Below are 49,614 nucleotides of genomic sequence, written 5' to 3'. Positions count from 1 at the left end.
ACTTGCGATGAGGGAGCTCCTGAAATAGGCATGAGCCCCATTTGGAAGATCCTTCGCTTCGCTCTGGATGACATGTCTTAAGTGAATGGCAGTGAGGATGAAGTGCCACTCGATCCCAGGCTCACCGACTATTAAATTATTTAATTTACGCTTACCTCACTTATTTAATCAAATCCATGATACAATTGCATCAAAAATAGTCATATTGAATTGAGTGGAACAAACAACTCCAACTCAGCAACGGCATACTAAGGAAACAACATGAGTTTTACATCTTTGGGTCTAATAGAACCCCTGCTTCGCGCTGTTAGCGAATTAGGATATACAGAGCCCTCCCCCATTCAAGTACAGGCAATTCCGGCAGTTTTACGCGGAAGCGATGTACTAGCCTCCGCACAGACTGGAACAGGTAAAACTGCCAGTTTTGTATTACCGATTTTACAAAAAATTCATGATAAACCTCGTGCTAAAGGTAACCGTGCTCGAGTTTTAATCGTTACGCCAACTCGAGAGTTAGCTGCGCAGGTACACGAAAGTATTGTTCAATATGGACGCCATTTATCCTTACGTTCTACCGTTGTTTTTGGCGGAGTGAAAATTAATCCACAAATGATGAAATTGCGTGGCGGTGTAGAGTTATTAGTTGCCACCCCAGGGCGATTGTTAGATTTGCATCAGCAACGTGCAATTCAGCTTGATGAAATAGATACTTTAGTTTTAGATGAAGCAGATCGCATGTTAGATATGGGTTTCATTCATGATATTAAACGTATTATTAAATTATTACCCAGAAACAGACAAAATTTAATGTTCTCCGCTACATTTTCTGAGGAGATTCGTGCCTTAGTCAAAGGGATATTAAATCAGCCAGTAGAAATAGACGTTGCGCCACGCAATACGACTGCGGTTGCGGTAAAACAAACCGTTCATCCCGTTGATAAAGCGCGCAAGTCTGCTTTATTGAGTCATTTAATCCATAAGAATAAATGGGGGCAAACTCTGGTATTTTCGCGAACCAAACATGGAGCCAATAAATTAGTGAAACAGCTGGCAGAAGAGCATATTTATGCCGCGGCCATCCATGGTAATAAATCACAATCACAACGGACCAAAGCATTAGCTGATTTCAAATCAGGTGAATTACATATTTTAGTGGCTACCGATATTGCCGCCAGGGGGATTGATATTGATCAACTTCCTTGTGTAGTCAATTTTGATTTACCCCAAGTCGCTGAAGACTACGTTCATCGCATTGGTCGAACCGGTCGCGCAGGAGCTTCAGGCCAAGCAATTTCTTTAGTCAGTGCTGATGAAGTCGGGCAACTACAAGCCATAGAAAAATTGATTAAGCGAAAATTGGAACGAGTAGAAATTGAAGATTTTGAACCCAATCACAACTTGCCCAGTTCCGCATTACCGGCTAAACCCAAAAAGAATTTTCCCTTTAAAAAGAAAGCAACTCCTACAGCAAGAAAAACAGAGAGGAAACCTTTTACGAAACGCTCTTCAAGCAAATAATAACCATTTCCTGAGTAAATCGCATGGGAGAATAGGGCTTAAACGCCCCCCTACTCACCACGTCCCGCGGCTTGTGTATAGCAGCGGGACGCAGATAAATACCTTAAGGTCGTACCGACCAAAGCCTCCTCCAATGCGATACTCTTCTTCGCTTGAATTTAGCCTCATCCCTACCCTCAAATATGCAACAGAATCTTACTGATTTGTTAACACATTTTATTCACGATCAAAATAAAACCAAATTAATTTCAACTATAATTAGTAAAAGACAGGTTCAAATTTAAAGATAGAGCACTATAGGGATATAATTTTGAATACAACGTTAGATAATATACAAAAAATCAGAATATCAGACGCAGATAATACTTTATCAAATCGTTCTTATACACCCTTATCTCCTTCACAAAATAATATAGCACAAAATATTGATGGCCTTTTTTTTAGGGTTAAAAAACAAACGATTCCTAAAATGATTTTTGGAGCAGGATTTACCCTTATTGAGCTAATGATTACTCTAAGCGTACTTTGTTTGCTTTTAGTAGTCGCAGTACCTTCTTTTAGAACCATGATATTAAACAATCGTTTAAACGCAAATTCTGAATCGCTGGTTAACGCATTAAGCTATGCACGCAGTACAGCTCTCTATCAAGCAATGAATGTAGTCGTGTGCCCTTTTGGGGCTGCAAATTCTACTGCTTGCGGAGCTAATTGGAACTCAGGATGGATAGTAGTCACGCAACCTGCTGCAGGTGTTGGAACTCTTCTTAAAAGCCAACAGGCATCCCCCACCGACCCCCTATTAACATCCAATGTAGCAAGTGTCGTGTTTGATTCTCATGGAATTGCGACCACCCAAAGCAATTTCAAGCTATGCGATGATAGAGGAGGCGCATTTGCTCGTTCTGTAGAGGTTTTAGCCACTGGCTTTGTTCAATCGGGCAACACTCCTGGCCAAGCAGTTTGGGATAATAGCGCGCTTACATGTCCTTAGTGGAGAATAAAGTTATGGCTGTTAACATGATAAGACACAAAGGAATGACCTTACTGGAGGTTTTAGTTACCCTGGTAATCCTGGCTTTTGGATTGCTAGGTATAGCCAGCATGTTAATGTTTTCTAATCAAGCAAATAACTCCAGTTATGCAAAACAACAAGCAGTACAAAGCGTTTACGACATCTTCGACAGAATTAGAACCAATTATCAAGCAGCGATTAATGGCAATTATAATGTAAGTAACATAGGGTCTAACGGTTACCCTACTTCAATCTCTGCCCCATCAGTATTATGTAATGTTTCAACGTGCAACCCAACACAAATGGCAGCCTATGACACATGGTATTGGTTAAGTAAGGATGTAGCTAAATTACCCAGCGGGAGTGGATCTATTACTTCAGCATCTTCTGGAGCATCAGGAAATACAATAATCACGGTAACCGTCCAGTGGGATGATAGTCCGGCTCAAGCGACTTTAGGATCGAGCAGTACGGTTTCAGCAACTAATGCTAACTTTGTTCAACTCAGCATACAGAGCGAACTATGAACCAGAATGAATTACAACAACAAGGCTTTTCTTTAGTAGAACTCATGGTGGCTACCGTGATTAGTCTCTTTATTAGCTATGCGGTATTGGAAATTTATCTGGCTCAGTCTCAACTTCATAAAGTATCTAACTCTCAAGCCGTGATTCAGAGCACTCAAAATGCAATCATCAACCTAGTCACACCCATAGTCAGATCCACCGGATTTATGGGGTGCGGTACCCTGGTTACTGCTATTTCTAATTTGAATGCTGGCGGACCAAATCCAATAGCAACACTTAACACCAATCCGATAATGATTATAGGTTATAGCGGAGGAGGAGCCTCTTTCACTATTACCCAAGATAATCCAGCCAATGACGGTAATGTCGGTAATTGGACACCTTCGCTGGAACCAACTCTTGCAGGCAAGGTACAAAAGGGTAATGACGTTCTGATTGTATTGGGACCAGCTCCTGGCAGCTTTCCTTTAGCAATAACCACTATTGATCCTGGCAGCAGTTTTTTGGTGGTACAAAGTTCCCCTGCCACGTTGACGGCAGGACAATTTGGTGCCGTTTCTGATTGTGCAAAAACAGTAGTGTTTCAAATTACCGGAGTAGCAGGAGCTAATATTAATCATAATGGGGGAACGGGAACTCTCGAAAACTCCAGTAGTACGTTCCCGGTAAGTTTCGCCATAGGCTCACAGTTTATTCCATTGCAACAAACCGCTTTTTTTGTTGGTCAAGGGGCTGGGGGACAGAGCGCATTGATGCGAGCGACCCTGGTTGGCAATAATTGGAATATTCAACCTATAGTTCCGGGAATTGAGTTCATGAAAGTACAATATGGAATTGGTAGCGGCGGAAATATCACTCAATATGTATCAGCCAACGCCGTACCAAACTGGGCTCAGGTATATGCTGTTCGGATAGGATTTTTAATTCAAGGAGAGGTGGGTTCAGGAACCCGGGCTTCCAATCAATTCACAGTGCTGGATACTCAAGTGACAGTACCAGCCGACAATCGAATTCGCCACGTATTTGAAATAACCATTAATTTGAGGAATGCCTTATCATGAACCAATTATCCTCAATTTCTCAATCAAGACAACAAGGCTATGTGTTGTTAACCACCATAGTATTAATGATTATGCTGACAGTCCTGGCCGTGACGCAAGTATCACTTAATACCAGCCAAACACGAGTTGCTGCTAATGTAACTGATTCTGAAATAACTTTTGAAAAAACAGAAGGAGCTGTAAATGAAGCAATTAATAACTTAAATAATGGTACCTATAATGCGGCCAACTTTCTGAGTAACAGCAATGGCTTTTATTTATTCGATCAAACTGCTGCCGCCCCATTATGGAAAACAATTAATTGGGCAAGCAGTTCAGCGGTTATTCAGAGTTTTCAAGGCAAGTCTGGTGCGCAAGCAAGTTATTTCATTGAAAAACTTCCCTCTGTCTGTCTACCAGGACAAAATTGCAAATTACCATCTAATTTATATCGAATTACTGCACGTGCTGTGGGAGCAAATGGAAACTCATCGGTAATAATACAAACCACGCTACAAATTCAATAGGTCATAATAGTATGGACATATTAAAGACTCAAAGCAGATCCAGATTCGGTAATTTCTTTAAGACATCATTAAAAGCTGTCCTGTTTCTAATATTATATTTTTCAGGCATACAAATCGTATCTGCAGTGCCCACACTGAATATTCCTCAAGTTTCCTTAATTATGTCCAGTCCTATTCATCCCCAGGTACTTATTTTAATTGGTAACTCCCAATCCATGGATGGTACCTTAAGCGGGGCGATTATGACCGGTTCAGGTTCACTCGCCTCCAATTTAAGTTCATTGAACAATTCAAGTTCTCCAGTGAATTATGTGGTACCTAATGGCTTTACTCCTCCTATACAGGCTGCAAATGCCAGTGGCCTGGCACCCTATACCGTATCACAAAGTGGAACCCTGATTGACAACGGCCCCAGTCGATTAAATATGGCAAAAGCAGGGGTTCAAGCGATTATCCAGGCCTACATGCAATCAACTGATTTTGGCTTGGCAACTTATACAACCAGTGGGGCTCAAACATACAATACCTGGGTCTACTATATGTCACCACAAACAGGAAATTTCGCCTTCACCAATTCTCCTGTTGCTGGAAACAGATACATTACCAATCCATGTTATAATTACAGTTCCTCTTCATCAACCATTTCCAGCAATTGCTCTTCTATTGCCGGTTTTTTTGGGTCTGCATTAGTATCTTCCAGTTTATACATGCAGATTGGATCATCCAGTGACGATCCTTCTATTAATGACGTCCTTTATGCCGGTAGCGGATTCCCTGGAATATTTTTAACTTATCAGGGGCCTTCGCCAAATACCCCCTACCCACCTAATTTTTCTTTATCCAATTATAACAATGGCAATGTTAGCATCGCCTATTCAAAATCATTACCTAATATTGGTAATTTTAGTTCCTCTCCCACCAACGCAGGTTTCGTACCTTTTTCACCTCAGGTCATGTATGCTCAACGAGGCTTTGGCTATTACGGCACTCAGACTGCAAATACTGGGACTATCCGCGTTCCGATGACCTCTGCCGGAACAAATCCTACGACTACGAGTGTAAATAATGCCATCAATCTTTTTTTACCTTTTTTAAAACCTGAGACAAACTCCTCATCAACTACTGAAATTAAAGACGTTGCCACTCAATCACCTACGGCGGGTTTATTGTCAAAGGCCAATAGTTATTTCTCCACTCTCGGCACCACCAGTGGTAATGGCTGCCCGCAAAAAAAATACGTTATCTTGATTTCGGATGGTCTACCCACTCAAGATCTTAATGGGAAATTATGGCCCCCGTTAGGAAGTGCTGCAGCTGTTGGTTATGGCGTTACTGCAACATTTAATGCGGATGGTTCATTAAACAGTACTAATGATCAAGCCTTAACCGATGCCATTAATACTATAAAAACATTAAAGACTAATGGAATTTCGACCTATGTTATTGGAATGGGAGCAGGTGTTGATCCCACAGTAAATCCCCAGGCAGCCGCAACACTTACAGCAATGGCAGTTGCAGGTGGCACTATTAACTATTATCCAGCAACTGATCCAGTATCTTTAGTAAATGATCTGAATACCATTATGGTTTCTATTCAAAATGGATCATTCTCAACTTCTGCTGCATCGGTTAGTTCTACTCAACTTAATAATGGAGCAGTAGAATATCTGGCAAGCTTTATATCCAATGATTCGCCTTATCAGGATTGGACAGGAAATTTAAAAGCACTGGCACTAAATCCGGCCACAGGTATTCCCACAGGTACTGTTCTTTGGGCAGCTAAACCGCTACTTGATACTCTGGTAGCAGGCACAGGTTGGTCAAGTACTCGAATGATAGCTACCTGGAATCCTGTGGCCAATGCTGGCGCTCCTTTTGAGTGGACCAATATTTCTACCGCACAACAAAATCAACTACAGCCCTCTGACTTACTGGGGCAATCAAGATTACAATACCTACGCGGTAATACCGCATTGGAAAAACAAAATGGAGGAACTTTCCGTAATCGCTCCCATATTCTAGGCGACATTATGGACAGTCAGGTTGCTTATGTCGGTCCGCCGCAAGGCCCTTATCAAACATCAAGTTACATCACCTTTGCCAATGCAAAGAAAACACGTCAAGAGATGCTTTATGTAGGAGCTAACGACGGGATGCTGCACGCATTTAATGCAACTAACGGTATCGAGGTTTTTGCCTTCATCCCTAATGCGGTATTTGGAAATCTCGCAGCTCTCACTGCTCCCCTTTATAATCAAAGCCACCTCTTTTTTGTAGACGGTTCACCACAAAGTGGAGACGTGCAATTTGCAAACAGCAGTTGGCATACCATCCTTGTGGGTGGGGAAAATGCTGGAGGAAACAGTATTTATGCTTTGGATATTACTAATCCTAACGTATCCTCAGAAACAACTTTAGCTCAATCCATACTTTGGGAGTTCACTGACAGTGATCTGGGGCTTACCTTCGGCACCCCTCAAATTGCTCAAATAGGTGCTAGCAGTTCTAATCCCCTAACTTTTGCTGTATTTTTTGGCAATGGCTATAACAACCCGAACAATAATGCGGTACTTTATGCAGTCGATCCCCAAACAGGTACGACTTTAAGTAAAATTAATCTGTGTACTGCCGTGCCCGGCGCATGTAACGTTAATGCCCCCCAGGGACTTTCTTCAGTAACGGTCGCAAACAGCAGTGGCATACAAGGACAACCCATTACCGTAGTTTATGCTGGAGACCTCCAGGGAAATCTCTGGGCTATTGATGTTACTGATCCCTCTCCCGCTAATTGGAGTGCTCGCTTATTATTTCAAGCAAGAGACTCTGGAGGAAACCCGCAGGCAATAACAACGGCCCCAGTTGTTACCCTGAACCCCAATTTTCCTCGTCGTTCAGGCTTATTTGTTATGTTCGGCACTGGACAATTACTCGTTTCTGCTGATCTGCTCAATACTCAAACTCATACCATCTATGGGGTATGGGACAAACCGTTATCAGGAACAACCTTTACCCGTACTAATCTCCAACAACAGACATTAAGTATTATTTCCCCGGCTCAATCGGGTTTATCACAACCCATACTCACCGTTACGAACAATGCCATCAATTGGAATAACCAGGTAGGCTGGTTTGCTGATCTTCCGACAGGAGGACAAAGGACGATAACAAATCCCATTATTCTTAACGGCGCGTTTATTACCACCCTAAATACTCCGCCCTTGTCTGCTTGCGGCACTGGATTTTCGTCCACCCTATTAGAACTTAATTTCAGGTCAGGTGGCTCATTTCTTCAAGCGCAGCTGGATGTTGCTGGTAACAACGATTTAAAAAATCAACCCAAATTCAATGGTAGTTATGCAGTCGGAATGGGATTATCGAATAGCTATGCCAATGCCGCTACCTACGTTGGAGTAAATCAAAGTGGCAATGCCGTGCTGCAGATTATTCAATCGAACGGCACGCAATCTACAGTCGTTAACCCGAATAGCGGCCAAAGAAAAATAGGCTGGTGGCAAGTTCAATAAGGAACGATAATAATGAATACTGAGCAACATATAAAAAGAAATAACCCAGGAATGCAAGGATTCACACTAATAGAACTGCTTATTGCCCTATTAGTCTTTGCAATCCTTATAGGCATAGCCTATCCATCCTACAAGACATACGTGCTGCGATCGCATCGCGTCGATGCCTTACAAACCCTTGCTCAGGATCAACTGATTTTAGAGCGCTGCTATTCCCAAAATTTTTCTTACAACGGGGCCTGCGGCGCACTCCCTGCTTTTCCTCAAGTCTCAACTCAAGGATTTTACCGCATTGCCATTTCAAATACCGGAGCGACCACTTACACATTAACCGCGACCCCTCTTGGGACTCAGGTAGAGGACACAACCTGTGCCAGCATATCCGTTAATCAAGCCAATGTGAGGACAGCTACTGATTCATCAGGAACAGCACAATCGAAATGTTGGGATTTACGCTAAAGCACAATCAGTAAGGGGGACTGTTGACAAACCCGGCGTGCTGCGACTGGTTCGCGGCATCTGGAAATCTCACTAACAGTCCCTAGAGAAACTAATAAATTTAATTTAATCCACGTAAAAATTAAGTATACTCAAATACAGAACGATACTGCTAAAGATTTCTCTCAAAGAAATGCTACTATAAACAGGTGAAGAAGAATAAACGAGTCAAAGGATTGTTTTAATGCGAGGCAAATACTGTTTCATTGCTCTACTTATTATCATTAATGCTTTATCGCACCAGACCTACGCTAATCGTGTATTAACCTTTCAACAAGCCTTAAATATTGCCTATCAAAATAACCCTTCCATTCAGGCACAACAAACCATTATTGAGCAAGCTAAAGGTCAGTTGATACAATCGAAGTTGTATCCAAACCCTTCTATGGCCATCCAGGCTGAAAATATTGGACTTCCTTCCACACTGGAATCGGGCTATACAGGCACAGAGACAACTATTTCAGTCACTCAACCAATCCCTTTGGGCAAGCGTTTATTCTATCAAGGCATGGCTGCTAAAATGGAGCATTTAGCTGCTCGTTTAAAATTGGAAGCGACCCGTTCCTCTTTATATATCGATGTGGGGCAAGCTTATATCGAAGCGTTGTATGTTCAATATTGGACAAAAGCTACCAAACGTCTTGTCAGGGTCAACGAAGATATTGTCGCAAGTATTAAAAAGCGACTTGATATTGGTGCAAACTCAGAAGTGGATTTAAATTTAGCAGAGCTTGCTCTTGATGAAGCAATTATTGTGTTTGATAGAGCGCGAAGGAATGAATTTAAAAAAAAAATAACGCTCGCTAATTTAATTGGCATGCCTCATCTTAAGAACAGTCTCTTGAATGAGGAGGGATTGACCCATAACCTTAATAAATGGTCCACCATAAAAACGAAAGTGGCCAACAGTAATCTTATTAAAGCACAAATGGCTCTCATTAAAGCAATGAACTCACAAATCACATCGGCGCAAAAACAAGTTTGGCCCGATTTAAATCTTCAACTTGGATTTCGTCATTTTCAGCTATTCAATGAGAAAGCGCTTGTTCTTTCTGCTAACGCCCCTATTCCACTCTATAATCAAAACCAAGGAAATATCTATACTGCTCAGGCAAAGCGCAATGAAACTATTAAGAACTTACACCAATTAAAATTAAATTTAGATACAACATTGTATGAAGCCTATTTGGATGGCTTGCAAAATAAGGAAGAAGCACAAAAGGTTGCTCAAAGAATGTTACCTAATGCCAAGAAAACTGTAGAGTTAGCTAAAGAAGGTTTTCAACAAGGTCGCTATACTTATCTAATTCTTTCTAATGCTATGCTCAACCTCAGTCGGGAAGAAGAGCATTATACCAGAGCGCATGCCGATTATCATAAGGCACTTATCAAAATACAAGGGCTGCTCATGAGCGGCAAATGAAAAATAACTCACGGTGATTAATTCGAGGGAGAATTAACGCTTAATAAGGGAATAGAACGTGAAGAAATATCATTATTTTCTCATTTTCACTGCCATTCTAATTGTTGGGGCCTTATGGGGATTGTTGCGTTTGTCATCTGCAAATCTAGCCGTACCGGATGGGCAAGTGAAACTAGGTCCACACAATGGAAGAATCCTTCATCAAGATGGATTTTCTATTGAGCTCCTCATTTTTGAAAAGAATTCGCCACCCAAATTTCACGCTTATACGACTTTTAAAACTAAAACCATTCCACCAGAACAAGTCAAATTAACTCTGGAATTAACACGGCTAGATGGTGAACACAACCAGGTTACCTTTAAACCAGAGCAAGATTATTTAGTGAGCAATGAGATTGTGGCCGAGCCGCATTCCTTTGATGTAAGAACCAAAGCCATTTATCAAGATAAACTCTATGAATGGACCTTTCCTTCTTATGAAGGAAGAACCCAGTTAAGCACGCAAGCTGCAGAGGAAGGTGGGGTTAAAATTGAAACCGCCAGACCAGGAATCATTAAGAAATTTGTCCACCTGACCGGACGCATTACCTTAAACCGTAATACGACAACGGACGTTAGAGCCCGCTTTCCCGGAGTGGTCAAAGCAGTATTCGTTAAATGGGGAGATACTGTTAAAAAAGGAGATTTGTTAGCCACCATAGAAAGTAACGAGAGTTTGAAAGATTATGAAGTGAGAGCACCGAGCGATGGACGCATTCTTACCAGAAATATTAGTGTGGGAAATGTTGCGGGAAGCGAGCCATTATTTACGCTAGCCAATTTGGCAGATGTGTGGGCAGAACTCCATGTCTTCCCCCGTGACTTAGGTAAGGTTAATGAAGGACAAATGGTCACCATCCGTTCTCAAGAGGAAGATAGAGAGGTGCAAGCCCCCATTACCATGCTCCTACCTACTACCGATCCATTGAGTCAAACGGTTATTGCCATTGTGACTATCGCTAACCCTAAAGAAATATGGCGACCAGGAACCATTGTCACAGGTGATGTGTTGATTGAAGAAAAATCAGTACCTATCCTGATTAAAGCCACTGCCCTTCAAAACAGTAAAAACTCGCCAGTCGTTTTTATTAAGGTGGGGAATCAATATGAAAAGCACCCTGTTAAGCTGGGCGAGAACGATGGGGTTTGGGTAGAGGTCAAAAGCGGCTTGAAAGCCGGGACCCTCTACGTCACCGCCAATAGTTTTCTCATTAAAGCGGATATTGAAAAATCAGGTGCTGAACATGATCATTAATCAGGAAGGCTTTTTATGTTAGAAAACATAGTTTTTTTTTCTATTCGCCATCGTTGGTTCGTATTGTTAAGCGTGCTCGTGATAATGGGATTTAGTATTTATAATTTTAAGAGACTGCCTATTGATGCAGTTCCTGATATTACCAATGTCCAAGTCCAAATTAATACTGAAGCAAAAGGTTATTCACCATTGGAAGTAGAGCAACGCGTAACCTATCCGATAGAAACAGCGCTTGCCGGCCTTCCTAAGCTCGATTATACCCGATCTTTGTCCCGCTACGGTCTTTCACAAGTAACGGTAGTATTTGAAGAGGGAACTAATATTTATTTTGCCCGTCAATTAATTACTGAACGATTACAACAGATAAAAAACCAGTTACCCACCGAATTGGAGCCTAAAATGGGGCCAATTGCTACGGGGCTTGGTGAGATATTTATGTATATCGTGGAAGCCAAACCCGGTGCTGTAAAGGAAGACGGTGATGCATACACACCGATGGATCTCTTCATGTTACAAAAATGGGTTATCTTACCCCAACTTCGTAATACAAAAGGAGTTATCGAAGTCAATTCAATTGGCGGCTATGAAAAACAGTTTCATGTCATGCCTTACCCGCAAAAATTATTGGCCTATCAATTAACGATAGGTGATGTTATCGAAGCCTTGGAAAAAAACAATGCCAATATTGGGGCGGGTTATATTGAAAGAAATGGCGAACAGTATTTAATTCGATTGCCAGGCCAGGTAAAAACCATTAACGATATCAAAAAAATTCTTGTTGCTAAAAGAGATGAAGTTATTCTACGCATAGATGATATTGCTGATGTAACTTTAGGCACTCCTTTGCGAACAGGGGCGGCCACGCAAAATGGAGAAGAGGTGGTCTTAGGAACCGCCATGATGTTGATTGGGGAAAACAGTCGTGACGTATCCATGCGCGTTGCGAATAAATTAGAAGAAATTAACCATAGTCTGCCCAAAGGCATCATTGCCAAGCCTGTGTATGATAGAACCACTCTTGTTGATAGAACGATCGCGACTGTTGAGAAAAACTTGCTCGAAGGCGCTCTCCTGGTTGTTGTTATTCTCTTTCTTCTGTTAGGCAATATTCGCGCAGCATTGATTACTGCAGCAGTCATTCCCATTACCATGCTCATGACAATTACCGGCATGGTAGCACAAGGGGTTTCGGGTAATTTAATGAGCCTGGGTGCGCTTGATTTTGGATTAATTGTTGATGGAGCAGTCATCATTATGGAAAACTGCATCCGTCGATTTGGTATAGCACAACACGAACGAGGCCGTTTATTGACGAAGGAGGAGCGGTTTCATGTTACATCAGAGGCTACTGCGGAAGTGATTCGCCCCAGTATCTTCGGGGTGTTGATTATTACGGTTGTGTATCTGCCCATTTTCTCGCTAACTGGCGTTGAAGGAAAAATGTTTCATCCCATGGCGTTAACCGTCGTTATGGCTCTTTTAGCCTCGCTTGTCCTTTCTTTAACCTTTGTTCCTGCAGCTGTTGCGATGTGTATTACCGGTAAAGTCGAAGAAAAAGAAAATACCATTGTTCGTTTTGTTAAAAAGGGCTATCAACCCTTATTAAATTGGAGTATGCATAACCCATGGAAAATGATAAGTGGCGCCGCAGCAGTCACCCTGCTTAGTCTATTGTTGTTATTCCGCATTGGAGCTGAGTTTATTCCAAATCTTGACGAAGGAGACATTGCGTTACATGCCATACGAATCCCGGGCACTAGCTTATCTCAATCCATTGACATGCAAATAACATTAGAAAATCGCCTTAAACAATTTCCAGAAGTGAAGGAAATTTTTAGCAAAATTGGTACAGCGGAAGTCGCCACAGACCCCATGCCCCCTAACGTGGCAGATACGTTTGTAATGCTAAAACCACGCGACCAATGGCCCAACCCCAAGAAAGCCAAGGATGTTCTGGTAAGTGAAATGGAAAAGGCGTCTCAGGAAATCCCCGGAAATAACTATGAATTTACTCAACCCATTCAGATGCGGTTTAACGAACTTATTTCCGGGGTAAGAAGCGATTTAGCAGTTAAAATCTTTGGTGATAATATCGAAGAACTATTGGCGATTGCTAATCAAGTTAAAACGGTACTTGCCAAAACTCCTGGTGCTGCCGATATCAAAATCGAACAAGCCACTGGCTTACCGGTGTTATCTATTATTCCCGATAAGGCTGCTCTGGAACGTTATGGGCTTAATATTACTGATGTACAAAATGTGATACTGGTCGCTATGGGTGGGAAGGAAGCAGGACAGATATTTGAAGGAGATAGGCGATTTGATATTGTGGTACGCTTACCTGAATCTCTCCGCACGGATATAAAAACATTAGAAGAACTCCCCATCCCGCTTTCGCTTGCTGCTACGGACTGGACATCAAAGAAACCCAATTATGTCCCTCTCAAAGAGGTTGCTAAATTAATTATTGCCTATGGTCCAAATCAAATAAGTCGTGAAAATGGAAAACGACGTGTGGTTGTTACGGCTAATGTACGAGGGCGAGATTTAGCAAGCTTTGTTGATGAAGTTAAAAAAGCGGTTCGTGAACAAGTTGAATTACCCTCTGGAATTTGGATCAATTATGGAGGAACGTTTGAACAGCTAATTTCAGCACAGGCACGATTAATGATTGTGGTTCCGATTACGCTATTGCTTATATTAGGCTTCTTATTTGGTGCCTTTGGCTCAGTTAGTGTGGCATTGTTAATTTTTTCAGGTGTTCCCTTGGCACTAACCGGTGGAATTGTAGCCCTGTGGCTCAGAGGTATTTCTTTTTCTATTTCAGCAGGCGTTGGTTTTATCGCATTATCAGGGGTTGCCGTATTGAATGGAGTAGTAATGGTCTCTTTTATTCGTAATCTTATTAATAAAGGAAAACCGTTATATGAAGCCATTGTTGAAGGAGCTCTGACTCGTCTACGCCCCATTTTGATGACAGCTCTTGTTGCAAGCTTAGGTTTTGTGCCAATGGCGATTAATGTGGGGGCTGGCTCTGAAGTACAAAGACCCCTTGCAACGGTTGTTATTGGGGGGATTTTATCCTCGACTTTTTTGACTTTACTTGTTTTACCAGGATTGTATCTGATTATCCATAGAAGAAAAAAATCCCCTGTGGTTTGAAATAGTTCAGTTCCTTGAGTAAATTAAAATATTAATTTTGCGGGCAGTTAAGTTAGTTTAAACAGGAGATGTAAACCTGTACCTGTGCTTTTAATCCATAATATGATATTTTAATGCCCTTTTTTATTAAGGCTTGTATATGTTTGATAGTATAATTAAAGACCTACATAATGGTTTTGTTGGCATTAAAATTTTATTAAATACCAATAAGACAAAGGATGCAGAAAAAGCATTAGCCAATGCGGCAAAAAACCTAAAGGAGTTGATGGGGTACGCCGATTATTCTCTTTTCATCGTAAATTACGAAAAACAATTAAGCGAATTTATTGACGTATTTATAGAAACATCCATGGCTGTATCTTTTGCATCAACCTACAATTTGATCGATGCTTATAACAATGCCGTAGCAGCCGATAAGACAACTCAAGCAGAGGATCTGTTGCAGCAAGTGGAACATAAAATAGCCTTCATGAAACAAGCTTATGCTAATGCTGTAGAAAGAGGCCAAAGCCGAACTTCCGCATTTATTGATTTTGAAAAAGATCTTTCCTATCTTCTTAAGTATTTAGAGGATTCTAAAAGGAAAGATCTAATCCAACAAATGTGTAATAATTTTGATAAGGCAATGAATTTTACCGAAACGCAACAACAATTTTTCTATCACAGAAGAACTCCGAATACTCAATTAAATACAAATACGTTAGATGAACAGATGCATCTATAGATTTGAATAGATTACATAGTGCTCTTTTAAGAATTAGTGTTGGGTCAAAATGACCCAACCTACACCTTGCTGTCAGTAAAGTTAAATATATTGCAGAATTACACACAACCAATTGAAAATTATACATTATTCAAGTAACTTCTTTCATTGGACAAATCCATGGAGCATAGGATGCCGCAAGTCAAACACTTCACTGCCGTAAGTTTAGTATGTATGAGCTTCCAAGCCTTATCTTTTTCACCTTTTAATGGCCAATTCGTTGTTCAGGGGGGTGGTTTTTATAGTAACGCAGGCAAATCACAACACATTAATATTCGTACACTTACTGGGGATCAATATACTGTTACACAAAGCCATGATCAAAACGGCTTGTTTGGTTTGGGTTATCTCATCCCTGGGCCAAGAGTTCAGCGTGTTTTAATGAATTATGGTGTGAATGTTTTTTATCTTCCGAAAATAAACGTTCAAGGAACTATTATTCAGGAAAATGAGTTTGTAAACCTCGGTTATAGTTATGGTATAAAGCAAGTCCCTGTATATGCAACTGCAAAAGCGCTTATTATGAATCATTCAGATCAATTAGGATTGACGGTTGATGCAGGTATTGGCCCCAATTTTATTAAAACAACATTCGTAAATGAATGGCCCATCAATAATAGTAATGCCATACCGGATCGTGCGTTTTTAGGAAGAAACAATACCGTCCTTACTGTAATGGCCGGGGCGGGTCTCCGAATAAACCATGTTTTTGGAAAGGCTCCTTTGGAATGTGGCTATCGATATTTTTATTTAGGAAAAGGCAGCTTCAATAAACGCAGTGCTGAATGGCTAAATACATTAACCACTGGGTCTAATTATGCCCACGCGGTCATTTGTAGTGTTACGGTCTAACCCCTTTTTTCCCTTTTCTTAGAATATTTAAGGACAAAAATGCAAACCATGCTTAAAACAACAGCTCTTCTCATTACGCTCTATTCATCAGCATCTTTTGCCTATGGAGAGTTTTTTAACCTTCAAACAAAGGGAATGGTATTTAATATTAAAACTGCCTCAGTAAATGGCAACTACTCGAATGCGGGTATTAAAATAACCAGCGGACAAAAAATATTTTGTCCTGGAGCAACCGGAAATGGTGGGCATTGTATCTTCCCTGCAAGTTATAATGCATCGCATAACACCATTGGAATCCAAGGTAGTGCTGGCCCTATGACACTTGAAATGTGCCTCAATGGGATTGGCCAGGCCACCTGTGCAACTTATAAAACGACCTTGGCACCTATTCGCGGTATTAATTATGATCCTGCGCATAGCCCAGCCTATCTTCAAGCGCAACAAAGCAATAATCAACCAGGTATGGCTCAATCGATGACCAATGACTTCCAACAAATAAAAAGGAATGGCTTAACTGTTGTTAAAACGTTCATCTCGGTTGCAAGTACATTTAGCGGACAACAAACTAATCTTGCGGCTATCGCATGTCCCATGGGGTTAAAATTAATGCTAGGTATTTATGAATTTCAACCATCTGACGGATGTTCTGATAATTCACAATGTGCGCAGTGGACTCAAGGACAAGTTCAAAGTGCAATTAGTAGTGTAAAGAATAACCCCGGTTGCATAGTAGGTATCGCGGTTGGGAATGAGGATATTTACGATTATACATTTACAGTTCCTAATACCCAAATTCAGCAGCGAATAGCAACTGATATTCAAACCATACAAGCAGCTCTGGGTTCAACTGTTCCGGTGGGTACTGCTCAGCAAGATGGAGCATTGCTGGCATTAGCAAGCAATTATCCTGGCAACGATCCTTATGGGATTATCAAAAGGCTAAACTTCGTCGGTGCTAATATTTATCCCTTCTGGAGTGCACAACAACCTGCCGCTCCATCAGCAACAGAATTTTCTAACCGCCTTCAAGCAGTGAGGAATGCCTACAGTACTAGTAACGGCCTACCCAATGACGTGCGTGTGGTTGTTACTGAGGAAGGATGGGCAAGCCAAGGTAATATCCCTCCGCAAAACCCCAATGCCACCCTGCCGCAAGAAATCACCTATTATTCCTACTGGTTAGGGCGAGCTTCTCAAGATAATTTTGATAGTTACTATTTCGGCTTTTATGATAAAGTACAACCCAATAACGGAAATGCAGATAACTTCTTTGGTTTATGTACTTATACAGGTGCCTCTAAATCTGCAAGTTTATTTGCTTGTAGTTAAATTAGGTCATTCTTCAATCGCTTCGAATATGGGCTACATACTTCAGGTGGCCCAGTTTACTTAATAGATAGTAGATACTTAAGAGAGATAAGTCTTTGGGTTCAACTCGCGTTTTAATTATTATTCCCATTAATTTAAATTAATTATCAGTTGTAAATAATCAGAGTATTTGTTTTAAATGTAGGTGGATGTTTTATAATAAGCATTTTAACAGGATTCTAAATACGATGTTTCCAGAAATTAGAAACAAGTCATTTTCTACCTATGTAGGTATTTTTTTAGTTTGGAGTATATTAATTGACCTTCTTTTTTTCTATTTTAAAAAAAATGATAACGTAAACAAGCAACCGGCTAGACCAACAAATGTCATACTAGTACCTGTGGATAATCAACCCGCTCCATGTCAAGAAGCTTTTACTAAAGCTGGCCAAACGAAAGACAGCAATAATGTTTATCATAGTCTTGAAAAAGTCTGCACAGCTGCGGGTGGTGGAGCGGTTAAATTTCGGATAATAACATCTGAAAACATAGGGGAGCCTATTGGTGTTTCATTTACCTGCCCAATAAAAAATTCTGACTCTCCAATTTTTTCTTGTGTATTTTCAAATAAAGTGGAGCATTAAATTTAGCAAGTGTAGCCTTGATGGAGCATAGCGTAATCAAGGTTTTTATTCCGTAGATTAAATTAACTGTGCCATACTTCGCAACGCGCCAGTTGGGCTATCATCTCCTTTATTCGCTTCTTGCGAGTTTCCAAGCGTTTGGCAGTCTGAATACGATGATAAATCACGTATAGATTTTGCGATCAAGCGTGTCAAAAAACTGTTTCGCCACCATTTTTCGAGTTGGTCAGTTGTCTCAAATGAGTGGGTTTCGGTTGAATGCATGGCAAACCTTTCAATTTAAAATGCAGTTATCTCATTAGAATCAATCTATAGGAAAGCGGGTGATGGGAATCGAACCCACGCTGGAAGCTTGGGAAGCTTCAGTTCTACCATTGAACTACACCCGCGCCGTTCGATCATCACATAGGATAATTTTATTTTCAATCGTTGCTTAAAGTAAAAATTTTCATTTAATTAGATTCCCCATTTGTAGCCAGGCATGGCAATATTAAAAATTAATACCAATAAAAAGGAATTTATCTATGTGGAACCGGAGTTTTGAAATAGTAAAAGCAAAGCAACCTATCGCTACTACAGGAATTTTTTCTCATACTTATTATTGGATAACCTCACCTTCCGGTGATCAATCCTATCAGAATCCTTCCTACATAAACGAACAAAATCAAGACCAGGAGACTGCTGTTTATTTCATTCATGGGACATTTGATCACTCCGGAGCATTTACACGGGTTGCCGAACGTTTAATTGAATCAAATCTTCCTGAGGAAATTTATTCTCTGAATTTACTTGCCTTTGATCAACGTTATCAAGGAAAAAGTATCAAGTATTTTGCTGAGCAACTGAGAGATAAAATAATAGCCAATAACCACAAACGGGTCATTTTAATTGCTCACTCCAGAGGAGGATTGGTTGCTTCCTATTTTGCAGAATTCCTAGCAAAATTAGCTGGCATCGAAGTTCTTCTCATCGTGACAGTAGGTACACCATTTAATGGTTCTTACCTTGCGCTCAAACCATTATCATGGTTTTCAGATTCAGTGAAAGAAATGGAAATTGATAGTGAGTTTCTGACCCTCCTTAAGGAAAGAATAATGGAGAATGCAACCGGTAACTATCATTTTTTCATTGCCACAGAAGATGCCATTGTTCTGAGAGATTCAGGGTTTATTAAGGAATATGTTGATAAATATCCAAAATCGCTAACCATTTTTGATCGTCACGGGCACCTTTCTGTCATGTCTTCTCATCGTTTGGTTTCCCGTATTGCCTATTTACTCTGTAATTATTTTAATTCCTCAAAAAATAATTCAGACGAGGTAATAGTTTCTCGATTAGCAGAATTCACAGTGATTGAAGATTATACTCCCGAAAAACCAGAACCTAATTCCCCCTAGGAATCAACTGCTCGTTAACCCTGATGCTTGCTTAAAATGGAAATTTCCCTTACATTGCCGCGTAACGGATAGTCCAACTAAAAAATAAAATGGAAATTTTTTGCTTTTTAATGGGTATACTTTATCTATATACCTCCAATCACTATATTCCCTTAGCAACTTTATTAATCTTTTTTATCACCCCAAGATATCCGATTATTCTGTTATTTATCCTTGGCGTATTAATCGCCTGGATTCACCAATATCATGTATTGCCCAAAGGAATACCTGATACTCCTGTAATTCATCAGGCCTTATTACAAGGAACCATCGCCTCCATTCCAGTACAAAACATCAATAAAACCCAATTTTATTTTGCCCTCGACAAAATGAATGGTCATCCAGCCCATGGTTTATTGCAATTAGCCTGGTATAGTAAAGCTCCTCCTTTACATGCAGGACAACGCTGGCAATTTAATGTAAAAATTAAAAGGCCGCGGAATTTTCTTAATCCTGGCAGCTATGATTACGTTAATTCCCTTAGCAAACGTCATATCGTTTGGACAGGTTATATTCGTTCTAAAAACAATAAATTATTAACCGCCCCTCCTCCATCATTCAATTGGTTACAACTTCGCGAACGATTAGGAAATACACTTGCCCAATTAGCCCCAGAGAAACAAACAGCAGGAATTATAGAGGCATTAACCTTAAATTTAACGACCCATATTAGTCAGGAAAACTGGAATCTGTTCAGACGGACCGGCACCATCCATTTATTTGGTATTTCCGGGGAACATATCGCTCTGATATCGGGGCTTGTTACTGCAATTCTTAGATGGTTATGGTCCCGAAGCAGTCGTTGTTGTTTATGGGCTCCGGCTCTTTCTGTAGCGAGCATGGGTGGATTAATTGCAGCCCTGCTTTATGCCTTTTTAGCTGGATTTGAACCACCTGTACAAAGGGCTTTAATAGGATGCTTTTTTTATACCGTATATTGTTTAGGAAAACAGCGTTTTACTTGCTGGCAGGTGTGGCGTTATGCCTTATTTGGTGTGTTGACTCTCGAACCGCATGCCGTTTTTATGCAAGGATTTTATTTCTCTTTTCTGGCTGTGGCCTGTTTACTATTAACCCAGCAACGCTGGCGATTTAAGGGGTATAAAGGAAGTCTGGCTTTGCAATTAAGTTGTTTAATTGGTTTGATGCCTCTAACCCTCTATTGGTTTTCTTATGGCTCGATTAATGGCTTCTTTGCCAATTTATTTGCTATTCCCTTAGTCGGTTTGCTCATTGTGCCGCTGGCTTTGATGACCCTGTGTGTCAGTTCTTTTAACTGGTCCTGGATGTTGATGAAACCCTTGTCCTGGCTCATTGCTTTATTATTTAAAGGATTAATCTGGACAGAACACTTAGCTGCTCTCAATATAACCTGGTCTATTAATTGGCTTGCTTTAGTGCTGTCGTTAATGGGAGCTTTACTCATGTGGGTTTTATTACCCGTCAAACCATTCAAATATCTGGCCGTACTCTGGCTTCTTATTCCTCTTTTCCCACCACGGACTTTAATTCCCGCAGGAGAAGCTCTGATTCGTGTTTTAGATGTAGGACAAGGCCTGGCGGTAACCATTCAGACCCAAAATCATGTATTACTTTATGATACAGGAGATCAGTTTTTTCAAGGGAGTGACATGGGAACCATGGTTATTTTACCTTTTTACCAGGCTATTGGCGTAAAAAAGATTGATAAAATAGTGATTAGCCATCCCGATAAAGATCATCGTGGCGGATTGAAATCCATCGAATCGGGAATTAAAGTGAACGAGCTATTAGTCAATAATCCTCGTTATTATGATCATGGTGTTAATTGCCATGATTATCCAAAATGGCAATGGGATGGGGTATCTTTTCGCTTTTTACCCATACACGAGCCTTTTCAAGACAAAAATAATAACTCCTGCATTTTACAAGTAAGAAACGTAAATGGGCGGGTCTTATTAACTGGTGATATAGAAAAAATGGGGGAGGACTATCTAGTGAGAGCTTATGGCAATCAACTGGCATCTGAAGTGTTAATTGTCCCGCATCATGGAAGTAAAACCTCGTCCTCGTATCGATTTTTACTTGAAGTAGCGCCTCGCTATGCTATTGCTTCCTTGGGTTTTGATAATCGTTTTCATTTTCCCCATGCTAAAACACTAGCCACTATGAATTCTCTGGGCATTGCTTTTTTTAAAACGGATGAGTGTGGTATGGCGGAGATAAGGCTTCCTCTTCACGGAGAAATAAAAGCACCTGAATGCTATAGTAAAGTAAAGACATAGTCTTCTATTTTCGCCAATCATTAAAGAGCAGAGTTGACACCCTTTTTAAATTTGTAGTTATACGCAAAAAAATGGTTTCAATAAAATGCTATGAGAACCACTTAGTTGCAAAAATCATTTCTAGTGGATAACATCAATAACAGTAACCATTTGATTAAATTAAATTAACTGTATTATTCACTTTATCGTCAGCAGTAATGTAATGGAAAAGCACGAGATGAGATACGCCTATGCAGGAAAATAGAGAGCTTCCTATAAAACCACAACTCAGCTATAGGATTTTATTTTTAAGCCTAGGCGTAAACCCTAAGCTCATTCCCGAAGACTTGGACTATCAGAAAGCTTATAAAACTTTTTCATTACCCATGCAATTTTTTGTTCCTCAGGTCACTATAACTGAAACTTGGCCTTTATTGTTTTTTTGCCCTGATCCTACTGCAGTGGCGGCACTAGAGTCACATCAATTAAAAAAAGATGGTTTAGAAAATACCGCCCTTCATTTTGCTGCCTGGTCTGGCTGTATAGCGGCCTTAAATTGGGCAAGAGATAATGGTCTGGATCTATTTAAAATTAATAAATATGGATACACCATAGCCCACTATGTTGCAATGTCCAATAATTTAGAGGCCTTGCAGTGGATAAAAGAAAACTGTCCTGAACTATTATCAGTAACTGATAAAGATGGATGTACCATAGCTCATTTTGCTGCAAAATCCGACAATGTCGATGCCCTGCGGTGGATAAAAGAAAACTGCCCTGAACTGTTATCGGTAATCGATAAAGATCGATGCTCTATAGCTCTCTTTGCTTGTGGTCCTGGTAATATGGATGCTTTGCACTGGGTAAAAAAATACTGTCCTGAACTATTAACAGTGCCTGATAATGATGGATGTGACATAACTCACTATGCCGCCTGGTCTGGCAATATAACGTGTCTAAAGGAGGCCTTACTTCTCTCCCAATCCCCCCGGGAGTTTAGTTTACCTGAATGTACAAGGGTGCACGAAATCATTATGACCACCCTGCTGAACTATTTAGAGACCGACTATACTTTAACTACGATTCATAACTTGGATAGACTCAAAGAAGATGAACCGAGAAAATCCTTGGTGGAAAATTTACTAAAAAGGAATCGGGCTATAAAACAAGCGAAAATGAAATTCATTCCTTTTATGCAGGATTTCTCCGAGTCTTATGATTGCTTACCTGTTGAAGCACAAATAGCTTTACTCCAGCAGCAGCTACCAGCAGGTGTCAATACTATGCAAATTTATCAATCCCTGCAGCCCAAAGCCAGAGCTATTTTTGTGATCCAAGACGAAATACGTAGACTATTGTCTGTCAACTATAAAAGCAATGTACCCTTTGATGAAATACGCAGACGATTGTCTGTCAACTTTAGAATCAGTGGTCAATTTAAATTTAATGACCGCATCGCTCTAAGCGACCGAATAGCCGCTCTCAGTGATTTAATTGCCCGTCTGGAGTCTCAAAAAGGCAACACTTCAGAAACGTTAACACAGTGGAAACAAGACAATATGCGTCTGTTTGGCTCTGCAGGCAAAGTTAGTTTTTTTCCTGATAACAACATCTCTGGCAAAAGATCGATTCAATGTATGGCGGTGCTGGAAGAAATCCTTGTTGAAAGCCCCAAAGTCGAGAAGAATAATGAAAAACTCCATACTATTTTCTAATGCATTGGCCACTAGAGATAGAGACATTCATTTACCTCTCTTAGATTTAATAAAATAGTTAACTAAAAAATTCAATGCCTGAATTTCGGCCGCTCTTTTTTAAAATTTCGCTATAGTTAAACCATAGAGTTGATTCCCAAAATTGTTATCGAGACAGTTATGTTAACTACAGCAATCCAAAAAGAGTATTATCAGGCATTACTTGATAAAGACAGCCGTTATGAAGGCGTTTTTTACGTAGGTGTTAAAACAACAGGAATATTTTGTCGACCGGGATGTCCTGCCAAAAAACCAAAATTCGAAAATTGTGAATTCTTTCAAACAGCTCAAGAAGCGCTTCTTGCTTCCTATAGACCCTGCCTTCGCTGTCGCCCCTTGTCTCATCCAAACTATGTTTCAGATTTAGTACGTGCTTTAGTGGAGGCAGTTGAAGCCAATCCGGAAAAAAGATGGAAAAATAGCGATTTTGAATCCTTGTCAATTGATGCATCAACGGCACGCAGACAATTTAAAAAACGCTTTGGTATGACTTTTGTTGCATATGCCAGAGCAAGACGAATGGGTATTGCTATGAAACAAATACGTGAAGGTAAAGAAGTAATTGAAGCGCAGGTTAATACGGGTTATGAGTCGAGTAGCGGATTTAGAGATGCTTTTGCTAAAATTATGGGGGCAGCACCCAGCAATTTCGCTCAGCATCATCCAGTTCTCAAAGCATCCTGGTTAGATACACGCTTGGGGCCAATGCTGGCCATAGCCGATGAAGATGCCTTATATCTTCTGGAATTTGTGGATAGAAGAGGCTTGGAACGTGAGGTAGAAAAACTGCGAAAGAAAACCAAATCAGTAATTATTCCCGGAAGCAGCCCTCCTATTACTTCGATTGAAAAGGAACTTAATGCCTACTTTGAGGGGAGCTTAAAAGAATTTGTAACACCCATACATCTTCTCGGTAGTCCTTTTCAAAAACTAGCTTGGCACAAATTATTAAACATCCCTTATGGGGAAACACGAAGTTACTCCAAACAAGCAGAAGCTATAGGAAAACCATCTGCATTCAGAACAGTTGCCAATGCCAATGGAGCAAATCAGCTTGCTATTATAATTCCCTGTCATAGAATTATAAATCTGAATGGAAATCTCGGCGGCTATGGTGGCGGAATTGCCCGCAAACAATGGCTTATCGAGCATGAACGGCGAAATAAATAATGAATCAAATATCTGATATAAGAACACTTCTCCAGCAATACGCTCAAGTTCCTAAAGAAAAACAAAGCTATTTTTTTAAGACAGGGCCAGGACATTATGCAGAGCACGATAAATTCCTGGGTATCACCATTCCGGATCTTCGAAAAATAGCTAAAAGTAATAAAAATTTAGCTCATGAAGGCATTAAAGCACTAATAGATTCACCCTATAATGAAGAGCGATTAATGGCTTTATTCATTTTGGTAGAGCAATATAAACAAGGTGATGAACTCGTCAAAGACCGTATTTATCAGTTTTATATAAGTCAATTAAGCCAGGTGAATAACTGGAATTTGGTTGATGCATCAGCCCCCTTCATCGTTGGCGCTCATCTTCATCAAAAAAATAAAGAACTGTTATTAACATTGGCTCAATCACAAGTCCTCTGGGAAAGGCGGATTGCTATTGTTTCAACCTTGTACTTTATTCGCAATAATGATCTGGAATGGACTTTTAAGATTGCTAAATTACTCCTTGATGATAAACATGACTTAATTCACAAAGCAGTAGGTTGGATGTTGCGCGAAGCAGGCAAGAAGGATCAAAATCAGCTCATCAATTTTCTTGAACAATACGCCGGTCAAATGCCTAGAACCATGCTCAGGTATTCTATTGAGCGTTTTCCCGAACAGCAGAGAAAAATCTATTTAAATAAGCCTCGAATATTTAATGAAAAGTGATTGTGCTGCTATCAGGAGATCCCTCACTTCGTTCGGGATGACGGAGAATCGTTCGGGACGATGGGGAATCGTTCGGGACGATGGGGAATCGTTCGGGACGATGGGGAATCGTTCAGGACGATGGGAGTCGTTTAGGGCGTTGGGGAAATTGGGATAGCTTTTTTTATTTTTGGGTCTGATTAATAAGTGTGTAACTATTGAAAATAATAAACCAACCTCATTTTTTCTTATTTACTGGCGGTCCTGGAGCGGGAAAAACTTCTGTATTAAATGAACTAGGCAAATCAGGTTATGCCGTAGTACCAGAGGTGGCTCGGGAAATCATCAAAACACAAAATCGAAATGGCGGCGATGCCACTCATAATGGGAATAGAAATACTTTTCGTGATCTCATGCTGAAACAATCTATTATAGATTTTGAACAAATGCTAACGAGCACGCAACCCGTCTTTTTTGATCGGGGTATTCCAGATTTATATGGCTACTCCCATGCTTTTTGTGATCACATTCCCCCTTCCGTATTTCAAGCGGTACAACAGTATCGTTATAACACCAAGGTTTTTATCTTTCCCCCCTGGGTGGAAATTTATGGCCATGACCCAGAGCGTAAACAGGATTTTCAAGAGGCTATAGAAACCTATCAAGCTGTTAAAGAAGCTCATTTAATTTGTGGTTATCAACTGATTGAAGTCCCCAAAGTTTCGGTCCGCAATAGAATTGAATTTATCTTGCAAATGTTGAATGCTTAAATCACATTGCAGTGAATAAGAGTAAAGGAGCCAACAAAATAATAATAAATAAACTAGTGCAGTTTATTTTTACTAAATGTAATATGTTTAAATCCTCCAAATTTATGGAGATTAATTATTCCAGCACCTATAGGTTTTCCTTTTCAAAATAATACCAAAACTCATGATGTTATTATTATCGGGGCTGGAATTTCAGGCCTGGCTGCTGCTCAACAGCTGCATCAAAAAAATTATGAGGTCCTCCTGTTAGAGGCCCGTGATCGAATTGGTGGTCGAGTATGGTCAGTAAATCCTTGGGGTTCTGTGTTAGATCTGGGTGCTTCGTGGCTCCATGGTATTGATAATAATCCAGTGAGTAAATTAATAGAACGGGCATCTATAAAAACAATCCCTACTTCTTATAACTCCGAAAATTTAAAACAAAAACTGGCAGACATGGATCTTTATGATGATAAGGGTCAAAAGATACCTCAAATAGAAATAGATAAAGCCATCTCTTTGCTATTAAACTTTGAGAAGTTTGTTCATTGCCTACCTGATAAAGAAATCACTTTAAACACTGCTGTTGAACTTTATATTCAAAAAAAACAAATGAAAGGACAGCAATTAAAAATATTTAAGTACCAGGTAATTTCCAGTTATGTTTATGAATTTGCTAATGACTTGAACCGACTCTCAATAGAGGTCCATAAGTCTCATAGCAACAGCCCGGTTTCAGGAAAACAAGTCATTTTTCCACAGGGTTATATGCAAGTGGCCGATTTATTAGCCCGGAATATTCCAATTCGATTAAATCAAGTGGTAACCAGGATTAATCACGAACATTCCCTTATTGAAATTAATACTCAGAACCAACACTATTTTGCCCGAGCTGTTATCGTAACCGTACCAGTCAGCCTATTACATGCAAAAAAAATTATTTTTTCCCCGCCTCTACCTGATGAAAAAGCAGTGGCTTTTTCACAAATCAAGATGGGTACTTACAACAAAATATTTCTTTATTTTGAACATGTGTTCTGGGACAAAGAGAAAGAATGGATTGGCTTTCTTCAATCGGACTCCACCCAACGCCCTGTTCTGGATATAATGAATTATTATAAATTTTCAAAGCTTCCTATTCTTCTGGTGTTCAATGCCGGTCAACAGGCAGAATGTTGTGAACAGATGGATGATCAGCACCTTATAAACAATATCATGCAAGAACTGCGCATGATGTATGGCAAAAATATTCCAGAGCCCTCTTCTTATGTCATGACACGCTGGCATAATGATCCTTATGCCCTGGGCTCCTATTCCCATTTATCCCCTGGAGCTTCCATGGATAACTATCAAATAATAAGTAAACCAGTCAACAATCTTTTATTTTTTGCCGGCGAAGCAACTTCCTTAACTGATCCGGCTACAGTCCACGGCGCCTATTTAAGCGGTATTCGTGTCGCAAAAGAAATAGAAAGAGTAATAAAGCAACCTATTATCAATCCGGTATACCCATAATTTCGATTTGAATCCAACCACTTCCAGACGATACAATCAACATGCTAATATGGCTGGGTTATGCGCATAATAGACAGTAAATCCTATGGCAATAAAAATAGCTTTAGACCATCCCACCCTGACATTAAAAACAAAGATTCAAGAGCTATGCTCTGATTTTTTCCAGGCTCTGGGACATCAGAACAAGGCGAAATTAAAATTGAGACCGTTGTTCCAACCGCTAATGATGCTTTATGGGCAGCAGCTCTTTGCACTGCAAAAATCATCATCGACGGAACCCAACATATTTTTGAACAATTACGCGGGACTATAGTCGTCGCTCATCAAGCTGGGCTATGGAAAATTGCTCACATGCACGCCTCATTTCCAGACTATAGGAATGCTGAAAAGGCATCTTTTCCAGTAAATAATTAACCTGGAAGAAAAGGCAAGGAAGCTCCTTTCTTACTAAGTACGAAGGTATGATCTGATATGCTACTCAACAGGATTAATAACGATGCACGTTCATATCAACACTTTGAATCAAAAAAGGTGAATATCCACCAGGCGAAGCAGTAACCAAAAGCAGAGAAAAATCAATATTCATATGCAGCTCGGGAATATTAAAAGATTGATTAACGCGCCAGCATTGATCACTAATACACTTAGTCAACTTGGTTATCGTTGGTTCGGTGAGAGGCTTAGGGTGAGTGCTCAGTTTTTGTTGGTCAATCACAATGAGTTCTTTATTAAAAAAGGCACTCATAGGCTCCCAAGCGGCCAAAGAGTATTTTTTTTGTGTTGCTTCAGTTTCTTCTGGGGTAGTAAGGTAACTGACTGTCAAGGTTTCGATTAATGTCTTCTGAGCCCAGTCAGTGACATAGCTATCACTAAAAGCGTGAGCCAGGGATGAGACAAAAAAAGCAATCAATACCATACAGCAAGAATATGTTTTGTTCATGTTTCTTATCCTTTTGCTTAGTGAAGCAAATGACCCCATGAGCCCGTAATTAAATAATAGAATTAATAGTCAATAATATCCAATACTTAGAATAGATAGAGAGAGACCCATTTTTTGCCCTATTGCTTAATATTTTTTCTCATATAAAACATAGCAACAATAAAAAAAATATGATAGATTCAGTCAAGTAATTAATTGTTTTTTATATTTTTTTTTTACATAAGGAGATGTGAATGAAATATGCTTTAACTCCAGCATTACTATTAAGTTTACTAGCTTGTGATAACGCCCTTGCTCTTTCCAAAGAGCCCAGCTTATGTGAAGGCTCGTCAGCGCTGTGCGCTATGCTCACTCCAGGAGGCTTTTACGGTACTGCAACTGGATACTATCTGCGCCCTAGTGAAACAGGGATTGGAATGGCTACTGATAGCTGGCAATACGCTCTTCCTGGTGCTGGTCTTGAAGCACTTAGCAAGCCTGTTGATCCAGAGGGAAAATGGAACGCGGGTTTTGTAATAGGTTATGATGTTCCTGACTCAGCAAATAATATTGAACTTTCTTATTTATATTTAAATAATAATTACCATGCTGTAAATGGTCTTTCTGGTGGTCCACTCACTTTTGGCGCTATATTTTTCCCAGATATAACTTTTGTTCCTGCCGGAAACTTCGTGAGTGACGCACAATTACGTTATAGAGTTGATCAGGTTGATCTAAAAGTGGGAAGAACCTATATCGATTATCAAGGGCAGTTTACTCTTCGCCCCAAAGTTGGTGTACGTTACGCACGACTAAATCATGATTTTACTTTTTTAGCACCCGGAAATGTGATTAGTCATTTTAAAGGAGCAGGCCCTTTACTTGGAATGGATGGTCGTTACTCATTACTACATAGCAATTTTGGCTTGGTAGGTACTTTTGAATACGCAGCCATTGTTGGAAGAATTGATGCTCATTCTTTTTTAAATTTCCCTATTTATGTTACTTATGTGTCTCCAGAGCGCGATCGGGTAGTGAATAGCTTCACGGCCAAATTGGGTATAGATTATAAGTATCATTTTAAAAACAGTAATGGTTTTGCGGCTGTTGAGGGAGGCTATCAGGTCAACCAATACAATGATGCCATGGACATGATTCGCGGAAACTATTTTGCTCAGGGAAGCCAAAAAGTTGCGGGCGTGGAAACTACCAGCTTCAATTTCCACGGTCCTTACATCAGTCTTACCTTACATGCCTAATTCTTTAAAGTGCGTCATGAAAACTCATGACGCACTTTGTTTCCTTCCAAAAGTATTCTGAATTTATTAGATTAAACATCTATTTAAAATCAAATTAAAGACATTTGATAAGATGAGAAGATAACCAATACTCGCTTTCACCCAAGCTACATCTGATTAAACAATTGCAAATTCTTATGAATCAATAGTGAATTTTGGTTTTAATTCCATAGAAAATGGAGACAAACCGGATCGCTGAGCCTCTTCCAAATCTTCTTTTTTACTCATTGCAGGACATGGAGTTATAGCAAATGGGTTAAGGCCGGAGGACACATTAGGAGTCTGATCATTTTGTTTTGTATTCTCGCTTGGCAATAACTTCTTAGCTGTTAAATCTTGAATAAACGCATCAAAATACTTGGGCACAGGAATACGAATAATCAACTCATTTTTATTGTGAATACAGGTGAAATCATCAACCGCAATACCCTGCTTTTTCAAATCACTCTTGAATTGCTCAAAGACAGCTTCTATTGCTTTTAAAAATTCCTCAATTTCTTTTTCATCGTCTACTAAATGCCCTGGCTTAGCTCGAATGGTTAAAATTCCTTTACCGCTGTCATTATTAAAGACTACTAATTCCATTATCCGCTCTAAATCAAACTGAGGCTCTTCTTCAGTTTGCTGACCAGCACCTCCGAGAAGTTCTATTCCTTCATCGATGAGAAGTTCCTCAGAAATTATCTGATCTGCGGACGACGTATTTTCAAAAGGTTCTGGCTCATATCCTTGGCTCTCACCATCCTGGAGTTCATCGTCGTTATCACCGCCTCCGCCACCGCCATGTCCAAAACATTTACGTTGAGGATATATTTCTTTAAAACAGGTCTTACAACGTACTTTTACTGCTTCTTCAGCAGCATCTTTTTTTTCTTTTTCTTTATTTAATTTGTTTATATTAAGCTTTAAAGGACTGTCTTCCATCAGTTTGGGCTCAACCACTGTATCTTGACTTTGTTTTTTAGTTAATGGGTTTAATGGAGTTAAATCAGCCATAGTTGCTCACCAGAAATTTCTATTCAAATTTAATTGCATAAATAATAACAAAGATGAATTATTGAAATAGATTTGTAATGAATTACTTTACAATTTTTTTACGCTCACGATTGTTATTGGGTAATGAAATCCGAATAATTCCTGTAAAGAAACATTGAAATTGATTTAAAATTGAACTAAAAAGTGTTAGTCTACGCACTTATTATAAAACACAAGCGATCCCTAATGAAACAGTCCGAGTCCAACAGTCAAACCACTGCAGAACAACACTTTTTTTCTTCTTTACCCTTACGTGAAGAATTACTTAAAAGTCTTGCCTCTCTTCATTATGAGGTGATGACCTCCATCCAAGTACAAAGCCTCCCGATAATGCTAAAAAAAGAAGATGTTATTGCTCAGGCAAAAACTGGTAGTGGAAAGACGGCCGCTTTTGGACTCTCATTATTAAATAATTTAAAGATTGAATGGTTCGCTGTTCAGGGATTAATTCTCTGTCCGACCCGTGAACTGGCTGAACAAGTAAGCCAGGCATTACGCCGCCTGGCCTGTTTCATGCCCAATGTAAAAATCATTAATTTATCTGGCGGTATCCCAATGAAACCTCAATTGGACTCTTTAAGACATGGAGCTCACATTATTGTTGGAACGCCTGGACGAGTTCAAAAGCATCTCATTAAAGGCTCCTTGACCTTGGAAAAACTAAGCACTCTGGTTTTGGATGAAGCAGATAGAATGCTGGATATGGGATTTTTTGATGACATTAAAACGATTATTTCGACTTGTCCCAAAAAACGGCAAACCCTGCTTTTTTCTGCTACCTATCCGGAAGAAATCAAAAAATTATCCAAGCAGTTTATGATTAATCCTCAGGAAGTACTTATTGAAACGCCCCATGCAGAATTTGATATTGAACAACGCTTTTATGAGGTACCCAATCAGGGAAGTAAATTTGCTTTGCTAAAATCGCTACTTCTGCACTATAAGCCAAGCTCGGCTTTAATTTTTTGTAATACCAAACAACAAACCGCTGATGTCACTGATCAGTTAATCCATACTGGCTTTAGTGCCGCAGCTTTAAATGGTGATATGGAACAGGTTGAACGGGACATGGCCATCATGCGTTTTGCCAATCAAAGTTGTTCCTTATTAGTGGCTACTGATGTAGCTGCCCGAGGACTTGATATTAAAGAATTGCCAGCAGTAATCAATTTTGATCTTGCCTTTGAACATGACGTACATATTCATCGAATTGGTCGAACAGGTCGCGCGGGTAATAAAGGCTTGGCGTTAAGTATTACTACTCCTGCAGACGCCCTGAGAGTCGTTGCTATTGAAGCGGGGTTACCCCACCCAATAGCCTGGGGAAAAAGCAGTGAATTAGACAGTGAAAATGAAACCATATTATTACCCGAAATGGTCACTTTATGCATGGCTTCCGGAAAAAAAGATAAAATTCGTCCTGGAGACATTTTAGGGGCATTAACCAAAGATGCAGGGTTAGCCGGATCAATGATTGGCAAAATTAACATCACGGCTTTTCATTCTTATGTTGCAATTCATCGAAGTCAGGCAGACCGAGCTCATGAATACTTACAACATGGAACATTAAAAGGACGCAAAGTCAGCGTACGAAAAATAAAATAATCTCCATCCATGCCAGATGAGTAAACTTATTTCAGGCAATCACTGAGTGATTGCCTGAAAGCCTGCTTCATCAAGAGTTGATTTTGCGTATTGAGCAATCAACTGGTGAATAGCTGCAGTGGGATGAACATGATCCCAAAATAAATGCCCCGTGCATGCATCAGGAATTGAGTTAAATTTAGCCTGAGTTTGTTGATGATAGCTCACTTCCATCGCTTCCTTAAGAACGGGATTAGAAAGAATAGCCTGCTTTGTTTTTTCATCTAATACAATATTATGCTGTTTTGCCTGCTCCGTTAAGTAATGATCTAATAATAAAGGATTATTAAGCATTGCCCTATAAGAATATCCCCCGTCATAACAAGGTTGGGTAACGTCAGTAATATTAAACTGCTGAGGTTGACTCATTAATTGTTCAAACAAGGTATGCACATCAAAATAAGCAATATTAGTATTGGGATACTGCTCTTTCAATTCATTATACTTGGCTAATAACTTTTCATTATGCTTATTAGTTAATTCAGTTAACAGCTCTTGACGATTCGCATTGATTGCCGACGGCGTTTTGCCCAGATCAGGCAAATTAACCATTAAGATCATTACTGCGCCATGCTCAATAAGCGATTGAGTATCGTTACCAATAGCATTAACCACAGAGCTCGTTATATCCTCAACATTCGTTGGTCCATTTAAGTAATTATTTGCACCAACCCAGATAATAAAGAGGCTTTTATTTTTATTGGTGTAGTTATGTAAGTACAGATAATCGTCTATCTCAGTACCCAAGGTATAAGGTAAATTTTCTTCATAAGAAAGAACAGCCCCAGCCCCTCCAACCGCAAAATCCTGAAAGTTCTCTGTTGCCCCATTAGGAAAATAAGATTGATAAAGATTCTCGACCCAAACAGGGCCATTACTAAAGTGTCCTTTATAATAAGGCGGCGATTTAGGAATGAAATGGCCTAAATAGGTATATAAATTACCATTGTCTGACAGACTATCTCCAAAAGTAACGATCGTATCAAATTTGTAACTATAGGCGTTAAGAGTCACAGAGAGCAAAAAAGCAGTAAGACTAAATTTTTTAAACACTTTCATTCTCCACAATTACGTAGGATAAAAGTTAGTATACCGAGCAAAAATTAGCGTAATATTAAGACTTCCTGGCGATTAATTAGCAATCACCAATTCGCTATCGTATATAAAATAGGATGAATTAGGGGGATTTCAGAAAAACTTCATGGCAAAGGAATGCCATATGCCCTGAATATATTTCGTCTTTGTAAGCCTTGGCGAAGCAGAACGATGCGTCATTGAAAATTTGAATTGCTTCACTTTGTTCGCAATGACGAATACAGATAAGGAGTCGTTTACTTTATGGAATCTGAAACGTATTTTGCTGTTCCTCTTCGCCTGATGCCATCAAATCGATTTGAGAATAAACTTGCCGAGCTGTTTTCAATTCCTTTAAGACAGGACTTGGTAATTTCAATTTTTTTAAACTCGAAAGCACCTCTTCAGGAGATGAGTCAGGTGATAATTTATTGATTACCTCCATTGCCCCTTCTAACTTTTTAATGTCTTTTTTAATATTCTTCATTACAAAATACTGATCTAAACCTTTAAAAAAGCCGGTGGATTTTATAACTTTGGTCTCTATATATTTCATATGCTCGTAACGATCATTAATATTCTTAATGAGAACGTTATTCGTTATTTCAGTAAAGGATTTATCTCTTATACTACCTAACAAAAACTCTACCTTTTTTGAATGAGGCATTTTAAAAAAATCGCCCCATTGTTGTTCTGAGCCAGTCACAATTTCCTCTATGCGCTCCACTCCATATTTCACAACAAATCGTTCCACTTGTTCCCTAACCTTGCTTTTTTTATAATCAATGGTTTCATTTTTAGACGTTTTAGTCTCACCTTCATCACCAGAACCATGTAACTCAGTATAATGGAGTATATTCAGACCTTTTTTGCTGACTATTTTTTTTGCTTCCTTGGGTGAAGCAATGACCAGGCTATCAAAAATGGAACGTACTTGAGTGACCCGATAAAGTTCTGGAGCCTGCCGAAATAATGTGTCTGGGCTGACTAATTTTACTCCATTTACCATACGAAATTCTTTTAACTTTTCATCAAATAAGAAATTTCTTTTTGATAAAAGAAAAATATGTTCAATAGTCATGCGCGAACAACTCTCACGATCCGTTTGAATCAACCTTAAATACTTGGAATTCGTTTCTTTCGGATCTCGATCAGGCTCTAAGCGATAAGCATTGCAATCAGTAAATCGTGACGTGATTTCATCAAGTGCTAAATCAGCAGAACTATCATTAGCAGCATCTAAGCAAAAGACATGCAGCTTCTTACCAGCGATTAGAAAATCAAAAGCGGTCCAATGGTGCTTGTCTTCAGAAAAGAGAGCTACTTGAAATCGCGTGGTATCAGTAAACGTTTCAATATTGTTTTGTAACTCATTCAAAAAATTCAAAAACTCATTGTTTTCCAATGCATTAACTGGATTGTTAAGCACAAAACAATTAAATTCAAGGCCCCTCGAGTTTCGACTTTCTTTTTTTTCAGCAATGGCCAATTTCACTATTGGTATTCCCCAACGTGGATTATTCAAGGCCTGTTCAAGCCATTCGGAACTACTTGGGTTAGAGCTATGATTAAATTTTCCAAACATAGAGTTTTTTTCTACAGAGGAACATATTATAAGTATAGAACTTAAAAGATGAGTCTGAATTTTCAGGCTACTAGGGGTGATCTATATTTCCATCTTCCACCATTCAGCCAAAGCAGTATTCTTGTAATGTGATAAATGATGGGAAAAAAAGAGCCGGGCTTTATCCCGTTGCCGAGTATGCAGCAAACAAAGTAAATAGGTTTGCGCCAATAGTTCAATTTGCGCATCACTTCCACCTATACGAGGACCTTGTTCAATAACAGGCTCCATCAATTCAGCAGCAGCTTTATAATCAGCATTTGCAAAAGCATAAATGCCTTGGCATAAAGGCAAAACAACTTTGGTCCATAAAGAGCCTGAAGGTAGGGAGTGCGCTTGGATTTCCATTTGTTTCAGCGAATCCTCTGCCAATTTTTTTTGCCCCGCTCTCGCTAAACCATAAATAAAATGAGCATTATTAAAGCCCATATAATATTCAAAGGGATGAGTCCCCAAATGACTCACGACAGAATGAATCATTTTATCTTGCGGCAAACCGGCCATATCCATTCGCCATAATAAAGAGAGAGCATCAATTTGCTCAAGTACGGTATTGGGCATAGTTCCAAAAATACCAGGATATAATTTTATGACCTCTTGTTCATTGCGTTGTGCTAAATGAAATAAGGCCAAATGCCAGGTATTATGCCCTTTTAATACAGATAAAATGTGATCCCAAGTACTTCGTAAACTGTCTAAACGTTTCATTCCACCAACCAAATCATGATTTAACAGAGAAACATGAGCCAGAGTATGGTGTGCCCAGGGAGTAACTAGATTCATTGCGATTGCAGCTTCTGCCATGTCTCTGGCTTGTGAATAATATCCGCAGAGTTCCAACGCAAAAGAATGGATTGCCAGGAAATGAGATTCATCTTGATTGACTGATGCACATTGATTGCAAACCCGCAAAAAGTTATCTGCCTGAAAGGCCTGACCAGTACAGTAAAAAAGCCATTCCAACATCTTAAGTGCTAAAGTATCTCTCGGAAAAAGTTCAATAACGTTCTCCAATAAATTAATAGCTTGAGTGTAGTCCCGCTGGTACCAATTGAGTACTGCCTTATAAAGTATTTGTTCACGCAGATTCGCAAACTCCAAAAGCTTTTCAGCTTCTAATAGATGAATTTGAGCCTGTTTATCAACTTCATATTCCTGGGCATACAAATAATAAGCTGCAGCATAGATTTGAATCAGCAAATTGGATGGATTACGCTGGACTGCATCCAGAATATTTCCGGCACTTTGCCCTGAACCCAGCACTTGCTGATGGAAATGATCAATACTATCAATAACATCACGAGAATCAGTGGTGACTGCTAATCCACGCTGCGTGTACATCATCATTTGCGCTCATCAATAAAAATTATTTAATAAATCATAGCACATATAGCTCAAAAGATTGGGGAGACCTGCAATCCTAATCCTCGAGTCATCTCGAGCCATCAGCGAGAGCTCCCCAGCAATAAGAACAATGTTCTACTTCATTATTATTTTAATTCAATCACCATTACCTTTACGGCATGATTTGTCATATTCACATCATTATGCAATTCATTTGGCACGTCTTTACCAAGATAATAAGCTTTATCTTTTTCCAGTTTTAAATAATGGGTTTTCCCTTTATTGGTGGTGATTTTTAGTAAGCCATCAGTGAGCGCTACAACCACGCGATCGTGCTCATGACGATGCATTGCCAGTGCCTGACCGGATGCAGGGTAAATAATTGTCTTCCAAACAGTCACTTTGCTATTGGAAAACTGTTCAACCCGCTTGGTTAGCTCCCCTTTTGCCTGAACAAGACCCGTTGTGGTACCTAATAAGACAGCAAGTGCTATCCGCCAATAATTTTTCATCAATTACCTCCCTATTTTTAATTCCAGATTAGTGTATCACTGCATAAAAAACTAAAAAATTGGTATCTATGGATGCTGGCCGTGGTGTTTCAGTGTAAAGTATTCTGCATCTAAAAAAGGTTTATCCAATGCGACACTATCTAAATATTATTTTTAGCGATCATAGCGATTGTCTTCGTAAAAAAATCACGAGTATTTACCGTTTTTTATTCTTATATCATGTATGTGTATGGTTATGGGCGTTTTATTCCTTGCATAATAATCCTCTTTTGTTCAGTACAGCCGTATTAGCTTATACCTTTGGTTTACGTCATGCAGTAGATGCAGATCACATTGCTGCCATAGATAATGTAACCCGTAAATTGATGCAGGAAGGCAAACAGCCAGTATCCGTAGGACTATTTTTTTCTCTAGGCCATTCTACGGTAGTTGTTATTGCCACCGTATGCGTCGCCTTGGCAACTACCACACTAGTACATCACCATTTAACTCGATGGCAGGAAATTGGAACTATGGTTTGTACTTCAATTTCGGCTCTATTTTTGATATTAATTGCTCTTATTAATTTACTGATTTTTATTTCCATATTCAAAATATTCCTGCAGGTAAGGCACGGTAGTCAATATCATGAGGAAGACATTGAACAACTGATGAACACACAAGGATTTTTGGCAAAACATTTCCGACGGCTCTTTCAAGTGATTACTCACAGTTGGCAGATGTATCCTTTAGGTATTCTCTTTGGACTTGGTTTTGATACTGCAACGGAAATCATCTTGCTGGGTATCACCGCATCAGAAATCGCCCAGGGTTTGTCCTTCTGGTCCGTCTTAATTTTTCCTGCCTTATTCACTGCAGGTATGACACTTATCGATACTACTGACAGCATACTCATGGTAAGAGCTTACGGCTGGGCTTTCAGGAACCCCATACGTAAACTTTATTATAATTTAACAATCACCCTAGTCTCAGTACTCGTCGCTTTTTGCCTTGGCACTGTTGAAGTGCTGGGTTTGATCGCCGATAAAATGGAAGCAAATGGTTCTCTTTGGGGATTAGTTAAAGGAATAAACAGTCACTTTGATATCTTGGGATATATTATCATCAGTATTTTTATGGCAAGTTGGATTATCTCAATAGTTACTTATAAATTCATGCGCCTTGATAAATTGGACTATAAAGTCCCAGGAGAGTAACGTTCAGTCTACTCTCCTGGATAAGTGAAGCTATGGTGATAATAGCTGTTTCATCCAACTATTTTCCTGACGAACATACTCTGCTACATCAGAGAGTTCATCAATACGATAAGCATAAAAAACCAATCTATCAGGTATAAACCTAAATCCACAATAAAACTCACTCATCGGCAGGGGGTGTCCATGATACTCAAGCTCTATCTGGCTTTTCTTTTTCGCCAGAATCTCTTTACTGGCAATGGGAGTGGCAGAAGTGGCTGCATAACTATAAAATCGAATTTGTGCTTCACGCGGATAGCTGTTCCAATAGACTTCATTTTCTTCAACTGATAATGGAACTACCGTTCCTTCGATGATCACTTCTCGAGATGACATCTCAAACCAAAAAGTTAAAGCAGCAACCGGATTATTAATGAGCTCCGTCACTTTGCGCGTTCCTTTTTGAGTAAAAAATATCATGCCCTCTTCATTAATTTCGCGAATGGCGACCACCCGACTGCGAGGAAGTGCGGACAAAGTAGCCGTAGAGAGTACGGCCTGCTGAGGATTGGATACGCCTAATCCTTTTTCTTCTTCCAGCCATTTCTTTAATAGATTAATCGGGTCTTTCATGATCATTGATTGAGACTCTTGATAAAAAGAGACAGTTTAAATCCTGAAAGTAATATAAAACAATAACCCTAAACCGCTTTCTATAATCCCGAGGAGATTGCAACGAGGGAACGCCTGAAATAAGCATGAGCCACGTGGTGGAGATCCTTCGCTTCGCTCTGGATGACGTTTCTTAGACCGAGAGACACTGCCATTGACCTAAGCCGCTTTACGTCATCCTGAGGAGTTTGCGACGAGGGATCTCCTGAAATAGGCATGAGCCACATTTGGGAGATCCTTCGCTTCGCTCTGGATGACGTTTCTCAGACCGAGAGACACTGCCATTGACCTAAGCCGCTTTACGTCATCCCGAGGAGTTTGCGACGAGGGATCTCCTGAAATAGGCATGAGCCACATTTGGGAGATCCCTCGCTTCGCTCTGGATGACGTTTTAACAGTGGGGTTCTCTGCAGAACCATAATTAGAGCGATTAAACCTAATATAAATTAAAGAAGGATTAAACAAGCTACAATAAGAACAGAAAACAAGGAAACACATCTGATGAATTTTTAACTAAATTTATAACATAATCGTTTGATCGCATTACTATTCATTATTAAAATACTTGAAAAACCAAAAAAGATTCAGCGATGAAAACAATATTGTTACTGATTGGCTCTAATATTTTTATGACCTTCGCGTGGTATGGGCATTTAAAAAATCTTAATAATAAACCGTTGTATCTGGTTATTTTAATCAGCTGGGGCATTGCATTTTTTGAATATACCTTGCAAGTACCCGCTAATCGTATCGGATATAAGGAATTTAATTTAGGTCAATTAAAAATAATCCAAGAAATTATTACGATGTTGGTCTTCATGGGTTTTGCTTTTTTTTATATGGATAAACCACTGGGGATCAATTTTATTTATGCAGGATTATGTATGGTTGGAGCTGCCTATTTTATTTTTAAATAGGCAGCGATATATAAGCAAAGTCGGTGGTAATCCAGGCTTTATTACATCAAAGGTCTATCTTTCTTGTTGCTGGTTAAATCATTAGTGACAGACGGTACTGTAAGCGGATTTACCTGTCTTGTCTCATGAATTTTCGATTCCATCTTATTCATCGTATTTGTTTTTTGTGCTGCGGAAGTTGACATAGGTCTCACTTCGGGCTTTTTGGCTGCGGTGGATTTAACCGTAGTAGTTTTTGTTGTTTTAGGTTTAGCCTTGCTTACCGTTGATTTTGTCGCTCCTTTAACAGTAGAAGAAGCTGTTTTAGTAGCTTGTTTCATTGTTTTTACAGTACTTTTCATATTCTTACGGATAGCTGATTCAGCTTTTTTTACACTTTTCTTTACTGCACTCTTTGTCGTTGAAGCTGCTTTTTTTACCGTACGTTGCCCCTCGCTCATGACTTCTTTTATGCTATGCTGAGCAACTGTTTGTGCTTGGCTCATCAACTCTTTTGTATTTTGAGTGACCTTGTCAGATAAATTAAGCCAATTTTTTTCCATTAGATTAAACATGTCCCGCATGTAATCCATAGTCTTACGACCGTTCTGGATAAAAACATTCATATGTTTTTCCAAAACCTCTTCAGGCTTTAAAGTAGTAAATAATTCAGCAGGATTTAAATAAGAAAAATTTTGCAATGTTTTCATATTCAATTCAATTAATTCCTGCATTTGTTTTTCAAGTGGATTAATGTGTTTCTGGGAAAAATATTGGTGCGTCATTTCGATCTCCTTATGCTGCATTGCACAATACAAGATTAGTAAAAATAATTTTCTTTGTCAAATAGATATTAAATTGCATCATTATTCAATAGATAAATAAGTTTTATATAATTCCAGATAGGTATTATCTTTTTCCATTATCTGTAATTCCTTATTAACACGCTCAATTAATTTTTTAACATTGTTCTTACAGACGCTTACAAAGAGATCGCAACAAATCGATATCAAACCCTGAGTTAGCGGATATAATGAAAGGAGGATCATAAATTATGAGTGCCAATCTTAATTTGGCTATAAACGGAAGTAAAAAAAGAAAAAACAAAAGGCGAATATCAGGGTTTTAGTTTGCCTCATTTCAATCCTTTTTGTTGATTAATCTATTATAAATCAATTGTTTTCGTATAAGTTTAGTCTAAAATTGTGCTTAAAACAAAATTCAAGGACTCCATTTAATTGGCCTATTTTTTCACAGCAGCTGAATCGCATATTAGAGTTTTTTATTTAAATTTAATCTCTCTATCTGCTAAAACAAAGGTACGATTGTCTTATTTACCCCAATGCATTGATTTACTCTTAAAACTAACCTTACTCATCATCTTAATTGGTGTGATTGTTCCTTTCTCCCCCAAAATGCCCGCCCCCGGGCTTGATTCTTCCTGGGCCCTTGGTCTAAATGAAGCAATAGCTCAAAGACTTTCTTTTGGTAAGGAGATTATTTTTACCTTAGGTCCTTATTCATCTATCTATACTAAAGCTTATCATCCCGCAACAGATCTGATGATGATTGGTGGGAGTCTCTATTTAGCGTGCTCTTACTGGTTAAGCCTCATCCTGTTAATGAGCGGTATTAAATGGCGCTGGACGGTGGCTTTAGGGATATGTCTTTTGAGCATGATTTACGCACGCGACTCTTTATTTTTTACTTACCCATTATTAGCAGGTTTAGCCAACTTTAAAATCATCTCCACGCGCGAGCTAGCAGGGAATCAAAGGATACCGATGCTCTGCGTTATAGTGTTACTTTTTGCACCATTCGGTTTATTACCTTTAATCAAGAGCTCCATATTAATTTTATGCCTTAGCGTTACATTACTCTGTACCCTATTTTTTGTCCTAAATAAAAAAAATAGCTTGGCGTTGATCTGTCTGGTTTCGCCAATCGCTTCGATGCTGTTGTTTTGGATCGGATCCGGACAGTCGATAATTAATTTGCCTCACTATTTTGTTACTTCGCTGTCTTTAGCTGCGGGCTTTACCGAGGCTATGGCTAATGAGGGTAATAATAATGAGATCATTCTTTACTTAGGGGCCGCGGTTTTAATTCTTTGTACTATCGCCTGGCAAAAAGCCATCTCTATTTACCCCAAACTCTTTTTATTGAGTCTTTTTTTCGTTTTTTTATTTCTTTCTTTCAAAACTGGATTTACTCGCCATTATGGCCATGCTTTTATCTCGGGAACCTCCATATTAATTGCTGGGCTGCTGTTACCTTATATTTTTAAGGCTAGGTTCATAATCCCCATTATTATTGCCTCTACCTATACAGCAAGCTCCATCGATGGCCACTATACCAAAATATCTGTTGCCAATAATATCGTGTCCACTTACTCCTCAGCATGGCATGGTTTTAAAAATAGAGTTAAAGAGAAAAACTGGCTAAGCCAAAATTTTGCTCTCACGATGCAGTTCTTGAAAGAGCAATCTTCTTTTCCACTATTACAAGGAACCACTGATATTTACTCCTATAATCAGGCCTATTTAATTGCCTCAAAGATGAGGTGGTCGCCTCGTCCCATATTCCAAAGTTATTCAGTGTTTACCCCAGAATTAGCCAGAAAAAATAAAGAGCATTTGCTCGGTAAGAACAGACCAGATAATATTATTTTTAGAGTAGAGCCAATAGATGGGAGAATTCCATCACTGGAAGATGGCGCCAGTTGGCCGGTACTGTTGCAAAATTATCACCCTGTTCAGTTGGCCAATAACTTTTTATATTTACATAAAAAAAACACCGAAAGGTATCAGTTAAAATCGATAAACGTATTAAAAAGTGAAAGTCATATTTTGGGAGAAGTGGTAAACATTCCTGACCTGGACGAACCCTTGTTTGCTCAAATAAACATTAAGCCAACGGTATTGGGCTCGCTGGCTATAACCTTTTTTAAACCAAAACCGCTTCAAATCACTTTTGAACTAAAAAATGGGGGCAAAAAACAATACAGTATCGTTGCCAATATGGCACAATCCGATTTCTTATTATCGCCTCTAATTGAAAATACTGATGAATTTGCCTTGTTATATAGTGATATTCATTTATTAGATAATAAACAGATTAAATCGATATCCATTACCTCTAACCAGAACAACATCAAACATTGGAATGATGAATACGTCATTCATTTCAAAAGTACCGAGAAATAACCACGTTCCTTTGCCGGCATCATTATTTTTAATTTTGTCTTGACTCTCACGTTACGTGATAGAATACACTCAATGTGCTTATCAAAGGTGCAAAATGAAATTTTATAAGATTAAAGAAGTGAGCAAACTCACCTCGCTTAGTATTCGAACCTTGCAATACTATGATGAGATTGATTTGCTTAAGCCATCTCGACGAACAGAAGCGGACTACAGATTGTATTCGCAGGAAGACTTATTACGCTTGCAGCAAATAACAACCTTGAAATACCTCGGCTGTTCTCTTGCCACAATTCGTAACATCATTCAGCATCCAGGCTTTAATCTAAAAGAATCATTAGCTCTGCAAGCAAGAGTATTAGCAAAACAAGCGCAACAAATTAATGAGGCTTCCGCTTTATTAAATTATATTGCAACTCAAATTACAGCAGGACAACCGATAAACTGGTATAGCACTACCCAAATCATTAATATTTTGGAGGCATCAATAATGAGTAAGGAATTAAAAAAAACATATCAAAATATGGCGGATAAGTCAGAGTTAGGGCATCAGTCAGAATACGACAACCAATATAATCCTGAGCGTTTATATGCTATTCCCAGGGCACCCAAACGCAAGGAAATCAACCTGGATCCGTCCCTTTTACCTTTCCATGGATTTGATTGCTGGAATCATTATGAAGTGTCCTGGCTCAATCCCAAGGGCAAACCAATGGTTGCAATAGCAGTCATTTCTTATGATTGCCATTCTCCTTTTATTATTGAATCCAAATCATTAAAACTCTATTTTAATTCATTTAATAATCATGTTTTCCCGGATGTTGCAACAGTCACCCAAACAATTAGTCGCGATTTAAGCAGTTGCATCGATGCAGAGGTCACTGTAAACATCACTCCTTTAGCAGAAATGACCAATCAAGCCCTTCAGGCATCCTTTTCAGGTATCTGCCTGGATCTTCTGGATATCGAATGCTCTGCTTATATAGTAAATACTGATTTTCTAACCACTTCAGAGGAAAAAGTAGAGGAAGTCCTGTATTCTGACTTGCTCAAATCAAATTGTTTAGTAACTAATCAACCTGATTGGGGAAGCGTGCAAATTGCTTATCGCGGCAAAAAAATAAATCATGAAGGATTATTAAAATATCTGGTTTCCTTTCGTAATCACAATGAGTTTCATGAACAATGTATTGAACGTATATTTACTGATCTCATGACTCGCTGTCAGCCAGAATCATTAACTGTTTATGGCCGCTATACTCGTCGAGGTGGGTTGGATATTAATCCTTACCGTTCTACAGAAACGTGTTCTATGGCCCATAAAAATATCCGTTTGATTCGTCAATAAAGTAGGGGGTTGATGAAAACACAAGGATGCTGATGTAGCAAAGCGCTATAACCACTATATGACATAGATCAATGTAATTATCTTTTATTCTAGTTATCTTTCCTTATTGACAGATAACTAGAGAAAAAATGAAAAATTATGACGTTATAATTGTAGGGGGTGGACCGGTAGGATTATGTTTTGCGGCATCTGTTGCAAAACTAGGTTTGCAAGTTGTTGTGATTGAACAGCAAAGTCAGGAAAATCTTGCGTTACCCGCCAAAGATGGAAGAGATATTGCGATTACACCACTGTCAAAAAAAATACTGCATGAGCTCGGAGTCTGGCAGCATATTCCAATGGATATGATCTCCATAATTAAACAGGCAAAAGTATTAAATGGCGCATCTTCACATACTCTAGATTTTGATGCCGGCGCTGTTGGCAAAGAAAAACTTGCTTATATTGTTTCAAATCATCTAATTCGAAAAGCAGCATTTCAAAATGCAACACAATACAGCAATATTTCCTTGATCACTGATGTAGGCGCCGTTGATGCCTACTCAACGGATAAATCAGCATTTTTAACCTTATCCAATGGGAGAAAATTAACGGGTCACTTGTTAGTAGCAGCAGACAGTCGTTTTTCGACCATTCGCGAGAAAATGGGTATCTCCTCGAAAATAAATAATTTTGGCAAACACATTATCGTTTGCCAAATGGAAATTGAAAGAAATCATAACCATATTGCCCATGAATGTTTCTATTATGGTTATACTCTGGCTACATTGCCCTTATGCAATAACAAGTGCTCCGTCGTATTGACTGTTGTGCCACATAAGGCTCGTCTTTTTATGAACATGAATACGGAAGAGTTCAACTCTAAAATTGAAGAACTCAGTCTCTTTAAATATGGCAAAATGAAACAAATAGGAGAACGCTATCTCTACCCTCTTGTTAGTGTGTATGCAAATCAATTTGTTGGGAAATGCTTTGCTTTACTTGGGGATGCCGCGGTAGGCATGCATCCTGTAACAGCGCATGGATTTAATTTTGGCATTCAAGGACAAAATAATTTATCCAACAAAATTAAAATGGCCTTAAAATCAAATTCATTTATTGGATCACAAGCAATGCTGGTTCGTTACGAACGTGAACATAGACAATTAACTAAACTGCTTTATATAACAACCAACACCATCGCAACGTTATTCACCAATGATACCCTCATGATAAGAGGTGTACGCGATGTTCTTTTAAAAGTAGCCAATCATGCCCTTCCTATAAAAAAATTAATTCTGTCAACATTAACTGAAGGAGGCCATCAATCCGACATGTTTTAATTTTTAACCAACTCAAAGTCCAATATCCATTGGATTTGCTTGTTTAAATTGATTGGAATTTCAGATAACAAATCCAATCGCGGATCTTCATAGACATTACTGTCAGGATAGACCGTCTTATAATGCGAAATAATTATATCCCGAGCATCATTTAACCATTGAATTTGCGGGGCAAATAAATGGAGCATCCCTTCTACCCAGCTATCCAGTAACTGCCAATAAGAACTGTCTTTTTTTGTCATTTTAAATTGTTTAATAAAACTCAATGTATGTTTCGCGTCATACCAAATCTCATGAGATATCCATCGATTGACGCTGAATAAACGAATAGGTTGGCCATAACGATTTATTGCAATGGCAACAACATGTGTCATTGGATTGTCGATGTTTTTATCCCAATCGACTAAAGAAGTTGGTCTAATTTGTTTCGAAATACGATTATAACGCAAGAAACAATGGAAATGTCCATGTTCCTCCGTTTCAAAATTTTCACGATGGCAATGATAAAAATATTGGGCGCCAGTGTCATGATCAATCCGATCTCCTTTGGGGTAATGATCCATATGTTGAGGAGTTTTTTTCTCCAACGCATAATGAACAATGTTTTCCCCATTTGGAGTAATCATTTGTTGTTGGGCTTCAAGCACCTGTTGCGCATAACGCAAAAACCTGGTTTTTTGATGTTTTGTTAATCTAGGGAGGCTAAATTCGGGTATTATTAACATATGAACCTTCTCCATGTTTCAAACGTACTGGACTGTTGAGAAGAACTGTGAAGCGCGTCCTCTAACTAACCTATAGCCATCAATCACATGACTCCAAAATTATTCTATAAGCAGTTTTAGTAAATCACCTTGATCTACATCATGGAAAAATTTATATAATAAAAAGCCCCTCTTTTAAAATCACAAAGTCTAATTGTTAAACAAATTTAATATTCCATGATGTAGATCAAGGTTATCTATAAAAAAATGTTTAAAATATCCGCAAAGTTAGATTGAGTAACTTAAGAACTTTAAAAAATAAAATTGTTATTTTATGTACTGAGTCAGCAATCCTGACTGTTGTCAGCCAGAACTTTATAGAGGTAGCGTCTTATGAAATCCACTCCATCCCTTAAATTATGGGAACAAGTAAAGGAAATAAAATCTTCTGTGGCTCGTACAATCATTCCTCAAGAATGTTATAAGCGCTCTCGGGGCAAGGCCCTATTTTGGTATTTTTTTGATCTGACGTTGTTTTTGTTTGGATTGAGTCTTGTTTTTTCAGGTTTTAATCTGAAATTACAGCTAATCGGCGGTTTGATTGCTGGTGTAGCCACGGCAATGATGTTTGTTTGGGCGCATGATGCAGCACACGGGGCACTTTTTAAAGACAGCAAAATTTCCGAAATATTGGGCACTATAGCGATGCTCCCCTCATTAAATATTTATCGAATGTGGTCCTTCGGTCATAATAAAGTTCACCATGGGTTCGCCTCTTTTTCGCCAATTGATTGGATATGGCGGCCGTTAACACGTACCGAGTATCAATCACTCTCCGTTTTTCAACGGGCTCTTTATCGGATAGAGCGGTGTTTTTTCACCAGTGCTTTCCATTACTTACGCAGGATTTGGTGGGAACAAATGCTATGTTTTAATCCAGGTAAAGACAAACAACAATGCCGATATTATCGCAATGGTAAATTTATAGTATTGTTTTATGGGCTAGCGATGTCAGTTTTGGCGTATATCTTTGCTGGGGGTTTTATTGGTGTTGCGGTCGCAGTAATTCTACCCTTTATTGTTTTTAATTATTTTATTGCGATAATTGTATACCTACATCATACACATCCCAGTATGCCATTCTTTGATTTAAAAAATGAATGGTCTCATTCTGTTAGTGCTTTGTATTGCAGTACTATTATCCACTGCTCAAAAATCTCCCGCGTATTATTACACAATATAATGATACATATTCCGCACCATCTAGATCCAAGAATTCCTTTTTATAACTTACCGCAAGCTCATAAAGCATTAAAAGATAAGTATGGTGAATATTTTCATGAGTATCATTTTAAGTTACGCCATGTGTTAGGAATTTTTAAGAAATGCAAGCTATATGATTTTGAGAACAAATCATGGATGACCTTTAAAGAAGCCAAAAAATATTGTGTTTCTTAATCATTAATTGACTATCGAGGTATTAATAGCATGAAATCTCCAGAGTTATTATCTCCAGCTGGCTCTTTAAAACGTATGAGAAGAGCGTTTGCCTATGGAGCAGACGCGGTGTATGCGGGCCAGCCTCGTTATAGTCTGCGAGCAAGAAATAACGAATTTTCCCATGAAAAATTAGTTTTGGGTATTAATGAAGCTCATGCGCAAGGTAAATTATTTTTTGTCGCGAGCAATATTATCGCCCAGAATAATAAAATAAATACCTATCTTGATGATCTTACCCCGGTAATTGAAGCAGGCCCAGACGCTTTAATTATGGCAGATCCAGGACTCATTATGATGGTTAGAGAGAAATGGCCTGATCAGCCTGTTCATTTGTCAGTACAATCGAATGTGATGAATTTCGCTGCGGTAAAATTTTGGCAAACTCTGGGCCTTGAGCGAGTTATTTTATCTCGAGAGCTGTCTTTAAAAGAAATACAGGCCATTCGTGAAAAATGCCCGGATATCGAATTAGAAGTATTTGTACATGGCGCATTATGTATGGCTCACTCCGGGCGCTGTCTTTTATCCGGCTATTTTAATCACCGCGATCCTAATCAAGGAGCCTGCACCAATTCATGCCGATGGAAATACGACGTGAAGGAGGGAACAGAGGATGAATGGGGCAATGCGCATCTAGAAACTAAAACTTTTCTATTTGAACAATCTCCTCAACGTGAGGGTAAAATGAACATCATGGAAGAGGATGAGCATGGGACTTATCTTTTTAACTCAAAGGACTTAAGAGCCATTCAACATGTCGAAACACTTGCCCAAATGGGTATCGACTGCTTAAAAATAGAAGGTCGTACTAAATCAGACTTTTATGTGGCCCGCGTAACCCAATTGTATCGAAAGGCCATTGATGATGCCATTGCAGGGAAACCTTTTGACTGGAGTCTCATGGATGCCCTGGAAGGATTATCGCTTCGAGGATACACGGAAGGTTTTTATCGTCGTCATGTTCCTGAGGAATATCAAAGTTATAAAGATCGCAATGAAACAGGCATAAAGCAGCAAGTGGTAGGTGAGTTACTTGATTATGATAGCAGTAGACAATTGCTTGAGGTACAGGTCAAAAATCAATTCTCTATTGGTGATACCCTTGAAATCATGCTCCCAAGCGGTAATCATATTTTTTCACTTGAAGCTCTGGAAAATACTGAAGGACATTCAATTAACCGTGCTCCAGGTAGCGGTCATGTTGTTCGCATTGCAGCTAAGCTCCAAGAGGCTAATCAATTAGAGCATGGCTATTTAATTCGTCATTGGAGCGATAGCAACCCTAGGGCTGACTATGGCGACCATTGATCAATTGAGAGAACAAATTCAAAATACTGATCTTGATATTATTAAACGTTTAGCTTGTCGTCAGAATTTGTGTAAAAAAATTGCTGAGTTAAAAAAACAGGCAGGTAAACAAATTATTGATAGAGAACAAGAAAAAAAGAATTTTGAGTTTTATAAATTACTATCTAAAGAATACGCTATTGATCCTCAATTTGTTGCGCGTTTATTTAGATTAATTATTATCAACTCCAGAACCATACAACAACAAACAATCGGCGAAATCGATTTATCCTAAATTCAACAGTCTAATCACTTTGAACCTGTTAACGTCATCCAGAGCAAAGCGAAGGATTTCCCAAATGCGGTCCATGCCTATTTCAGGAGCTCCCTCGGCACAAGC

43 protein-coding genes, 1 tRNA gene and 1 pseudogene are annotated in these 49,614 nt (G+C 39.1%); 33 read left to right on the top strand and 12 right to left on the bottom strand.

Features of this window, described 5'->3' with window-relative positions:
• Positions 1-261: 261 nt before the first annotated feature.
• The 14 genes from LOX96_RS14570 to LOX96_RS14505 all read left to right on the top strand — a co-directional run bounded on the left by LOX96_RS14570 (position 262) and on the right by LOX96_RS14505 (position 18,092).
• Positions 262-1,518: a DEAD/DEAH box helicase gene (locus tag LOX96_RS14570; RefSeq protein WP_250423468.1), complete on the top strand. Its 1,257-nt coding sequence runs from the start codon at positions 262-264 to the stop codon at positions 1,516-1,518.
• Between the two features lie 310 nt (positions 1,519-1,828).
• Positions 1,829-2,509 carry a GspH/FimT family pseudopilin gene (locus LOX96_RS14565; protein WP_250423467.1) on the top strand — a complete coding sequence of 227 codons (681 nt, stop codon included), beginning with the start codon at positions 1,829-1,831 and terminating at the stop codon, positions 2,507-2,509.
• A gap of 14 nt (positions 2,510-2,523) precedes the next feature.
• Positions 2,524-3,057, top strand: coding sequence for a type IV pilus modification protein PilV (gene pilV, locus LOX96_RS14560; protein ID WP_250423465.1), 534 nt, complete (start codon positions 2,524-2,526; stop codon positions 3,055-3,057).
• A complete protein-coding gene (locus LOX96_RS14555; RefSeq protein WP_250423464.1) occupies positions 3,054-4,118 on the top strand; it encodes a PilW family protein in 1,065 nt (354 codons plus the stop codon). The genes pilV and LOX96_RS14555 overlap by 4 nt, the downstream gene beginning before the upstream one ends.
• Entirely contained in the window at positions 4,115-4,624 is a 510-nt protein-coding gene (locus LOX96_RS14550; protein WP_250423462.1) for a pilus assembly PilX family protein, read from the top strand. The genes LOX96_RS14555 and LOX96_RS14550 overlap by 4 nt, the downstream gene beginning before the upstream one ends.
• A gap of 11 nt (positions 4,625-4,635) precedes the next feature.
• A complete protein-coding gene (locus LOX96_RS14545; RefSeq protein ID WP_250423461.1) occupies positions 4,636-8,148 on the top strand; it encodes a pilus assembly protein in 3,513 nt (1,170 codons plus the stop codon).
• 12 nt (positions 8,149-8,160) lie between these two features.
• On the top strand, positions 8,161-8,607 hold the full coding sequence (locus LOX96_RS14540) for a type IV pilin protein (RefSeq protein ID WP_250423457.1): 447 nt from the start codon (positions 8,161-8,163) through the stop codon (positions 8,605-8,607).
• 223 nt (positions 8,608-8,830) lie between these two features.
• On the top strand, positions 8,831-10,069 hold the full coding sequence (locus LOX96_RS14535) for a TolC family protein (RefSeq protein ID WP_250423455.1): 1,239 nt from the start codon (positions 8,831-8,833) through the stop codon (positions 10,067-10,069).
• 58 nt (positions 10,070-10,127) lie between these two features.
• Positions 10,128-11,363, top strand: coding sequence for an efflux RND transporter periplasmic adaptor subunit (locus tag LOX96_RS14530; protein WP_250423453.1), 1,236 nt, complete (start codon positions 10,128-10,130; stop codon positions 11,361-11,363).
• Positions 11,364-11,378: 15 nt separating this feature from the next.
• The gene (locus tag LOX96_RS14525) at positions 11,379-14,525 is read left to right on the top strand and encodes an efflux RND transporter permease subunit (protein ID WP_250423452.1); all 3,147 of its coding nucleotides are present in this window, start codon (positions 11,379-11,381) and stop codon (positions 14,523-14,525) included.
• Between the two features lie 139 nt (positions 14,526-14,664).
• A complete protein-coding gene (locus LOX96_RS14520) occupies positions 14,665-15,249 on the top strand; it encodes a hypothetical protein (protein ID WP_250423451.1) in 585 nt (194 codons plus the stop codon).
• Between the two features lie 171 nt (positions 15,250-15,420).
• A complete protein-coding gene (locus tag LOX96_RS14515) occupies positions 15,421-16,140 on the top strand; it encodes a hypothetical protein (RefSeq protein WP_250423450.1) in 720 nt (239 codons plus the stop codon).
• Positions 16,141-16,179: 39 nt separating this feature from the next.
• Positions 16,180-17,469, top strand: coding sequence for a hypothetical protein (locus LOX96_RS14510; protein ID WP_250423449.1), 1,290 nt, complete (start codon positions 16,180-16,182; stop codon positions 17,467-17,469).
• Between the two features lie 227 nt (positions 17,470-17,696).
• The gene (locus LOX96_RS14505; RefSeq protein WP_250423448.1) at positions 17,697-18,092 is read left to right on the top strand and encodes a hypothetical protein; all 396 of its coding nucleotides are present in this window, start codon (positions 17,697-17,699) and stop codon (positions 18,090-18,092) included.
• A gap of 62 nt (positions 18,093-18,154) precedes the next feature.
• Here the strand turns inward: LOX96_RS14505 and LOX96_RS17730 are convergent, their stop codons facing one another.
• Together LOX96_RS17730 and LOX96_RS14500 are read right to left on the bottom strand one after the other, a co-directional pair.
• On the bottom strand, positions 18,155-18,259 hold the full coding sequence (locus LOX96_RS17730; RefSeq protein WP_431606646.1) for a YdeI/OmpD-associated family protein: 105 nt from the start codon (positions 18,257-18,259) through the stop codon (positions 18,155-18,157).
• A gap of 151 nt (positions 18,260-18,410) precedes the next feature.
• Positions 18,411-18,481, bottom strand: a tRNA-Gly gene (locus LOX96_RS14500).
• A 135-nt stretch (positions 18,482-18,616) separates the two neighbouring features.
• Here LOX96_RS14500 and LOX96_RS14495 point away from each other — a divergent pair.
• From LOX96_RS14495 to LOX96_RS14465, 7 genes are all read left to right on the top strand, one after another.
• Complete coding sequence (locus LOX96_RS14495; protein WP_250423447.1) at positions 18,617-19,489, top strand: esterase/lipase family protein; 873 nt, start codon at positions 18,617-18,619, stop codon at positions 19,487-19,489.
• 89 nt (positions 19,490-19,578) lie between these two features.
• Positions 19,579-21,792, top strand: a complete 2,214-nt coding sequence (locus LOX96_RS14490; protein ID WP_250423446.1) for a DNA internalization-related competence protein ComEC/Rec2 — start codon at positions 19,579-19,581, stop codon at positions 21,790-21,792.
• Between the two features lie 230 nt (positions 21,793-22,022).
• On the top strand, positions 22,023-23,486 hold the full coding sequence (locus tag LOX96_RS14485) for an ankyrin repeat domain-containing protein (RefSeq protein WP_250423443.1): 1,464 nt from the start codon (positions 22,023-22,025) through the stop codon (positions 23,484-23,486).
• Between the two features lie 159 nt (positions 23,487-23,645).
• Positions 23,646-24,695, top strand: a complete 1,050-nt coding sequence (locus LOX96_RS14480) for a bifunctional transcriptional activator/DNA repair enzyme AdaA (RefSeq protein ID WP_250423439.1) — start codon at positions 23,646-23,648, stop codon at positions 24,693-24,695.
• Positions 24,695-25,414, top strand: coding sequence for a DNA alkylation repair protein (locus tag LOX96_RS14475; protein ID WP_250423436.1), 720 nt, complete (start codon positions 24,695-24,697; stop codon positions 25,412-25,414). The genes LOX96_RS14480 and LOX96_RS14475 overlap by 1 nt, the downstream gene beginning before the upstream one ends.
• Before the next feature lie 197 nt (positions 25,415-25,611).
• Entirely contained in the window at positions 25,612-26,163 is a 552-nt protein-coding gene (locus LOX96_RS14470; RefSeq protein WP_250423431.1) for an AAA family ATPase, read from the top strand.
• A gap of 81 nt (positions 26,164-26,244) precedes the next feature.
• Complete coding sequence (locus LOX96_RS14465) at positions 26,245-27,657, top strand: flavin monoamine oxidase family protein (RefSeq protein ID WP_348645856.1); 1,413 nt, start codon at positions 26,245-26,247, stop codon at positions 27,655-27,657.
• Between the two features lie 83 nt (positions 27,658-27,740).
• Here the strand turns inward: LOX96_RS14465 and LOX96_RS14460 are convergent, their stop codons facing one another.
• Positions 27,741-27,926: a hypothetical protein gene (locus LOX96_RS14460; RefSeq protein ID WP_250423429.1), complete on the bottom strand. Its 186-nt coding sequence runs from the start codon at positions 27,924-27,926 to the stop codon at positions 27,741-27,743.
• Between LOX96_RS14460 and LOX96_RS17725 the strand changes: the two genes are divergently transcribed.
• On the top strand, positions 27,850-28,071 hold the full coding sequence (locus LOX96_RS17725; RefSeq protein ID WP_431606649.1) for a nuclear transport factor 2 family protein: 222 nt from the start codon (positions 27,850-27,852) through the stop codon (positions 28,069-28,071). The two genes, LOX96_RS14460 and LOX96_RS17725, sit on opposite strands and share 77 nt — an antisense overlap.
• Before the next feature lie 73 nt (positions 28,072-28,144).
• Here the strand turns inward: LOX96_RS17725 and LOX96_RS14455 are convergent, their stop codons facing one another.
• Positions 28,145-28,597, bottom strand: a complete 453-nt coding sequence (locus LOX96_RS14455; RefSeq protein WP_250423426.1) for a hypothetical protein — start codon at positions 28,595-28,597, stop codon at positions 28,145-28,147.
• 233 nt (positions 28,598-28,830) lie between these two features.
• Between LOX96_RS14455 and LOX96_RS14450 the strand changes: the two genes are divergently transcribed.
• Complete coding sequence (locus LOX96_RS14450; protein WP_250423425.1) at positions 28,831-29,835, top strand: Lpg1974 family pore-forming outer membrane protein; 1,005 nt, start codon at positions 28,831-28,833, stop codon at positions 29,833-29,835.
• A 174-nt stretch (positions 29,836-30,009) separates the two neighbouring features.
• On the opposite strand, the gene LOX96_RS14445 is transcribed toward LOX96_RS14450, so the two are convergent.
• Positions 30,010-30,870, bottom strand: coding sequence for a hypothetical protein (locus tag LOX96_RS14445; protein WP_250423424.1), 861 nt, complete (start codon positions 30,868-30,870; stop codon positions 30,010-30,012).
• A gap of 225 nt (positions 30,871-31,095) precedes the next feature.
• On the opposite strand from LOX96_RS14445, the gene dbpA reads away from it, so the two are divergent.
• Entirely contained in the window at positions 31,096-32,514 is a 1,419-nt protein-coding gene (gene dbpA, locus LOX96_RS14440; RefSeq protein WP_250423423.1) for an ATP-dependent RNA helicase DbpA, read from the top strand.
• 39 nt (positions 32,515-32,553) lie between these two features.
• Here dbpA and LOX96_RS14435 read toward each other — a convergent pair whose 3' ends face one another.
• From LOX96_RS14435 to LOX96_RS14420, 4 genes are all read right to left on the bottom strand, one after another.
• Positions 32,554-33,606, bottom strand: a complete 1,053-nt coding sequence (locus LOX96_RS14435) for an SGNH/GDSL hydrolase family protein (RefSeq protein ID WP_250423422.1) — start codon at positions 33,604-33,606, stop codon at positions 32,554-32,556.
• 283 nt (positions 33,607-33,889) lie between these two features.
• Complete coding sequence (locus LOX96_RS14430) at positions 33,890-35,212, bottom strand: YopJ family acetyltransferase (protein ID WP_250423421.1); 1,323 nt, start codon at positions 35,210-35,212, stop codon at positions 33,890-33,892.
• Between the two features lie 81 nt (positions 35,213-35,293).
• Positions 35,294-36,592 (bottom strand): tetratricopeptide repeat protein, encoded by a 1,299-nt coding sequence (locus LOX96_RS14425; RefSeq protein ID WP_431606648.1) that lies wholly within the window; start codon positions 36,590-36,592, stop codon positions 35,294-35,296.
• A gap of 149 nt (positions 36,593-36,741) precedes the next feature.
• On the bottom strand, positions 36,742-37,110 hold the full coding sequence (locus LOX96_RS14420) for a cupin domain-containing protein (protein ID WP_431606645.1): 369 nt from the start codon (positions 37,108-37,110) through the stop codon (positions 36,742-36,744).
• Between the two features lie 125 nt (positions 37,111-37,235).
• On the opposite strand from LOX96_RS14420, the gene LOX96_RS14415 reads away from it, so the two are divergent.
• A complete protein-coding gene (locus LOX96_RS14415; RefSeq protein WP_250423417.1) occupies positions 37,236-38,303 on the top strand; it encodes a HoxN/HupN/NixA family nickel/cobalt transporter in 1,068 nt (355 codons plus the stop codon).
• Positions 38,304-38,333: 30 nt separating this feature from the next.
• Here LOX96_RS14415 and LOX96_RS14410 read toward each other — a convergent pair whose 3' ends face one another.
• The gene (locus tag LOX96_RS14410) at positions 38,334-38,921 is read right to left on the bottom strand and encodes a pyridoxine/pyridoxamine 5'-phosphate oxidase (RefSeq protein ID WP_250423414.1); all 588 of its coding nucleotides are present in this window, start codon (positions 38,919-38,921) and stop codon (positions 38,334-38,336) included.
• 623 nt (positions 38,922-39,544) lie between these two features.
• On the opposite strand from LOX96_RS14410, the gene LOX96_RS14405 reads away from it, so the two are divergent.
• Complete coding sequence (locus LOX96_RS14405) at positions 39,545-39,871, top strand: DMT family protein (protein WP_250423412.1); 327 nt, start codon at positions 39,545-39,547, stop codon at positions 39,869-39,871.
• 41 nt (positions 39,872-39,912) lie between these two features.
• Here LOX96_RS14405 and LOX96_RS14400 read toward each other — a convergent pair whose 3' ends face one another.
• A complete protein-coding gene (locus LOX96_RS14400; protein ID WP_250423410.1) occupies positions 39,913-40,635 on the bottom strand; it encodes a hypothetical protein in 723 nt (240 codons plus the stop codon).
• Between the two features lie 510 nt (positions 40,636-41,145).
• On the opposite strand from LOX96_RS14400, the gene LOX96_RS14395 reads away from it, so the two are divergent.
• The 4 genes and pseudogenes from LOX96_RS14395 (at position 41,146) to ubiM (ending at position 45,723) form a co-directional block, all read left to right on the top strand.
• A complete protein-coding gene (locus LOX96_RS14395; protein ID WP_431606647.1) occupies positions 41,146-43,056 on the top strand; it encodes a hypothetical protein in 1,911 nt (636 codons plus the stop codon).
• A gap of 94 nt (positions 43,057-43,150) precedes the next feature.
• Positions 43,151-43,303, top strand: a pseudogene (locus LOX96_RS14390) (MerR family DNA-binding transcriptional regulator); the annotation flags it as partial.
• A gap of 240 nt (positions 43,304-43,543) precedes the next feature.
• Positions 43,544-44,401, top strand: coding sequence for an NADPH-dependent 7-cyano-7-deazaguanine reductase QueF (gene queF / locus LOX96_RS14385; RefSeq protein WP_250423472.1), 858 nt, complete (start codon positions 43,544-43,546; stop codon positions 44,399-44,401).
• A 128-nt stretch (positions 44,402-44,529) separates the two neighbouring features.
• The gene (gene ubiM / locus LOX96_RS14380; RefSeq protein ID WP_250423405.1) at positions 44,530-45,723 is read left to right on the top strand and encodes a 5-demethoxyubiquinol-8 5-hydroxylase UbiM; all 1,194 of its coding nucleotides are present in this window, start codon (positions 44,530-44,532) and stop codon (positions 45,721-45,723) included.
• On the opposite strand, the gene LOX96_RS14375 is transcribed toward ubiM, so the two are convergent.
• Positions 45,720-46,448, bottom strand: coding sequence for a DUF6969 family protein (locus LOX96_RS14375; RefSeq protein WP_250423395.1), 729 nt, complete (start codon positions 46,446-46,448; stop codon positions 45,720-45,722). The genes ubiM and LOX96_RS14375 overlap by 4 nt on opposite strands.
• A gap of 372 nt (positions 46,449-46,820) precedes the next feature.
• Here LOX96_RS14375 and LOX96_RS14370 point away from each other — a divergent pair, with 372 nt between their 5' ends.
• From LOX96_RS14370 to LOX96_RS14360, 3 genes are read left to right on the top strand one after another with little or no spacing between them, the layout of a single operon-like run.
• Positions 46,821-47,885, top strand: a complete 1,065-nt coding sequence (locus tag LOX96_RS14370) for a fatty acid desaturase (protein ID WP_250423392.1) — start codon at positions 46,821-46,823, stop codon at positions 47,883-47,885.
• Positions 47,886-47,915: 30 nt separating this feature from the next.
• Positions 47,916-49,235 carry a prephenate-dependent tRNA uridine(34) hydroxylase TrhP gene (trhP, locus tag LOX96_RS14365; RefSeq protein ID WP_250423386.1) on the top strand — a complete coding sequence of 440 codons (1,320 nt, stop codon included), beginning with the start codon at positions 47,916-47,918 and terminating at the stop codon, positions 49,233-49,235.
• The gene (locus LOX96_RS14360; RefSeq protein WP_250423376.1) at positions 49,222-49,509 is read left to right on the top strand and encodes a chorismate mutase; all 288 of its coding nucleotides are present in this window, start codon (positions 49,222-49,224) and stop codon (positions 49,507-49,509) included. The genes trhP and LOX96_RS14360 overlap by 14 nt, the downstream gene beginning before the upstream one ends.
• Positions 49,510-49,614: the final 105 nt, after the last annotated feature.

Source organism: Legionella maioricensis (assembly GCF_023618015.1).
Taxonomy (GTDB): Bacteria; Pseudomonadota; Gammaproteobacteria; order Legionellales; family Legionellaceae; genus Legionella; species Legionella maioricensis.
This window is presented reverse-complemented; position numbering and strand designations above follow the sequence as displayed.

Excerpts from the sequence above, each read along its gene's own strand:
- LOX96_RS14570 (WP_250423468.1), top strand. The coding sequence starts at position 262 with ATGAGTTTTACATCTTTGGGTCTAATAGAACCCCTGCTTCGCGCTGTT.
- pilV (WP_250423465.1), top strand. The coding sequence starts at position 2,524 with ATGGCTGTTAACATGATAAGACACAAAGGAATGACCTTACTGGAGGTT.
- LOX96_RS14555 (WP_250423464.1), top strand. The coding sequence starts at position 3,054 with ATGAACCAGAATGAATTACAACAACAAGGCTTTTCTTTAGTAGAACTC.
- LOX96_RS14550 (WP_250423462.1), top strand. The coding sequence starts at position 4,115 with ATGAACCAATTATCCTCAATTTCTCAATCAAGACAACAAGGCTATGTG.
- LOX96_RS14545 (WP_250423461.1), top strand. The coding sequence starts at position 4,636 with ATGGACATATTAAAGACTCAAAGCAGATCCAGATTCGGTAATTTCTTT.
- LOX96_RS14540 (WP_250423457.1), top strand. The coding sequence starts at position 8,161 with ATGAATACTGAGCAACATATAAAAAGAAATAACCCAGGAATGCAAGGA.
- LOX96_RS14535 (WP_250423455.1), top strand. The coding sequence starts at position 8,831 with ATGCGAGGCAAATACTGTTTCATTGCTCTACTTATTATCATTAATGCT.
- LOX96_RS14525 (WP_250423452.1), top strand. The coding sequence starts at position 11,379 with ATGTTAGAAAACATAGTTTTTTTTTCTATTCGCCATCGTTGGTTCGTA.
- LOX96_RS14520 (WP_250423451.1), top strand. The coding sequence starts at position 14,665 with ATGTTTGATAGTATAATTAAAGACCTACATAATGGTTTTGTTGGCATT.
- LOX96_RS14515 (WP_250423450.1), top strand. The coding sequence starts at position 15,421 with ATGCCGCAAGTCAAACACTTCACTGCCGTAAGTTTAGTATGTATGAGC.
- LOX96_RS14510 (WP_250423449.1), top strand. The coding sequence starts at position 16,180 with ATGCAAACCATGCTTAAAACAACAGCTCTTCTCATTACGCTCTATTCA.
- LOX96_RS14505 (WP_250423448.1), top strand. The coding sequence starts at position 17,697 with ATGTTTCCAGAAATTAGAAACAAGTCATTTTCTACCTATGTAGGTATT.
- LOX96_RS14495 (WP_250423447.1), top strand. The coding sequence starts at position 18,617 with ATGTGGAACCGGAGTTTTGAAATAGTAAAAGCAAAGCAACCTATCGCT.
- LOX96_RS14490 (WP_250423446.1), top strand. The coding sequence starts at position 19,579 with ATGGAAATTTTTTGCTTTTTAATGGGTATACTTTATCTATATACCTCC.
- LOX96_RS14485 (WP_250423443.1), top strand. The coding sequence starts at position 22,023 with ATGCAGGAAAATAGAGAGCTTCCTATAAAACCACAACTCAGCTATAGG.
- LOX96_RS14480 (WP_250423439.1), top strand. The coding sequence starts at position 23,646 with ATGTTAACTACAGCAATCCAAAAAGAGTATTATCAGGCATTACTTGAT.
- LOX96_RS14475 (WP_250423436.1), top strand. The coding sequence starts at position 24,695 with ATGAATCAAATATCTGATATAAGAACACTTCTCCAGCAATACGCTCAA.
- LOX96_RS14460 (WP_250423429.1), bottom strand. The coding sequence starts at position 27,926 with ATGATGATTTTTGCAGTGCAAAGAGCTGCTGCCCATAAAGCATCATTA.
- LOX96_RS14455 (WP_250423426.1), bottom strand. The coding sequence starts at position 28,597 with ATGAACAAAACATATTCTTGCTGTATGGTATTGATTGCTTTTTTTGTC.
- LOX96_RS14450 (WP_250423425.1), top strand. The coding sequence starts at position 28,831 with ATGAAATATGCTTTAACTCCAGCATTACTATTAAGTTTACTAGCTTGT.
- LOX96_RS14445 (WP_250423424.1), bottom strand. The coding sequence starts at position 30,870 with ATGGCTGATTTAACTCCATTAAACCCATTAACTAAAAAACAAAGTCAA.
- dbpA (WP_250423423.1), top strand. The coding sequence starts at position 31,096 with ATGAAACAGTCCGAGTCCAACAGTCAAACCACTGCAGAACAACACTTT.
- LOX96_RS14430 (WP_250423421.1), bottom strand. The coding sequence starts at position 35,212 with ATGTTTGGAAAATTTAATCATAGCTCTAACCCAAGTAGTTCCGAATGG.
- LOX96_RS14425 (WP_431606648.1), bottom strand. The coding sequence starts at position 36,592 with ATGTACACGCAGCGTGGATTAGCAGTCACCACTGATTCTCGTGATGTT.
- LOX96_RS14415 (WP_250423417.1), top strand. The coding sequence starts at position 37,236 with ATGCGACACTATCTAAATATTATTTTTAGCGATCATAGCGATTGTCTT.
- LOX96_RS14410 (WP_250423414.1), bottom strand. The coding sequence starts at position 38,921 with ATGATCATGAAAGACCCGATTAATCTATTAAAGAAATGGCTGGAAGAA.
- LOX96_RS14405 (WP_250423412.1), top strand. The coding sequence starts at position 39,545 with ATGAAAACAATATTGTTACTGATTGGCTCTAATATTTTTATGACCTTC.
- LOX96_RS14400 (WP_250423410.1), bottom strand. The coding sequence starts at position 40,635 with ATGACGCACCAATATTTTTCCCAGAAACACATTAATCCACTTGAAAAA.
- queF (WP_250423472.1), top strand. The coding sequence starts at position 43,544 with ATGAGTAAGGAATTAAAAAAAACATATCAAAATATGGCGGATAAGTCA.
- ubiM (WP_250423405.1), top strand. The coding sequence starts at position 44,530 with ATGAAAAATTATGACGTTATAATTGTAGGGGGTGGACCGGTAGGATTA.
- LOX96_RS14375 (WP_250423395.1), bottom strand. The coding sequence starts at position 46,448 with ATGTTAATAATACCCGAATTTAGCCTCCCTAGATTAACAAAACATCAA.
- LOX96_RS14370 (WP_250423392.1), top strand. The coding sequence starts at position 46,821 with ATGAAATCCACTCCATCCCTTAAATTATGGGAACAAGTAAAGGAAATA.
- trhP (WP_250423386.1), top strand. The coding sequence starts at position 47,916 with ATGAAATCTCCAGAGTTATTATCTCCAGCTGGCTCTTTAAAACGTATG.
- LOX96_RS14360 (WP_250423376.1), top strand. The coding sequence starts at position 49,222 with ATGGCGACCATTGATCAATTGAGAGAACAAATTCAAAATACTGATCTT.